The organism is Flavobacterium supellecticarium (genome assembly GCF_004801375.1).
GTDB lineage: Bacteria > Bacteroidota > Bacteroidia > Flavobacteriales > Flavobacteriaceae > Flavobacterium > Flavobacterium supellecticarium.
The window spans coordinates 57,672-115,342 of record NZ_SSNZ01000002.1; the positions used below are offsets into that span (position 1 = coordinate 57,672).

The following is a 57,671-nucleotide window of genomic DNA, read 5'->3' on the forward strand; positions in this document are numbered from 1 at the left end:
GTTGTAGGAACGGCTTTCGGATTAGGAAACGGAAAAACTTCAAAATTAATCGAAGGTCAAATGGCTGTTTTCATGATCAGAACGAAAGACGTAGTAAAAGCTCCGGCTTTACCAAACTATGCGACTTATACGGCAAAAATCAAAACGCAAACACAAGGCGCTTCTTCATACCGCGTAATTGCTGCCCTGAAAGCAGCTGCTAAGATCGAAGATAACAGAGCTGCGTTACAATAGTATACCGACTGTAGTCAATAAAAAAAGGCATCCGATGAAAATCGGATGCCTTTTTTTATGATGTTTTTTTTATAAAATCATTTCAGAATAGGGAATAACAATCGGAAAGCCTTTCTCTTTAAAATAAGCCGTAGGATCATCTGGCGCTATGGCAAGTATAAAATCGCCGCCCCAGGCACCAAGACTCTTTAAGGCGCCTTTAAAATCGTTGAAAAAGCGTTCCTTAACGGTTTCCATTTCCAATATATCACTCAGAATGCTTTCATGTTGATTGATCAACGAACCAAACTGATACAAATCATTGGCAACAAGAATCGCTTCCGTTAGCGCATCGATTTTAGAAATCATTTTATCAATACGCTGTTGCTTGTCGTAATAACTCATAATCGCCGATTTGCTGCTTTGCTTCTGATTGAGATACACAAAATACAGGTTTTGGTGAAACGATAAATCCAACTGTAAAGGCGTTACCGTAGGTCGTTTAAAACGCGTCAACTGGTAAATGATAGGAGTATTATTCTGAGCACAGGCAATGTCGTAACCGCTACCGCCAAAACTGGATTCCAGTAAACGATACGCATCAACCTGGAGCCATTGTGCGATATTGTTGATCAAAGTAGAAGATGTGCCAAGTCCCCATAATCGGGGAAATGTTAAGCGCGTCGTTACACTATATCCGGTATCGGAATTAAGAAAATCAGGATTAAGCTGTGCGGCTTCATACAAAATTTCGATTAATGTATTTTTGATTCCGGCTTGCGATCCGAAATTTTCCTTATTGCGAATACTGTCAAACGAAATTTGATCCTCAAACCAGATAGTGGAATCGGCATCATAACTCTGCCAACGTATTATTTGCTCCGGGACTTTTTCGATATCGAGAAACTGACCGTATTTTGTAGGAAGCGCAATCGCTTTCGCACCGTCCAGAACGACATATTCGCCGGTAAGCAGGAGTTTTCCGTTGCTGTAAAAAGTCTTTTTCAAAATGAATTATTTACGTAAAGATGCTAAATAGTCAACTACAGCCGAATGACTTACAGTGTTATGCTCGAAATGAGCCGTTACCTGTAGACGTTCGGTTTCGGTAGCCTGAAACTGATTCAGGATATTCATCAAATGCATTTTCATATGCCCCTGTTGAATTCCGGTCGTCGTTAAGGAACGTAAAGCGGCAAAATTTTGCGCCAGTCCGGCTACGGCTACGATTTGCATTAACTCTTCGGCAGATGGATGTTCCAACATTTCAAGTGCTGTTTTTACTAAAGGATGTAAGCCGGTTAAACCACCTACCGTTCCCAATGCCAGAGGGATTTCCATCCAAAACGTAAAAATACCGTTTTCGACTTTGGCATGCGAAAGGCTCGAATATTTTCCGTTTCGGGAAGCAAAAGCATGCACTCCGGCTTCTACCGCGCGGAAATCATTTCCGGTTGCGATCACCACGGCATCGATACCGTTCATGATTCCTTTATTGTGTGTTACGGCGCGATACGGCTCGATTTCGGCTATCTGAACGGCACGAACGAATTTTTCAGCGAACTCTTCCTGCGAAATGTGTTTGTCTTCTTTTAAATCGGCTACCGGACAGGAAACTTCCGCTCTAACAAGACAATTCGGAACATAATTAGACAAAATACTCATCACCACCTGGATTTGTTTTTCCATTTCCGAAAAAGCCTCGTACTGAAGCGCTTGTTCTTTTAAGGTCTTGGCAAATTGCTCCAGACAGGAATTGATAAAATTGGCTCCCATACTGTCTTTGGTATTAAAAGTAGCATGAAGCTGGTAGTAATTTTCCAGTTCGCCGGTTTTATCGCGCAGGCTGATATTGATAATTCCGCCACCTCTTTTTTGCATATTTTTCGTAATGCTTTCGGTCTCGGAAAAGAATTTCGGTTTAATGGTTTGAAAAAAGGCTTCCAGTTTATCGGCAGCACCTTTATAAATAAAGTGTACCTGGCCGATTTTTTCGGTACTGATCACCGTGGTTTTAAAGCCACCACGATTGGACCAGAATTTGGCTGCTTTTGACGCTGCTGCTACAACGGAACTTTCCTCGATAGCCATTGGAATGGTGACATTTTTTCCGTTGATCAAAAAATTGGGAGCCACACCCAAAGGCATATAGAAATTGGAAATCGTATTTTCAATAAACTCATCGTGAAGCTTTTGAAGGGCTTCGTCGGAATTCCAATATTGGGTGATAACTTGTTTGGCAGTTTCCGGATTGGTAAAATGGGTATTCACAATCCAGTTGATTTTTTCTTCTTTCGACAACTTCGAAAATCCAGCAATAGCTTTCGTCATTTTTTGGCATCTTGAATTCTACTGCAAAGATAAGATTTCGAAAATGCAATCCGGGATAATTTTTTAAATACGTTTTTTTAAGGAAAAAATTACAGTAAAAACTTATAAAATTGGCTTTAAATGCGAAAATTGAATTTGCATTTAACACATAAAGTTATGGCTAATTGATAAATTTTCACTAAAATTGGAAGTTTTTTTACCATTTGACAAAATGAATTACTTTAAAAAATCGTTATTTCTACTGTTACTGACTTCATTGTCAGCGGTAGCACAACAAAAAATTACGCTCGAAGAGATTTGGAGCGGTGCTTTTAGAACGCAGGGAATGACTGCTTTAGAAGCGATGAAGAACACGAATCAGTACACTGTTTTGAATTATGACCGGAATTCGCGGTCGTCGCAAATCGATCTGTACGATTTTGCTACACTAAACAAAGTCACCGCGCTGATCGACTCTAAAGATCATAAACAACTGGACGGAATAGACAGCTACACCTTTAGCCCGGACGAAAAGAAAATTCTAATTGCGAATAACTCCGATCAGATTTTCCGCCATTCTTTTGTAGCCGATTATTTTATCTACGATATTGCCAAAAAGACCCTGACCAAACTGGCCGACTATAAAGTTCAGGAACCAACCTTCTCACCAGACGGGACAAAAATAGGATATGCACACGACAACAACTTATACGTGTACGACCTGACTACTCAAAAACACACTCAAATCACTAAAGACGGAAAGAAAAACCACATCATCAACGGTATTACCGACTGGGTGTATGAGGAAGAATTTTCGTTTGTACGTGCTTTCGACTGGAATGCGGGAAGCGATAAAATCGGATTTATCCGTTTTGACGAAACCGAAGTACCGGAATTTTCTATGGACATGTATAACCAGGGATTATATCCGACACAATACGTATTCAAATATCCAAAAGCAGGAGAGAAGAATGCTGTTGTATCGTTACATGTGTATGATGTAAAAACCGGAGCGACTAAAAAAATCAATCTGGATAAATACAACGATTTCTACATTGCCCGTATCAAATGGACCAATGAAGCGAATACGTTAAGTGCGCAGGTATTAAACCGTCATCAGAACAATCTGGATCTTTTATTTGTTGACGGAAATTCCGGAGCGACAAAAATCGTTGTAAACGAAAAAGACAAAGCCTATGTTGATGTGACGGATAACCTAACGTTTTTAAAAGACAACAGTTTTATCTGGACCAGCGAAAAAGACGGTTTTAACCATATTTACCATTACGACAAAAACGGAAAGTTGATCAATCAGATTACCAAAGGGAAATGGGAAGTGACCAACTACTATGGATTTGATACGAAGACCGGAACTATCTTCTATCAATCGGTAGAAAACGGTTCGATTAACCGTGATGTGTACAGTATTAAATTAAACGGAAAGGACAAAAAGAGACTAACTACGGAAACCGGTACCAATGCGGCAACGTTTAGTCCGAATTTTGAGTATTTTATCAATTCGTTTTCAAGTGCTAAAAACACACCACGCTATACCCTTAACGAAAGTAAAACCGGTAAGCTTGTAAAAACCATCGTTTCGAACGAAGCTTTGGAAAGCAAACTGGCGAAATACGATTTACCAACAAAAGAGTTTTTTGAATTGACTACCGAAAAAGGAAACCGTTTGAACGCGTGGATTCTGAAACCTAAAGATTTTGATCCGAACAAAAAATACCCGGTATTTATGTACCAGTATTCCGGACCGGGATCACAACAGGTAAACAACGACTGGAACAATACAGACGATTATTGGTTTGCGATGTTAACGCAACAAGGCTATATCGTAGCTTGTGTTGACGGACGCGGAACCGGTTTTAAAGGTGCGGAATTTAAAAAATGCACCTATAAAGAATTAGGAAAATTTGAGGTAGAAGATCAGGTCGATGCTGCAAAAGTAATCGGAAACTACCCTTATGTTGACAAGGCCAGAATTGGAATTTTTGGTTGGAGTTATGGAGGTTTTATGTCGTCAAACTGTATTTTCCAGGGGAACGACACCTTTAAAATGGCCATTGCTGTGGCTCCGGTGACCAGCTGGAGATATTATGACAGCGTTTATACAGAACGATATATGCAGACACCTCAGGAGAATGCATCCGGATACGATAACAATTCACCAATCACTCATGTGGCGAAATTAAAAGGAAACTTCCTTTTGATCCACGGAACAGCCGATGACAATGTACACGTACAGAACACCATGAAAATGGTAGAAGCATTGGTACAGGCAAACAAACAGTTTGACTGGGCGATTTATCCGGACAAAAACCACGGTATCTACGGTGGTAAAACCCGTTTGCAGTTGTATACTAAAATGACCAACTTTATCAAAGAAAAACTATAATCAAACCAAACCAAAAACCAAAAACGAAGCAAATGAGCGAACAGACAGTAAAACAAGGACATCCAAAGGGACTTTGGGTATTATTCGGAACCGAAATGTGGGAGCGGTTCAACTTCTATGGAATGCGGGCATTGTTAACCTTATTCCTGGTTAACTCCTTAATGATGAAAGAGGAAGAAGCTTCCTTAATTTATGGTGGATTTCTTGGTTTATGTTATCTGACACCTATGTTGGGTGGATTTATTTCCGACCGTTTTTTAGGAAACCGTAACTGTATTATGTTGGGTGGTTCGTTAATGGCCATCGGACAATTATTGCTTTTTGCAAGTGCTACGGTATTTCCAAACAATTTAGAATTAGCCAAAACATTAATGTATGCGGCTTTGGGAGTTATCATTTTTGGTAACGGATTTTTCAAACCGAATATTTCCAGTATGGTGGGAAGTTTGTATCCGAAACAGGAAAAAAGCAAATTGGATACGGCTTTTACCATTTTCTATATGGGGATCAATATCGGAGCTTTCTTAGGACAATTTATCTGTCCGATTGTAGGTGACGTAAAAGATGCCGGTGGAATGCGTGACATCCATGCGTTCAAATGGGGATTCTTAGCAGCAGCTTTGGCGATGACCATTGGTACAGCGGTATTCTTCTTCCTGAAAAATAAATATGTGGTAACGCCGGAAGGAAAGCCACTTGGTGGATTACCGTCAGGACATGATGCATCCGATTTCGAAGAAGGTGAAGCACAAAAAGCAAACTTCTCAACGACCTCATTAATCGTAGCGGTTATCGCTTTTGTAGGATTAGGGTTTTTATTCCATTATGCGGTAGGACAAAACGTAATTTACTCGATGATTTATGCGAGTGGTCTTACGTTAGCCGGATTGATCTTATCAGATAAATCATTAACAAAAATTGAAAGAGACAGAATCTTAGTAATTTATATCGTTTCGTTTTTCGTAATCTTTTTCTGGGCAGCTTTCGAACAGGCGGGATCATCGTTAACGTTTATAGCCGATAACCAGACCGATCGTAACTTCTTCGGATGGCAAATGCCTCCATCAATGGTACAGATCTTTAACGGATTATTCGTTGTAATGTTAGCCGTTCCGTTCAGTATCTTATGGGATAAATTAAGAGCTAAAGGAAACGAGCCGATTTCACCAATGAAACAGGCTTTCGGATTATTATTAATAGCAGTGAGTTATTTTATTATAGCTTACAATGTAAAAGACCTTGGAAACAGTGGTTTATTAGCAATCAAATGGTTAATCTTATTATATTTAATTCAAACATGTGGTGAATTGTGTTTATCGCCAATCGGTTTATCATTGGTTGGTAAATTATCACCAAAACGTTTTGCATCCTTATTATACGGTGTATTCTTCTTATCCAATGCTTCCGGATATGCATTAGCAGGAACATTAGGATCGATCTTACCGGCAACGGGAGATAAATTCAAAAAAGCACAGGAATTAGGAATTGATCTTCAGGCAGTTTTAGATAAAACCGTAACACCAACAGCTGAACAATTAAAATTATTGGCCGACAATCAAATCAGTGCTGAATACCGCGTATTCGCAGGATTTGAAATTCACAACCTATTCGAATTTTTTATGGTATTCGTAGTATTGTGTGGCGTAGCATCAGTAGTATTATTCTTATTAACTCCGGTTCTTAAGAAAATGATGCACGGTGTAAAATAATTTTAATCCCTTTAAAAAGCAGCTATGTGGAATAAACATCCAAAGGCATTGCCATTTTTGTTCCTGTCCGAAATGTGGGAACGTTTCGGTTATTATCTGATGATCGGTATTTTCACGCTTTATCTAAAAGATGTGGAAGCCGGTTTTGCAATGACCGAAAAAGAAGCCTCCGATTTATACGGAACTTTTATTGCATTAGTATTCTTAACACCTTTTTTGGGCGGATTAATAGCCGACCGTTATTTAGGCTATCGCAAATCGATTGTTTTGGGAGGAATCCTGATGGGACTCGGTTATTTCCTGATGGGCGTGCATTCGATTACCGTATTGTATATCGCAATGACGTTGGTTATTGTAGGAAACGGATTTTTTAAACCGAATATTTCGACCCTGTTAGGAAACTTCTATTCCAAAGAAGAATACAAAGACAAAAAAGACGAAGGCTACAACATTTTCTATATGGGAATTAACGTAGGTGCCTTTATTTGTAACTTCTTCGGAGCCGCACTGCAAATCCTGTTAGGATGGCATTGGGCTTTTATGGCTGCCGGTGTGGGAATGTTTATCGGAGTATTCGTATTCCTGATGGGAACCAAGCATTACGCGGGTTATGATCATAAAAAAGGAGTACAGGAAGGGGATATGCCTTTCTGGAAAATCGTATTATTTATCCTGGTACCGTCAGCGGTATTTGGAGTAATCGGATGGTTGCTAAAAGGAGTGGCTTCCGAGTCCAATCCGGACAGTTATATCTTCGGATCCGATAGTACCGATGCCTTTATCTTTGCCTGTATTCCGGTAGTATTGTTTTATTCCAGCTTATATTTTAAAGCCAAAACAGAAGACAAACGACCGATTGCGGCCTTATTAGCCATTTTCGGAGTTGTAATATTATTCTGGGCTGTTTTCAAACTAAACGGTTCGGCATTGACAACCTGGGCCGATCGTTATACCGATCGTCAGACAACCGGTACGACTTCAAAAGTATTTAACGGATTAAAACTGGCTAAGGAAGTCGAATATAAAAAAGATTCGGTCGAATTATACGATGCGCAGTTCCGTTTGCAAAAAGAAAATGGCGTAGTACAAAAAGAAGTCAACTATCCGTTATATTTTAGAAACGTAGCACCCGAAAAATTACCGGCCGAAGGTTCGAAAGTAAGTTTATGGGCCACCAATTTAAGTCAGTCGATTAACCCGGGTTGGGTAATCATTCTCACGCCTTTGGTAGTCGCCTTTTTTACCTTCCTTCGCAACCGTCGTAAAGAACCGTCAACACCAACCAAGATCGCTTTCGGTTTACTGATTTCGGCCTTGTCGGTATTGGTTATGGTTGCTGCGGTAAAAATGGGAGGTAACGGAACCGAAAAAGTAAGCGTATGGTGGTTGGTCGCCAACTATGGTGTGATCACGATCGGAGAACTGTTTTTAAGTCCGATGGGATTATCGGTGGTTTCCAAATTAAGCCCAACCAATATCACCTCGTTAATGATGGGAGGATGGTTTTTAGCAACGTCAATCGGAAACAAATTAAGTGGTGTATTAGCCAGTATGTGGGACACCTACGAAGACAAAACCAACTTCTTCTGGGTCAATTTTAGCTTATTGCTAACCGCATCCTTAATGATGTTTGTGTTGTTGAAATGGTTAAATGCCATTATGAAAGAAAAAGGAATTAATTAGAATATGTATAAAACAGATAATTTAGAAGCAATTCAAAATTTCAAAGGCAAGTACCCCAAACAATTGTGGTACTTGTTTTTTAGTGAGATGTGGGAACGTTTCAGCTTCTACGGAATGAGAGGGATGTTGGTGGTCTTTATGGTAAACCAACTAATGATGAATGGAAAAGTGGCCAACCTGCAATATGGCGCCACACAGGCATTTGTATATGCTTTTACTTTTATCGGTGGATTGTTTGCCGATAAAATCTTAGGATATCGTAAATCGCTGTTTTGGGGCGGACTATTAATGATCGTAGGAAGTGTGATTCTGGCGATCGATCCGAAGCAGTTTTTCTTTTTCGGAATCAGCTTTACCATTGTAGGAACCGGATTTTTTAAACCGAATATCTCAACTATGGTTGGGAAATTGTATAAAGACGACGATATCCGTCGAGATGCGGGATTCTCGTTGTTTTATGCCGGGGTGAACCTGGGTGCTTTAATCGGTGGTTATATCTGTATCGCAGTTGCCAACGGAAGTATGCTAAGTAGTATGGTGCCGGAACATTTGCGTTGGAATGTAGCCTTTGGTTTTGCTTCAGTGGTGATGTTTATCAGTTTGATCACATTTACGCAAACGCAGAAAAGCCTTGGTCCAATCGGACTTTCACCCTTAACACATCTGGAAACATCCAAGAGAAAACGATATGAATACGCAACCTATATCGGATCATTAATCGTATTGCCAATCATCATGACGATGGTGTCCAAAACAGAATACACGGACATCTTTATGTACATTATCGGACCGTGCTCGTTGTTGTATTTGTTTTACGAAATGAAAAACTACTCGGTAGCCGAAAATAAAAAATTATTAGCGGCCTTGGTATTTATCATCTTTTCGATTTTCTTCTGGGCGTTCTTCGAACAAAGTGGTGGATCTTTAAGTCTTTTCGCAGCGAATAACCTAAACAATACCATGTTCGGAATGAAATTCGATCCGAACGGTGTCAACAACTCTGCAAATTCCTTTTTTGTAATTGTCTTTGCGGCTTTTGTTGGAATGGTTTGGTTGTGGATGGCGCGTAAAAAAATCGAACCGAATACCATCGTAAAATTCGGATTGGGATTCCTGTTTTTAGCGGGTGGTTTCTACGTATTTTACTATACAAAATTCTTTGCCGATGTAAACGGTATGACCGGATTAGACCTGTTTACCTTTGGTTGGTTTGTAATCACCTTTGGGGAATTATGTCTGTCGCCGATCGGAATGTCGGTGATGACCAAATTATCACCTGAAAAATTACAGGCGGTACTGATGGGAATGTGGTTTTTGGCCAGTGCTTACGGACAATATTTGGCCGGAATATTAGGTGCCAATATTGCCGAAGCTTCCGAACATGCGACCAACCTTGAAAAATTAAATATCTATGCCGATGGCTATAAGCAATTGGCACTTTACGCCCTGATTGCAGGGATTATACTGATTGTTATTTCACCACTCGTTAAAAAATTAATGCAGGGCGTTAAATAACATACTAAATTAAGCATACCATAATGGCAACAACTTCAGCAAACCCCGATTTTTTTAAAACCAAAGTATTAGGACATCCTTCAGGATTATTCGTATTGTTTTTTACCGAAATGTGGGAGCGTTTTTCGTTCTACGGAATGCGCGTATTATTGGTAAATTTCCTTACAATGGCCATAGCCGGAGTCGATATGCCGGGTTGGGGATGGAGTAGTGAAAATGCCGGAGCCTTATTCGGAACCTATGCCGGATTGCTATACTTAACCCCGATTTTGGGCGGAATGATAGCCGACCGTTATATCGGTTACCGTTGGGCGATTGTAATTGGTGCCGCCATTATGACCCTCGGTCACGCCGCTATGGCTGTAGAAACCGAGTTTATGCTTTACCTCGGATTGGGATTACTGGTTATTGGAACCGGATTCTTTAAACCGAATATGACTTCTATTATTTCGCAGATGTACAAAGACCTGCCGGAAAAAAAGGACGGAGCCTATACCATTTTCTATATGGGTGTAAATGCCGGTGCTTTTTTCGGAATGATGCTTTGTGGTTATCTGGCGGAAAAAATCGGATGGAGTTGGGGATTCGGATTGGCCGGAATCTTTATGTTATTAGGAACATTACAATTCTGGATGGCCAAACCGCTATTCGGAACGATTGGTGATGTACCGGATAAAGCCAAGAAAGATGCCGAAATCGATGCGACCGAAAAACGGAACCCATTTACCACCATCGATAAAATCCTGATTGTGATCACATCGTTAATTGGCGTATTGTATATTTTTAACGATCCGCTATCCAAAATCGGAAAAATCAATATTTTACCACAGGAGTTTTTAGTGTCAAAAGACACCTTAACCGGACCTTTGGTTGTAATTATAACCGGACTGGTGTTGTTCCTGTTTTTGGTAATTAGTCGTATTCTACGATACGAACCTGTGGTACGTGATCGTATGTTTGCGTTTATCGTATTTGCGTTTTTCACCGTTTTCTTCTGGTTATCGTTCGAACAGGCGGCAACGTCACTGGTTATTTTTGCCCGTGATTTTACCGACCGCACACTGGATGGAAATTCACTGGTGATTTTTAATATCGTAAACACCTTACTCACCGTAATTCCACTGGCGATTATTACATGGGTTTTGGTTTTATTGTTTAAACAAACACGATCGCAGATTTTACGTTCGAACATTACTCTGTTTATCTGTTTTGGATTGATGTGGGGCATCGTAATCTGGATGTTATACCGTGAATTCACGAGTACAGCATCCGAAGTGACGGTTTCCTGGTTTAGTATCCTAAACTCCTTTTTTATTATTGTTTTTGCCTCGTTATATACCCGTTGGTGGGATAGTAAATACAACCCAAGTGCGGCGGTTAAATACGGATTGGGACTGATTATTATGGGACTGGGCTATGCCGTATTGGCCTATGGAGCGTCGGTGATTCCGCAGGGTGCGGTAGCCGGAACCGTACGTGTTAGTATGATCTGGCTTATTCTGGCCTATTTATTTCATACCTTAGGCGAATTGTGTCTGGCACCGGTAGGACTATCCTATGTGAGTAAACTGGTACCACCGCGAATGATTGCTTTTATGTTTGGAATGTGGTATCTGGGTATCGCCATCGGAAACAAACTGGCGGCTAGCGTTGGTGGAATGATCGACGATGTGGTGCGCGATTATGATATGACAACCTTTTTCCTGATCTTTACCTTGGTGCCGATTGTAGCAGGTAGTTGTATCATGTTGCTGAATCCGGTGTTGAAAAAATTAATGCATGGTGTTAAATAAATGTTTTAGTACATGAAAAAATTAGTTTTTGTATGCATATTTGCATTGGTTTCGATCTTGACAAACGCACAGGAGACTTCGCTGGAATGGCATACGGATGTTAAAAAGGCGGTACAGCTTTCGCAAAAAGAAAACAAACCTCTTTTTCTGTTTTTTACCGGAAGTGATTGGTGTGGCTGGTGCATCCGATTGCAAAAAGAAGTGTTTTTTCAGCCGGAGTTTGTTACCTGGGCCAAAGAAAATGTCATTCTGGTAGAATTGGATTTTCCGCGGAGAAAAGCATTGGCACCCGAAGTGCAACAAACCAACAACCAACTGATGCAATTATTTGGCGTTAGAGGGTATCCGACGGTATGGTTTGTAAAAGCAACGGAAAAAGAAGGAAAAATTAATTTCGAAAAACTGGGAAGTACCGGATATGTCGCTGGCGGACCGGCAGCATGGTTAACAGGAGCAAATCAAATAATCAAAAAATAAAATAAAAAGCAATGAAAAAAATACTAGTACTATTGTTCCTGACAGTTGGAGCAATTGCTGCCCAGGCGCAGGAAATCAAGTGGATGACGTTTGATGAGGCAATTAAAGCCCAAAAGAAAAATCCGAAACCCATTTTTATGGATGTTTATACCGATTGGTGTGGTCCATGTAAATTATTAGACAAAAATACATTTAGCGACAAAACCGTTGCGGATTATATTTCAAAAAACTACTATGCCGTAAAATTTAATGCTGAAGGAAACTCGGAAGTAAACTACAAAGGCAAAAAATATACGAACCCGACTTTCGACGCGAATAGAAGGGGAAGAAACGGAATCCATGAATTTACCATGTTCTTACAGGTTCAGGGATATCCGTCGATGTTTATCTTAGATAAAAAAGGAGATGTACAGGCACCATTGGTGGGTTACAGAACTCCTGAGGAATTGCTAAAAGATTTAAAAGGTTAATTGATACTAGCAATTGAAAGGAATCCCTTTTTACCGGTAGCGTAAAAAGGGATTTTTGTTTTCCGGCAACTCACTTCCCAACGCGTTGTTTCGCTTTTATAATTCGTACCATCGGCGATGATCAATTTCGGATGTATCTGGTCAATCAGGCGATCCAAATTGATTTTTGGATTGTTGATCAATAGGATGATATCGGGCTTTTCTGGAGTGTTGTATATCCCATCACCATCCACAATCAGAATTTTTTGACCGTTATAGAAAAGCGTATTGTGCAACGGAAGGTATTGGATTTCGGGATAAAACAACCCGCTTCGGTAGGCTTGCAGGTTAAGGTTGGTAGTGATCAGGCTATCGTTGGAATAGACGGTAATACGGTTATGCGTTTTTATCGTGATCAGACTATGTTGCGGTTGCTGAAAAACAACCAGTTCGTCTGTATTTCGAATGTTATATAACGTAAGCCAATAGATAATTTGAAATGCAATCAGCGTCGAAAGGAATCCTATAAATCGCGGGGCATTTCGTTTTTGAAGCCAAATAAAAAAAGCGATCAGCACCATATAAAGTGCCAACAACAATCCAAGGTTAAAAGAAATGTCGCGGAGGATTAGCGATCGGAACGAGGCAATCCAATCAATGTAGCCATTCATGGTTTCGATAAGAAACGACAGTACTTTTCCTAAAAATAAGATGAGATTTCCGGGGATAAAATTAAGAATCGTCAGCAGGATGCCTAAAGTTAAGATCAAGGCAGTTAGCGGCAATACTACCAGATTGGACGCCATAAACAATAACGGAACCTGATGAAAATAGTATAGGCATAACGGTAGTACGCCGATTTGGGCGGCGAACGAAACAAATGCGATTCCAGTGAAATAGCGAACGATCGGGTTTTTGGATAAATGAATTTTCTGAAAAAGGGTGTTCAGAGCAATAATGGAAAAAACGGCCATATAGCTCAGTTGAAAACCAATGTCGAAAATATAATTGGGTTTTAAAACTACCAGGAAAAAAAAGGAAACCAAAATACCCTGATAGCGATTGGCCGGTCGGTTTAAAAAAAGCCCTAAGCCGATACAACTCAACATCGTCACCGAACGAACCACCGAGGCCGAAAATCCGGTTAGCAAGGCATAAAACCAAAGAAGCACTATTGGGATCAGGAGTTGTAGAATTTTACCATTTTTAATCCTTTTTAGCGGCTTTGTCAGGAAAAGCAGGATTCCGTATAAAAGTGCGATATGAAGTCCGGAAATGGCGAGTATATGTGCCGTACCGGCATCGGCATAGGCGGAGGTCGTATCGCGATCCATATCCTGTCGTTGTCCCAATACCAAAGCATTGATGATATGCTGCGTTTCCGGTTTAAAATGATGTTTTTTAAAACCCTCGAGTAACCGATCGCGATAGGTTGCAATCCGACTCAAAATACCATTGGAATGACCGGTTCGTTTAAAATTGTTCGCGTTAAGATAGACCTGATGGAATACATTCCGTTTGGCCATATAATCGGCATAATTAAACTGAAAGGGATTTCTGTTTTTCGGTAAAGAAGCGACGGAATCATGGATCAGAATTTCGGAGCCCGTTACAGGTTTGTAGAGGACGATGGTTTTGGGAATATAGAGCAAAAGCGTTCCGTTTGCCTTTTGAGAATTAAGCTCGGCTACCTTAAAAAGATACTTTTCGAAATCGGTACTATTTTTTAGCCGTTCTGTGATTATTCCCCGAATGGGATAATGTCCGGAATGAGGAAGATAATGACTATAATGTTTCGACTGATTTGGTGCATAATGGAGGTGATGACTCCAACTTCCGCAGCAAAAAAACAGCAAATAAACACTAAGGCCAAAATAGTTTTTCTGTATAAAATGCCGATTGGAATAGCCATAACAAATACAAAACAGGACAAATGAAATTGCAAGGGCTATAAAAAGAGCGATTGTGTCCGGTTTTGTATAAAAATCGACTACAATTCCGGATACAAAGCAACACGTAATTCCGAATATGGGATATCGCAATACCTTCATGGAAACAATAAGGTATTGAAAAATAGCGAAAAATAAAAACCGGGATTAGTTCACCACTCGGTTGGCCTGAACAAAAGAACGTTCGTAATAGGGCTCTTTGGTTGACGAAATGATCACACCGCTGGACGTTGAGGAATGGATGAATTTTATTTCATCTTCGACCACTTCTACCACCAGTCCGACATGATTGATAACCCGTCTGCCGTTGGTTTTAAAGAAAACCAGATCCCCGCGTTTAATATCCTTAAATTCGAGTTTTTCGCCCACTTTGGCCATGTCGTTGGAACTTCGGGGTAGTTCCATGTCAAACGAACTAAAAACAGCCGTAACCAATCCGGAACAATCCATTCCTTCGCGGGTTGTTCCGCCACCGCGGTAACGGACACCAAGATAATCCATCGCGCTGTTGGTTAATTGTTCGGCCAGATAACTTTCGTTTTCATTGCTCACAATGATATCATTTTCCGGAACATCACTGTCTACAATTTTTCGTTTTTTCGTATTCGTTTTTTTAGATTCGGACGGTTTGGCGTTTTTATCGGAAACGGCTACAGTTTTGGATTTTGTTCTTTCGGAATAGGTGTAAACTCCTTTTTTTTCGGCTTCTTTTTTAGAAGTGATAATGGTAGGAGCGGCAGTTTTACAGGAAACCACCAGAAATAATAAAACCAATACTTGTATAACCTTTCTCATATCTTCAAACGCTTTTCAACAAAATTAGGGAAATAATTTTTTGGGCTTATGTTAAATTATCCATAATTAAACGGGCCGTTTTGTCGCTTGCACCTTCTCCGCCGAGCTTTTCTTCCAGCAAATCATAAGCAGCCAATACTTTAGAACGATGATTCGGCTCTAATATTTTATGCAGTTCCGCTTTAATTTTTTTAGGATTGCAATCGTTCTGGATCAATTCGGTTACCACTTCCTGATCCATGATCAAATTGACAAGTGAAATATATTTGAGCGTAATAATGCGTTTAGCAATCTGATACGAGATCCAGTTTCCTTTATAGAGAACGACTTCCGGCACTTTAAAAAGCGCGGTTTCCAGGGTGGCGGTTCCGGAAGTGACCAGTGCCGCATGTGCTACACTCAGCAAATCGTACGTTTTATTCGAAATAAAATGCACCCTTTTATTCGTGAGAAACTGTTTGTAAAATTCAAAATCCTGACTCGGCGCACCGGCAATTACAAATTGATAGTCCGGAAAACTATCGACAACCGATAGCATTTCGGATAGCATTTTTGAAATTTCCTGTTTCCGGCTACCGGGTAATAATGCAATGATCGGTTTGTCGTCCAGATCGTGTTCTTTTCTAAATTTTTCGGTATCGGTTTTTGGTCGGTTATGAATCGCATCGATTAATGGATGACCAACAAAATCGACCGGATAATGGTGTTTTTTCTCGTAAAAATCCTTTTCAAACGGAAGAATCACATACATTTTATCCACATCGCGCTTAATAGCATGAATACGGTTTTCTTTCCAGGCCCAGATTTGTGGCGAAATGTAATAATGTGTTTTCATACCAAGCGCTTTCGCCCATTTGGCGATACGCATATTAAAACCAGGGTAATCGATAAAAATCAGCACATCCGGTTGAAAAGCCAGAATATCGGCTTTACAGATTTTAATATTATTGAGGATCGTTTTCAGATTCATAACAACCTCTGCAAAACCCATAAAAGCCAGATCGCGGTAATGTTTTACCAATGTTCCGCCGGCTTGTTGCATCAGATCACCACCCCAAAAGCGGATTTCGGCTGTGGGATCGTGTTGTAAAAGAGCTTTTATCAGATTGGAACCGTGCAGATCGCCCGAAGCTTCCCCGGCAATAATATAGTATTTCATGTTGGTACGATTATAATAGAACGGTTAGAATGGCTAAAAATAACGTTGCCAGTACAACACCGCGTGCCATTTCTTCTTTCTGAAATTTTAATAAAATAAAAAAACAAATCAGATTAGCAATAGCACCCAGCGTGATTACTTTTCCGGATAAATGCTGTTGTCGGATAAAATGCAAGCCTTCAATACTGCGGATATCGGTAAACAACAACAGAAAAAGTCCGGCGCCAATACAGGCGGCCACAATACCGATAAGAAACCCGATGATAAGATCTTTTTTAGTCATAATGTTTTTAGGAATTAAGATTCCAGGTATTCAGTTGCTGGATGGCATGGTGCGCTGTTAAATCAAATTGAACCGGAACTACGGAAATATAACCGTTGGCCAAGGCCCATTCGTCGGTATCTTCACCTTTATCCTGATTGATAAATTCGCCGGTTAACCAATAATAGTCTTTTCCCTGCGGATTGGTTCTTTTGTCAAAACGCTCTTCCCACATGGCTTTTGCCTGGCGACATACTTTGATTCCTTTGATTTCGTCTACCGGTAATTTTGGCAAATTCACATTTAGAATAACACTGTCAGGTAATCCTTTTTCCAGTACTTCCAGTGTGATCTTCTTTACAAAAGCCTTTACCGGTTCAAAATCGGCATTCCAGCTAAAATCGAGTAACGAAAAACCAATGGCCGGAATTCCTTCGATACCGGCTTCTACCGCAGCACTCATCGTTCCCGAATAAATAATATTAATAGAAGAATTCGAACCGTGGTTGATTCCTGAAACACAAAGATCCGGTTTGCGCTTTAAAATTTCATGTACGGCAATTTTTACACAGTCAACCGGAGTTCCGGAACAACTGTATTCCATATCCAGATCGGCATCGATTTTGACTTTTTCGATATGTAGCGTATTATTAATGGTGATAGCGTGTCCCATAGCCGATTGCGGACTGTCGGGCGCCACTACAACTACATCACCAATCTCTTTCATGACAGCAATTAAAGCACGTATTCCGGGCGCAACAATACTATCGTCGTTGGTTACCAGAATCAAAGGTTTTTTGTTCATTTCGGGCATTTTTTTAACTTTCGCTAAAATACGCAATTTCTAAATTTGTTCTGGTACAATTTTTGATTTTTGAAATTTTAAGAAAGGGCTGATGATTCACTAATAAAAAGAAACCTTTAACAAAAAATTATCCGTATATTAAGAGAGTGGCGCCCTTTTTTATGTAATTTAGTTGAAAAATAGTAATGAATACTTTTTGGCAGTTTATGAAGAGAAATTATAAGATTGTATTGTTGATAACCGCTTTGTCAGCAATACTTTGGAGTTTTATGCCCACTAAAAAATCAGATCCGGAAAAAGACCGTCTTTTACTGGAATTACTGACATTTGTGTTGGAAAAAGGGCATTATGATCCGGTGCAGATGGATGACGCGTTTTCAAAAAGTGTTTATAAAGAATATATTTCGGCACTCGATCCGTCGAAACGATTCTTTATCCAGTCGGATATCGATGAGTTTTCGAAATACGAGACACAGATTGACGACATGATCCGTAATAAGGATTTAACCTTTTTTGACCTTACGTATACCCGTTTGATGGAACGAATGGGAGAAGCGAAAGGTATTTACAAAGACATTCTGGCACGTCCGTTTGATTTTAATACAGACGAGCAAATCAATCTGGATTATGACAAACAGCCGTTTTCCAAAAATAAACTGGAATTAAAAAACCGTTGGGAAAAACAGCTAAAACTCAATGTATTGTCTTCTGTAACCGATAAGCTGAAATTACAGGAAAAAGAGAAAGAAGATAAAGGGATCAAAAAAGAAGGAACAACAGCCAAAAAAGAGTCTGATTCGAAACCAAAAACCATGGAGGAATTGGAGAAAAGTTCCCGTGAAACGACCTTAAAATCGTTGGATGAGTATTTTGGATTTATTGCGGAATTGGATCGTGATGATTGGTTTTCAGTGTATCTGAATTCGATTGTAGAACGATTTGACCCGCATACCTTCTATTTTGCGCCAGACGATAAAGAGAAATTCGACATCAGCATTAGCGGAAGTCTGGAAGGAATCGGAGCGCGTTTACAAAAGAAAAATGACTATACCGAAATTACCGAACTGATACCTGGCGGACCGGCATGGAGAGGAAAACAATTGGAACAGGGTGATGTGATCATGAAAGTTGCTCAAGGGAATGCAGAGCCGGTAGATGTGGTTGGAATGCGTTTGGACGATGTGGTGAAAAAAATTAAAGGTAAAAAAGGAACCGAGGTTCGTCTGACCGTTAAAAAAGTAGACGGAACGATCAAAGTGATTCCAATTGTCCGTGAGGTAGTTGAAATTGAGGAAACTTATGCCAAATCATCGATCGTGAAAAAAGGGGATATGACGTATGGTATTATCAATCTTCCGAAATTCTATATCGATTTTGAGAATAAAGATAAAAGAGACGCTTTTAAGGATGTGGCTCAGGAAATTGAACGCCTTAAAAAACAAAATGTTCAGGGAATTGTGATGGATCTTAGAGATAATGGAGGAGGATCGTTACAAACCGTTGTAGATATGGTTGGTTTATTTATTGATCAGGGACCAGTGGTTCAGGTGAAATCGGCTAACGGTAAAAAAGAAGTATTATACAACAAACAGTCAAAAGTACACTGGGACGGACCGTTGGTGGTGATGGTGAATAATTTCTCAGCTTCAGCATCCGAAATTTTTGCGGCAGCCATTCAGGATTATAAGCGCGGTGTAGTGATTGGAAGCAAACATACCTATGGAAAAGGAACGGTACAAAATGTTATCGACCTGAACCAGTTTATCCGAAGTAACCCTTATGGTGACTTAGGTGCGTTGAAAACAACTACGCAGAAATTCTACCGTGTTAACGGAGGTTCTACGCAACGCGAAGGGGTATTAAGTGATGTCGTAATGCCGGATCGTTATTCGTATATCGATATGGGTGAGCGTGATATCGACAATGCAATGCCGTGGGATAAAATTGACCCAGCGAATTACCAACCGGTAAAAGGATTGGATTTTACAGCAGCTATAGCAAAAAGTAAAGAGCGTATGGCGACAAATGAGCAATTCAAATTGATCGATGAAAATGCCAAATGGATTAGTTCCCGTAAGGATATGAATACGTTGAGCCTTAACTTTAACAAGTTCCGCGCTGAAGAAACAGCAGTTGAAAATACCGCGAAAAAATTCAAAGCATTGGCCGATTATAAAAACAATCTGTCCTTCGGATCCTTGCCATATGAAAAAGAAATGTTTAAAAATGATACCGTTTTGGCTCAGAAAAGAGAGCGTTGGCATGAAAGCCTAAGTAACGATGTATATGTAGATGAAGCTTTGAACATTTTAAACGATATGAAAAATAGCGGCAAAGATGTTAAAGGAACCATCACATTAAAAGACAAAAAAAATAAAATAGTTGATAAAGTAAATTAATGAGTTTATCAAATCAATCGCTTACTGCTTTAGCGCTCCAGAAATTCCGTAGGAATTTTTGGGGCGTTTTCAGTTTTGTATTTATAGCTGTACTGGTTTTTATTTCCATTTTTGGCTATTTTTTAGCACCGGATAGTACTAAATATGCCAACTGGGGTGATCTGGCAATTCGTTCGAAAGAACCCGGATTTAAGGTGACCATGCTACAGGTTCCGTTGGAAAACCAACCCGAAAGCCATTGGTATGATTATTTTACGGGGCATCCGGAAACGGTGATGCAAAAACCGATCAATACTTATAAAATAGCAAACGACAGCTTGTATTTCGACGAGTATTCGGACGATAAGAGTATTGTTATTTCCGATAAAATTCCGTTATCTGCTTTTGGAAAAGCGGTTGATAAAAAAACGATTGAAAAAGAATTTGTCTCCGAAAGGAAATTCCTTTTAGGAACGGATAATCAGGGACGCGATTTGCTTAGCCGTCTGATTATCGGATCGCGGGTTTCGATAGCCATCGGGTTTGTAGCCGTTTTGATTTCATTGGTGGTTGGGATTTTCTTCGGTGCTTTGGCGGGTTATTACGGCGGAAAGATCGATGCGATGGTGATGTGGTTGATCAATGTAATCTGGTCGATTCCAACCTTGTTGTTGGTTATCGCGATTACATTGGCACTGGGAAAAGGATTCTGGCAGGTTTTTGTAGCCGTAGGACTTACCATGTGGGTCGAGGTTGCACGTGTGGTCCGCGGCCAGGTTATGGGAATTAAAGAAATGCAATACGTAACCGCGGCACGTGCCTTAGGCTATACCAATAGTCGGATTATATTCCATCATATATTACCAAACAGTATGGCACCGGTGATCGTAATTTCGGCGGCCAATTTTGCCTCGGCGATTCTGGTCGAAAGTGGATTAAGTTTTTTAGGATTGGGCGCACAATTACCGGTACCAAGTTGGGGTGCTATGATCAAAGATAACTACAACTATATCATCCTTGGAAAACCATATCTGGCAATTATTCCGGGTGTGGCCATGTTGCTACTTGTTTTGGCCTTTATGATGATCGGAAATGCCTTACGCGATGCACTTGATGTAAAAACGTAAAACAAAAAAGCCTTCATGTGAAGGCTTTTTTGTTACGCATTAGGATTGAGATTTTTCAGGTTTAATTGGGCTTCCTGTAATTCAATTTTGCGCTCTTTATTTTTGTTGGTTAGCTTTAACAGCTTTTTCTTCCATTTGATATCTTCTTCGGGAGTAAGTTTGTCTTTGTCTTTTAAGGTTTTATACTTTGCAGCCTGTTTGTCCAAATCCTTCTGACTGTCGGCTAATCTGTCAGTCGCTTTATGAACGTTTTTCTGAGCCTTTTCGATATCTTTTTTGACTTTTTCGGCTTTTTGCAATTCTTTGGCCAGTCGTTTTTGTTCTTTTTCGGCCGCTTTACGCTGTTTTTCGGCTTCTTTAAGCGCTAATTCATGTTCTTTAAGCTTTGCTTTTTCCAGTCGCTCTTTTTCTTCTTTGATCTTTTTTAAATCGTCAAGACTTTGTGTTAGGTGGGTTTCGGCATTGTTGCTAACGGTTTCTTTCGAAATTTCCTGTCCAAAACTAAACTGTGTTGAAATAACAGCTAGTGCAACCATCAATTTTACTTTCATAGATACTACTTTTATTAATTTTAAAAGGGTTATAACTATTTATTATCTTTACAAATGTAACAAAAATCAAGCCATGCCTGTAGTAATAGCGATGAAACGACCTGTATTTCTGATAAAACTCTTTTTCGTGTTTGTTTTCTTTTTTTCGTGTGATAAAAAGACACCCGCAATACCGGATACCGTTTTGTCTGAAGTGTCAGAAAATGGAATTGTGGCTTCGAAAGATACCGTGGCAACAACTTTTAGAACGACGGATTTTGATTATTTCCCGACATCAACAACCGGAGTGGTGATCAACCATGAAGCGTATTCCTTTTCCTATGCCGAACCCTATGAACAGGCAGAATGGGTAGCCTATACACTAACAAAAGATGATTTGTCCAACAGGGACTTTAAGCGTCCGTTGTTTACTGAGGATAAAGACGTAAAATCGGGTTCGGCAAGTTGGCGGAACTACAAACAATCCGGTTATGATAAAGGGCATTTGTGCCCGGCTGGTGATCGGAAAAAGAATTATAAAATGTTTGAAGAAACATTTCTAACCTCTAATATTTCACCGCAATTGCATCACTTTAACGATGGTGTCTGGAACCGACTGGAACAAAAAGTACGGTATTGGGCTACAAAATATGACGGATTATATGTGGTGACTGGTGGTGTTTTGTCTGAAAATTTAAAAACCATCGGAAAAGAAAATGTCGCCGTACCAAATTATTTCTATAAGGTACTGATGACCCAAAAAGGCGATAAAATGATCGGATTTCTGGTTCCACATGCTGTAAGCGACCGACCGTTATACGAATTTGTAGTCGATGTAGATACGATCGAAAAACTCACCGGAATCGATTTCTTTCCGCAATTACCGGACGCTATCGAAAATAAATTTGAAAAAAACAGCGATTATAAAGCGTGGAGTTTTAATTAGGCTACCACTCGTTTACTTTGTTGGCATCCATTTTCAGGAATACAAACAATAAAATGGTAAACGCCCATAAACTCGATCCACCATAGGAGAAAAAGGGTAGTGGTACTCCAATGGTTGGAAACATCTTGATTAGCATCGAAATATTTACAAAAAAGTGCGTAAACAGGAAGGTTGCGACACAATAGCCATACACCCGACTGAATTTTGTTTTCTGATGTTCGGCAAGATAGATAATCCGCATAAAAAGAGTTACAAATAATACGATTACAACCGAAGCACCGGCAAATCCCCATTCCTCACCAACGGTCGTGAAAATATAATCGGTATGCTGTTCCGGTACGAAACCTCCTTTGGTTTGGGTTCCTTCGAGATAGCCTTTGCCAAGCCAGCTTCCGGATCCAATGGCAATCATCGACTGATTCAGGTTATATCCTTCACGCTGCATGTTTACATCTTTTCCTAGAAGTACATTGATACGGTCTTTTTGGTGGGCCTCCAATACGTTTTCGTAGACATAATCCACTGAAAACACAAATCCCGTTATCAATACAAAAATAATCCCGTAAACAATAGGATTCCGGTTGATACGACGGTTAAAGATATAATGGATGATCATTATAATAAGTGCCAGTATAACGATAAATACCGGTTTAACAATGAGTGCCAGAATAAAGAGGGCGATGGCAATAAAACCGGTCCAGAGATACCAGCTTGGCAATCCTTCGCGATATAATACGAACACCAATGAAATAAAAATCATGGCACTACCGGCATCGGGCTGTAAAAGGATCAAAACAACCGGAAATCCAAATACGGCCAGTGCAATTAACTGGTGTTTAAATAGTTTGATATTGATCTGAGTGTCACTGAGTAACTTAGCCAAAAGTAAAGCGGTGGCCGTTTTTACGAACTCAGACGGCTGGAAACCGAAACCGCCAAACTGGTACCAGTTGGTTTGTCCTTTAATGGTCTTACCAAAGGCAAATAGCCCGAGGAGGAGGACAATACCAAATGCATAAAAAACAATAGCATACTTTTCGAATATTTTGGCATCCACAGAAAGTATGGTGAAAATCAACGGGATGGTAAGCATAATAAAAAGCATTTGCTTGCCGTAGGTCTGACTTAAATCAAATATGGAAGTTTCCTCAAGCGGTAACGAAGCCGAGTAGATATTCATCCACCCCATGATCACCAATATAATATATATAAGTATGGTAATCCAATCGATATTATTCGCTACGCTCTGATTCTTCATTATCGGTTATTGATTGTAAAAGGTACACCACTGGTTACCTTGTCGTATTCATGTTGTAAACTGCCTTCCAGCATTCTTTTTTCCAAATCGGTACGGGTAATGGTCTTTTTTAGATATTTCTCAATCATCAAACTGGAAATAGGCCCGGCCCAACGGGCACCCCAATAACCGTTTTCGACCAATACAGCGATGGCGATTTTCGGATCGTTTCGCGGTGCAAATGCTACGAAAACCGAGTGGTCGGTTAGCTGTACTCTTTTTCCGTTGATTTTGGTAAAGTTTTCGGCCGTACCGGTTTTACCGCAAATCTCAATTCCTTCTACACGAAGACTGGCTGCAGTTCCCATATTGTATACGTCGAATAAACCATCGATCACTGGTCGGAAATATTGTTTGTCGATAGACGTAATGTGTTTGGTCGTAAACTTTTTGTCGATCTTATGCTTTTCAATTTTTTTGATTACGTGAGGCGTATAATAATAGCCTTCATTGGCAATTGTGGCCATCATATTCGCCAATTGAATTGGTGTCATGGTTACCTCACCCTGTCCGATGGAATTGGAAATAATGGTCGTACTTTTCCAGCCACCGTTTGGATACCAGCGGTCATAATAACGCGAAGTCGGAATATGTCCTTTTCTTCCCGGTGGAAGATCGTAACCCATAAAATTCCCCAATCCGAAACTCTTCATATGTGCACTCCAGGCGTCCACACCAAAACGGGGTTTATTGTATTTTTCGATCGTTCGTTTGAACACATTGGCAAAATAGGCATTACAGGATTTGTAAATACCGTTATGCAATTTGATATTTCCGCCCGGACAGTGGCATTTCATAAAAGCACCTCTACCGTAGGAAAATCCGTGATGACAAACAAAGGTTGTATTTTCGTCGATTACTTCTTCCTGAAGACCGGCTAGACCGGTTAAAATTTTAAAAGGCGATCCCGGCGGATATTCAGCCAAAAGTCCGCGGTCGTAAAGCGGTTTTGCAATCGAATCGTTATACAACATGGTATAATTCTTAGAACGCTCGCGACCTACCAAAATGGCCGGATCATAGGATGGAGCGGTCACCAAAGCGAGGATTTCACCGGTTTTGGGTTCGATCGCAACAATACCACCGCGTTTGTTTACCATTAAAGCTTCGCCATACTTTTGAAGCTCGGCATCGATGGTTAAGGTGATGTCTTCACCCTGAACGGCAATCGTATCGTAAATACCGTCTTTATAAGGACCGATTTCGCGGTTAAAACGATCCCGCTGTATGTATTTTACACCTTTGGTACCGCGTAAAACCTCTTCATACATCTGTTCTACACCTTGCATACCGATCAAATCCCCGCTTTTGTAATACGGTTTCTTTTTGATGATGTTATCGTTTACCTGTGTGATATAACCAAAGATATTGGCACCGACGGTCACTTGATAGTCCCGTAAAGAACGTTTCAGAATCTCGAAACCGGAAAATTTCCGGATCTTTTCCTGAAAAGCAGCGTATTCCATTTTGTTTAACTGTGCGATAAACACCGATGGGAGCATCGGACTGTAAACACGTGCTTTTTCAATTTTTTTGATAAAATCTTCTTTGGTAATATTAAGTAGATTACAAAATTCCAACGTGTCGATATTTTTAACGTCTTTAGGCGTTACCATAATATCATATGACGGCTGATTTGCTACCAATAGCTGACCATTACGGTCGTAGATGTAACCGCGTTCCGGATATTCGTATTTGATTTTGATGGCATTATTATCCGATTTTTGAATATAAGAATCGTCTAAAATCTGCAAATAAAAAAGCCTTGCCATTATCAGCAGTGCTGCAATAACAATCAAACCGGGTAATAAAAGTTTTCTCATCGTTTGCTAGGCTTAATTAAATAAATAATTATGATGCAAAGCAGTAAGGTAAATATAGTGCTTAGTAAAGTTCGCAATAAAATATCCCAAATAAAATTAAAACGGAATATTTCTAATAAATATAATACTAAATGATGGGTAACTACCGCAATAAGAATAAACGAAAAACGTTCGGGTGTCAGTTTATCGGTTATTTTAACCGTCTGGTATTCGTAGCTTACCCCGAATGAGAATTTAAAAAAGGTTGGTCTGAAATAGGCCAGAGTTACACAGGCTGCAGCATGCACTCCTCCGGAATTGGAAAACATATCCATCACAAGTCCCAGAAAGAAGCTGGCAACCAGCAAACCGGCTTTACTACCGTTTACCGGATATAAAATGATAAAAAGAATATACGGATACGGATTGATAAAACCCAGAAAGTCGATGTTGTTAAAGATAACAACCTGTATAGCGAGCAGCACGACAAAGCGTAAGCTATTTGTGATAAACGTACTATTCATTTTTTGTCTCTTCTTCTAATTTCTGGATTTCCTGTTTTTTTAGGTTTTCAATTACATAGACATGGCCTAAATTGGTCATATCGTTAAATAAACGAACGTTCAGCGTATAGTAATTGGTTGCCTTGTCGATATACACTTTATCAATAGTACCGATAGGAATATTTTCAGGAAAAATTTCCGAACGACCACCGGTAACAATAGTATCGCCTTTACGTACGGAAGCCAGACGAGGAACGTCGATCAACTGAGCAAAACCTACATTTTTCCCGTTCCATATCAGGGACCCGAAGTGGTTCGATTTTTTAATCTTGGCATTGATCTGCGATTTCACATTCAGAATACTTTGTACGGTCGAATAACTACTGGATGTTTTTTCGATAATACCGACTACGCCCAAACTGTTTACGACACCCATATCCGGTTTAATACCGTCCTGTTGTCCGCCCAATAAGGTCAGGTAATTTTCTTTACTGTTAAAAGTATTGTTGATTACCTTGGCATTATACACTTTTACATTTTCGATTCCGGACGGTTTCGGTAAGGCACTTCCGGCTGTTAAGGAATCGGTATTGTTAAAAAGCAGTTTTTTCAACTGAGCGTTTTCATTGGCCAGCTGGTTGTTTTGTTCGCGAAGGTTCAGATATTCTTTAACGTTATTGATCTTTTCGTATACAAATCCGGTAAACACATTCGCCGAACTGATATAACGGCTTCTGTGATAGGAATGGGATTGTATGGTCAATGATAAAGAAATGCCCAAAAGCAGCAAAAACAGTAACCGGTTACTGTTTTTTAATATAAAGTTAAAGATTTGCTGCATGAATTAGTTCTTTATTTGATAAGAATCCCTTTGAATTTCTGAATATTTTTTAATGCCATTCCCGTTCCTCTTACAACGGCTCTTAATGGATCTTCGGCGATATAAACCGGTAAATCCGTTTTTTGAGAGATACGCTTGTCAAGTCCTCGTAACATCGATCCTCCACCGGCCAGATAAATACCGGTATTGTAAATATCGGCGGCTAGTTCGGGCGGTGTTTGTGATAAGGTTTCCATAACCGCATCTTCAATACGCTGAATGGATTTATCCAAAGCTTTTGCGATCTCACGGTACGAAACGTCCACCTGTTTTGGCTTTCCGGTTAACAAGTCACGTCCCTGAACCGACATTTCATCCGGCGGCGTATCCAGGTCTTCCGTAGCGGCACCGATAGCAATTTTGATTTTTTCAGCGGTACTTTCTCCAACAAAAAGGTTGTGTTGTGTTCGCATATAATATACGATATCATTGGTAAACACGTCACCGGCAATTTTAACCGATTTGTCACAAACGATTCCGCCTAAAGCGATTACGGCGATTTCGGTAGTACCTCCTCCGATATCGACAATCATATTTCCTTTCGGCTGCATAATATCGACCCCGATACCGATAGCCGCAGCCATCGGTTCGTGGATCAGGTATACTTCTTTTCCATTAACCCGCTCACAGGATTCTTTTACCGCACGCATTTCCACTTCCGTAATACCGGAAGGGATACAAACCACCATTCGCAAAGCCGGTGTAAACATTTTTTTCTTAAGCGCCGGAATGCTTTTGATGAACAAACTGATCATTTTTTCCGATGCGTCAAAATCAGCAATTACACCATCCTTTAGAGGACGTATGGTTTTGATGTTTTCATGAGTCTTACCCTGCATCTGGTTTGCTTCTTTACCAACAGCAATAATTTTCCCAGAAACACGATCACGAGCAACGATAGATGGACTATCAACGACAACTTTGTCATTGTGGATAATAAGGGTATTTGCGGTACCTAGGTCAATCGCAATATCCTCAGTCATGAAATCAAAAAATCCCATACAAAAAAGGGTTTAATACATTTATAAATAATTAGCCTACAAAAATAATAAAATTAATGTTTAAAATGACGAACTCCGGTAAATACCATCGCAACTTTATTTTCGTTGCAATAGTTGATACTCAGTTCGTCTTTTATAGAGCCACCCGGTTGAATAACAGCGGTGATACCGGCATTTTTTGCCAACTCAACACAATCCGGGAAAGGGAAGAAAGCATCGCTTGCCATCACCGCTCCGTTTAAATCAAAATGGAATGAGTTTGCTTTTTCTACAGCCTGGCGTAAAGCATCCACTCGGGAAGTTTGTCCGGTTCCGGATGCGCATAGCTGTTTGTTCTTTGCAAAAACAATAGTGTTTGATTTGGTGTGTTTACAGATTTTTGAGGCAAACAGTAAATCTTCAATTTCCTGTTCTGTAGGTGCTGTTACTGTAACGGTTTTTAAAAGCTCTTTATTGTCTGTAATATTGTCTTTATCCTGAATTAACATTCCATTAAGACAGGTGCGTACCTGTTTTGTAGGTAATTCTACATCGTTTTGGATCAGGATGATTCTGTTTTTCTTTTCTTCTAAAATAGCGATCGCTTTTTCGTCATATGCCGGAGCAATTACCACTTCGCAAAACAACTTGTTGATTTCTTCCGCAGCGGCTTCGTCAATTTTTCCATTGGCGATCAAAACACCACCGAAAGCCGAAGTCGGATCACCGGCTAAAGCATCCAGATAGGCTTCTTTCATCGTTTTACGCGTCGCTAATCCACAAGCATTGTTGTGTTTTAGAATCGCGAATGTCGGATCGTCGTTTTTAAACTCATGCATCAGATTTACAGCCGCGTCAACGTCCAGAAGGTTGTTGTACGAAAGCTCTTTTCCGTGTACTTTGGTAAACATTGCGTCGAAATCACCAAAGAAATACCCTTTCTGGTGTGGGTTTTCGCCGTAACGCAATATCTGACCATTGGCTACACTGGCTTTATAAACCGTTTCATCGGTATTGAAATAGTTGAAAATAGCACCGTCATAATGCGACGAAACATGGAACGCTTTGGTAGCCAAAAGGCGTCTTTCTTCTAGTGTAGTTGCTCCGTTTCCGTTCGTGATCATGTCAAGGAATAACGCATATTCGTTTACCGATGCTACGATAACGGTATCTTTAAAGTTTTTAGCCGCCGCACGGATCAGGGAAATACCACCGATGTCGATTTTTTCGATAATATCGGCTTCGCTGGCTCCGGAAGCAACGGTTTTTTCAAACGGATATAAGTCAACAATAACCAGATCAATTTGTGGAATTTCGTATTCCTTCATCTGTTGTACATCGCCTTCGTGATCCTGACGGTTTAAGATTCCACCGAAAATTTTCGGATGTAACGTTTTAACGCGTCCGCCTAAAATGGAAGGATACGACGTTACATCTTCCACAGGAACTACCGGAATACCTAGATTTTTGATGAAATCTTCGGTTCCACCGGTGGAATAAATAGTCACCTTATGGTCGTGTAATTTTCTAACGATAGGTTCCAGGCCGTCTTTGTCGAATACCGAAATTAAAGCCGATTGAATGGTTTTTGTTGTGTTCATTGTGTTGTTGTGTTTTTTAAAGGTGCAAAAGTAATTATTGTTATACTAACATTCAAAAGAAAGGGCATGAGATTTTAGTGTTTTTTGATTTTTTTTCACGGTTTCTGATCTGATTCACAGCTTTATTGGGAGCAGAACTTTAAGCAATGGAAGATAATCGGATAAGGGTAGACTTCGGTTATGATAGGACTATTGGGTATTTGTGTAAATTTTCTGTAACATTTACGGTTTTTTATGGACTAATCAGCTAGGATATTGCTCAAAAAATACAGAATTTTACAAAAGTTAAACACGTCACTATGTTGTTATACCTACGACTGCTAAAAGAAAGTCTGAGTTTTGCACTCAATGCTTTGCGGAATAATAAATTGCGAACCCTGTTATCGCTGTTAGGTGTTACAATTGGTATCTTCTCGATTATTGCCGTGTTGGCGGCTGTCGATTCGATGGACCGTAAAATCAAAAATGACCTTAGCGGATTGGATAAAAATACGATCTACCTGATGCGTTTTTCATTCGGACCATCGGATATACCACAATGGAAACGCGAGCAATTCCCGGATGTAACCTACGAAGAATTCGACTATCTGAAACGGTCGTTAAACGATCTGGATAAGATTTCATTCAATCTGTTTACCCGTAAAGAAAATATCAAATACGAATCGAATACGGTGAGCAGTATTAATGTGACCCCGTGTACCAATGAGTTTATCGATATTGAAAAGTTAAAATTTGCACAGGGACGTTTTTTTAACGAAGCAGAATCCAATTCGGGCTCGCCGGTAATCATTATTGGAAGCGAAGTCGCAACAGGATTGTTTGGGACGATGGATCCGATGGGTAAAAAAATACGTTTATACGGACAACGGTTTACAGTGATTGGTGTTCTGGATAAAGAAGGATCAAGTACTTTCGGACCGAGTAGAGACGTTTCGGTTTTCCTACCGGTAAATTTCCTAAGACGATTATACGGTGATAATAGTGATATGCTAACACCGGCGATTCTGATAAAACCGGTAAAAGGTGTGGATATTGAAGCTTTTAAAGGCGAATTGATCCAAAAGCTACGTACTTTCAGAGGGCTAAAAACCGGAGATATCAATAACTTTTTTATTAATGTATTATCCGGATTCACGGATCTGATCGATAATATCGTCGGGCAAATGAATGTGGTAGGCTGGATTATCAGTGGTTTTTCCCTGTTGGTAGGCGGTTTCGGAATTGCCAACATTATGTTTGTGTCGGTAAAAGAACGCACCAACCTGATCGGAATACAGAAAGCTTTAGGAGCGAAAAACCGATTTATATTGTTCCAATTCCTGTTTGAAGCCGTTATTCTATCGGTAATCGGAGGATTGGTCGGAATGTTTTTGGTTTGGATTATTGCTTTGGTTTTGTCGAAAGTATTGGACTTTGAATTTGTACTGGGCTTTTGGAATATCATTATCGGAACGTCACTTGCCGCTTTTATCGGATTAATTTCCGGAATTATCCCGGCGATTTCAGCCTCCAAACTGGATCCGGTGGAAGCGATCCGAAGCGGAATGTAAACACGGGTAAAAAAAAACACCTGACAGGTTTTCAAAACCTGTCAGGTGTGAAATACTATAGTAGTATTTATACTATTATGCAGAAGCAGTCGCTACGTTTTTATCGATTTTATTGACCAACCCAACTAAAACTTTACCCGGACCTACTTCTGTAAACAAAGTCGCACCGTCGGCAATCATTTGTTGTACGGATTGCGTCCATTTTACCGGAGCGGTTAATTGTGTGATCAAATTCTTTTTGATTTCAGCAGGATCCGAAACAGCTTTTGCCGGTACGTTTTGGTATACGGGACAAATAGGCGTGTTAAATGTAGTTGCTTCGATAGCTGCTGCCAGTTCTTCGCGGGCCGGTTCCATCATAGGTGAGTGGAAGGCACCGCCAACCGGAAGGATTAAGGCACGTTTTGCTCCGGCTTCTTTCATCGCTTCGCAGGCTTTTTCCACAGCCGTTAACTCACCGGAAATTACCAACTGACCCGGGCAATTGTAATTGGCAGCTACAACCACTCCGTCGATTGAAGCACATACCTCTTCCACTACTTTATCCTCAAGACCTAAAACGGCCGCCATAGTAGATGGAGTGATTTCGCAGGCTTTTTGCATCGCCATAGCTCTTTGGGAAACCAATTTCAAAGCATCTTCAAACGATAAGGTTCCGTTGGCAACCAAAGCCGAAAATTCCCCTAACGAGTGACCGGCAACCATTTCCGGTTTAAAGTCGTCACCAAGGGTTTTGGCCAAAATAACCGAATGTAAAAAAACAGCCGGTTGTGTTACTTTGGTTTCTTTTAATTGTTCGGCAGTACCTTCAAACATAATGTCGGTAATGCGAAAACCTAATATCTCGTTTGCTTTTTCGAATAGCGCTTTAGCCAGTGCCGAATTTTCGTATAATTCTTTACCCATTCCGGTAAACTGCGCGCCCTGACCTGGAAATACATATGCTTTCATATTCTTCTCTGTTGGTTTTGTTTGTTATTGACGGACAAAAATAGTGTTTTTTAGCATATTGGAAAGCAGATTGTTGCCGAGGCTAAAATAAGAAACCGTTGCAGTTTCCCTAAAAAGGTAGACTGCAACGGTTCTATTTAAAACCAGATTATGAAATAATTATTGCTTTACAAGTTGTAATTCGATGTTTAAACGAACGTCGTCACTCACTAATACACCACCGGCTTCCAAAGCGGAATTCCAGTTTAAGCCCCAGTCTTTACGGCTGATTTTTCCGGAAATATTTAATCCGGCTTTGGTATTACCCCAAGGGTCTTTCATCAATCCGCTGAATTCTACCGGTAGTTTTACAAATTTAGTAACACCACGTAAGCTAAGATCACCAGATAATTCGTAGTTGTCGTCGTCTACTTTGGTAAAAGATGACGCTTTAAAAGTCAGTTTTGGATGGTTCTCCGCATCGAAAAAGTCAGCACTTTTTAAATGGTTGTCACGATCGGCATTTCGGGTGTCCACCGAATTCACATCGGCTGAAAAGCTAATCGAAGCATTTTCGAAGTTATCACCATCGGTTGTGATGGTAGCGTCGTAGTTTTCGAATTTACCGGAAACATTAGTAAACATCATGTGTTTTACTTTAAATCCTATTTCTGAGTGTGTCGGGTCAATTGCCCATTTTGTAGTTGCCATACTGATATGTTTTAAAAGTTTTACTATTGTTTTTAAATTTTTTATTTATTCGATTTCCATCGGAACCTCCATTAATAGAAACTCCGCATCAGTAGTAGCCGTAATGGTTACTTTATCGGTATTCCAGATTCCCAATCCGTCGCGGGTATCTAAAGCTTGATCATTTACAGAAACGGCGCCTTTTAATACAAAAACATAAAGTCCGTTACCTTCTTTTTTAAAGGTATAATCGGTTGTCACACCAGCGTCGAATTTCCCCATGTGAAACCAGGCATCCTGATGGATCCAAACGCCTTCGTCATCCGGATTTGGAGAAAGTACCTGTTGCAATACATTATGTCTTTCGTCTTCGTTTAATGTGATTTGATCATAGCGTGGAGCCACATTTCGTTTGTTTGGGAAAACCCATATTTGAAGGAACTTAACTTCTTTGTCGGCGTTTTTGTTGTATTCGCTATGGCGTACACCCGTTCCGGCGCTCATCACCTGGATATCTCCTTTTTTGATAACGGTTTTGTTGCCCATACTGTCCTGATGTTCCAGATCGCCTTCCAACGGAATACTGATGATTTCCATATTGTCGTGTGGATGGGTTCCAAATCCCATTCCGGCGGCTACGGTGTCGTCGTTTAAAACGCGTAAGGCTCCGAAATGAACCCTTTCCGGATTAAAATAATTCGCGAAACTAAAGGTGTGGAAACTTTGTAACCAGCCGTGATTGGCGTTTCCTCTGGTGTTGGCTTTATGCAATACGATATTTTCCATAATCTTTGAGTTTGTGTTTTGAATATGATTAAATCCTACGGTTTCTTGTGGGGCGGAAATAGCTTCTTTGGCTAGTGCCGTTCCGGTGATGACTGCTCCGGTTCCCAGTAAACTTTTTTTGATAAAATCTTTTCGGTTCATAACGGTTATTTTGATAGTTCAAAGATACAACCGATTGATAACGAATACACTTAACCTAGATTAAGAAATAAAAAAATCCCCGTTACAAGTCGTTGAACGGGGATTAGAAGTTTATTTTTTGAGTAATCGGGCTTTCATCTTACTGAAAAACTCCGGTGTTACTCCTATATAAGAAGCGATTTGTTTTTGCGGCAGACAATGAATCAGATCCGGATGTTTTTTGGTAAACTTATCATAACGCGCTTCAGCGGTAAAACTAAGATTATCAATTAACCGCTGCTGATTGGCGACCAGCGAGTTTTCGATCAATATTCTAAAAAAGCGTTCCATTTTAGGAACTTCATCATAAAGTCGCTCCTGATTTTCTTTGGACAACATAATAACTTCCGAGTCTTCATTGGTTTCGATATACAATTGTCCGGGACGTTGCGACAGATAACTGTACATGTCGGCAATCCACCAACCGGGTGAGGCAAAACTCACCACATGTTCTGCACCGTTTTCATCAATCGTATAACTGCGCAAAATACCTTTGATCACAAAATAGGAGTGAAGGCATATTTCGCCCTCCTTTAATAAAATGCGTTTGGCTTTATAGGATTGAAATTCCGTAGCCGACACCACGCGTTCCTGTTCTTCGGGCGTTAGTGTTACATATCGGGCAATTGTATCAAGGAGTAGGTTCATTTTTTAGGCGTTTACGGTTATCAAAGTAGCGGTTTCTTTGGCTCTTTCGGTAATCGATTCGATAGGAGTTTCCAGTGTATCGCTGGTTAACACAACACCCATTCGACGGTACGGTCTGGAAGTCGGTTTTCCAAATATTCTGAAATCTGTTTTCGGTAAAGCGGCTACTTTTTCAATTCCGGTATAGGTTGGCTGTTCGGAATTTTCCGAAGCTAATATCACGGCACTGGCACCGTTTTTTTCTAAGGTGACGGCTGCAATCGGCAGACTCAAAATGGCGCGCAGGTGTAATTCAAACTCGTTAAAATTTTGTGTTCCGGCTAAAGTTACCATTCCGGTGTCGTGCGGACGCGGTGATAATTCGGAAAAATAAACGCCTTCGTCTGTCAGGAAAAATTCTACGCCAAATAATCCGGCACCACCTAAGGCTTCGGTTACTTTTTGTGCCATATCCTGTGCTTCTGCAATATCCTTGTCCGATACACGAGCCGGTTGCCAGCTTTCCTGGTAATCCCCGCGTTCTTGTCGGTGACCGATTGGCGCACAGAAAAGCGTCGGGTTGTTATTTTGTGTTATGGTTAATAAGGTGATTTCAGAATGAAAATTTATAAAAGCTTCTACGATTACTTCCACCACATCGCCACGGGAACCGTCTACGGCATATTGCCAGGCTTTAGCGATATCGCCTTCCGATTTAATCGTCGACTGCCCTTTTCCGGATGACGACATTAAGGGTTTTACCACACAGGGAATACCGACTTCTGAAACGGCTTTTTCCAGTTCAGACGCCGAAGTAGCATAGCGGTAATTTGCGGTGCGCAAGCCTAAATCTTTAGCAGCCAAATCGCGGATCGCTTTTCGGTTCATCGTAAAGTTGGCTGCTTTGGCCGATGGAACCACGGTGATACCTTGTTTTTCATAATCGTAAAAACGTTCGGTACGAATGGCTTCAATTTCCGGCACGATAAAATCGGGTTGGTGTTTGGCTATTATAGTATCCAGAGCGGCACCGTCAAGCATGTTGATCACTTCATAACCATGAGCCACCTGCATGGCCGGAGCGTTAGCATAGCTATCGACAGCGATTACGGTTTGTCCGATACGTTGTGCAGCAATTACAAATTCTTTTCCGAGTTCGCCGGAACCTAATAGTAGTATTTTTTTAGTCATTGTAGTGTGTTGTATTTTAGTAGTTTGTTGTTGTGAATTGTCGGAGCGACCGTTAAAAAAAAGTCCCGACATTGCCGGGACGTAAATTTATGCTAAAACTTCCGAAGTTGCTACCGCTTCTTTAATACGGTGCAAAGCTTCTTTTAGTAGATCGTCGCTGGTTGCGTATGAAAAACGGATACAGTTCGGGTTTCCGAAGGCATCACCTGTTACTGTGGCAACATTGGCTTCGGCCAAAAGATACATCGCGAAATCATCTGCATTGTTGATCAATGTACCGCGTAAAGTTTTTCCGAAGAAAGCCGAAACATCGGGGAAAACGTAGAAAGCACCTTCCGGCACGTTAATTTTCATTCCTGGAATTTCTTTAATCAAACCAACTACAAGATCGCGTCGTTGTTGGAACGCCTGAACCATGTGTTTTAATACGGTTGGATCGGCTTCAACTGCGGCAATCGTTGCGCGTTGTGCGATGGTATTGGCACCACTGGTAACCTGACCCTGCATTTTGGTACAGGCTTTGGCGATAAATTCCGGTGCACCGATATAACCGATTCTCCATCCGGTCATGGCAAAAGCTTTGGCTACTCCGTTTACTGTGATGGTTCTGTCTAACATACCCGGAATAGACGCGATACTGCAATACGATCCGGTGAAGTTAATATGCTCGTAAATCTCATCCGATACAACATAAACCGAAGGATGTTTTTCCAATACGGCTACCAATGCCGTTAATTCTTCTTTGCTATATACCGAGCCACTTGGATTACAGGGAGAACTGAACCACATCATTTTGGTTGCTGGTGTAATCGCTGCTTCCAGTTGTTCCGGAGTGATTTTAAAGTCACTTTCAATGCTTGTCGGAACTTCTACCGGAACACCACAGGCCATTTTGATGATTTCGTAATAACTTACCCAGTATGGTGCTGGTAAAATCACTTCGTCACCAGGGTTGATCATTACCTGTGCAATGTTATATAACGATTGTTTCGCACCGGTTGATACTACAATTTGAGACGGTTTGTAGTCTAATCCGTTATCTCGTTTGAATTTTTTACAAATAGCTTCCTTTAATTCCAGGTAACCTTCTACGGGAGGATACGAACTGTAATTATCGTGAATGGCCTGAATAGCGGCTTCTTTGATAAAGTCGGGCGTGTTAAAGTCAGGTTCGCCAAGACTTAAACTGATGATGTCTATTCCGGCGGCTTTTAATTCTCGGGCTTTGGCAGCCATGGCCAGGGTTTGCGATGTCGATAAATTATTAATTCTATCAGAAAGCGGATTCATAAAAATGATTTTGTTTTGAAGTTTATGGTTTATACGTAGTTTTTAAGCAATAGCCGGTTTTTGCCCCATTTCTTTTAAGTGTTTGAAATGTGAGTAAACCGCAGAACGCATCGTTTGAAATTCGTAATACGGAAGGTTGCATTCCATTGCCGTTTGTTTTACGATTTCGCCGATTTTACTATAGTGAATATGACTGATGTTCGGGAAAATATGATGCTCGATCTGGTGATTTAAGCCGCCGGTATACCAGTTGACGATTTTGTTTTTCGGTGCAAAATTGGCGGTTGTATATAATTGATGAACGGCCCAGGTGTTCTCCAATTCTCCGTTTTCGTCCGGTTGCGGGTGTTGAATGTCTTCTACAACGTGTGCCAATTGGAATACCACACTTAGGATTAATCCGGCAGTATAGTGCATGATAAAGAATCCTAATAATACTTCCCACCAAACGATTCCTAAAAGCATCGGAAGAATTAACCATAAGGCAAAATAAATGATTTTGGTAATAACCAATGTGGTCCATAGTTTAAACGGACTAGGGAATTCACCATACGATAATTTTCGTTTGATATAACGTCGCATCTGACGGAAATCGGTGGTAATCGCCCAGTTAAACGTTAGTAAACCATATAGAAAAATGGAATAGTATTGTTGGAAACGGTGCATTGGCGACCATTTGGCGTGTTCAGTAAAACGGATAATTCGGCCTGCGTCAAGGTCTTCATCATGACCGTGGATATTGGTGTAGGTATGGTGCAATACATTGTGTTGTACCTGCCAGTTGTATACATTTCCGGCCAGGATATACATACTACCGCCCATAATTTTATTTAACCAGGGTTTTGAAGAGTAGGCGCCGTGGTTTCCGTCGTGCATCACGTTCATTCCAACACCGGCCATTCCAACGCCAATCAGAATCGTCATTAGTAAATGGATCCATAGCGGCATACTAATGGTTAGAATTAAAAAATACGGTACCAAAAAGATACTGAACATGATAATGGTCTTCATGTGTAGTTTCCAGTTTCCGGTTTTCTTGATATTGTTTTCCTTAAAATAATCGTTAACTCGTTTGTTTAGTGTCCTGAAAAATTTTAAACTATCGGTTTTTGAAAAAAGTGGAGTCTGTTTTATCATAAGTTTATTAAAATGCAAAATTTCCGTTCAAAGGTAATTATTAATAGAAATGTAATAGGTTAAAAATGAAAAAAAATGATGGGTAAAATGCTTACTTTTGTGGAAAATTTTGAATAATGCAGGATATTGTAAAGTATTTTCCTAATCTAACAGAAGATCAGGTTTCTAAGTTTCGTGAATTGGAAGTTTTGTATAAAGATTGGAACGCTAAAATTAATGTGATTTCGAGAAAAGATATAGACGAATTATACGAAAAACACGTATTGCATTCGCTGGGAATTGCGAAGATACAGGAGTTTAAACCGGGATCGAAAATTATGGATGTGGGCACCGGAGGCGGTTTTCCGGGAATTCCGTTGGCGATACTGTATCCTGAGGTGGATTTTTATCTGATTGATGTAATAGCCAAAAAAATCCGTGTGGTAAATGAAGTGGCAACCGCTTTGGGATTGCATAATGTCAAAGCCGAACAAATGCGGGCGGAAAACGTAAAAGAAGAATTTGATTTTATCGTAAGTCGGGCGGTAACCAATATGCCGGATTTTGTAAAATGGGTAAAGGATAAGGTGAAGAAAAAGCAAAATCACGAACTGAAAAACGGGATTCTTTATTTAAAAGGGGGCGATCTGACCGAAGAGTTACAGGATTTTCCAAAAGCAACGCAATATGATCTTTCCGATTATTTTAAAACAGAATTTTTTGAAACCAAAAAAGTGGTGCATTTGCCATTAAAATATAAGGTGTAAAAACCGGATGGATTTACTAAAACAAAAAAGCGTGCTTTAGCACGCTTTTTTGTTTTAGTACACCTGACAGGTTTTCAAAACCTGTCAGGTGTGTGATATTCTGTTATCCTAAGAATGGATATCTGTAATTTGTTGGCGGAACGAAAGTCTCCTTAATGGTTCTAGGCGATACCCAACGCATTAAGTTTAATACCGAACCGGCTTTGTCGTTAGTTCCGGATGCTCTTGCGCCACCGAAAGGTTGTTGTCCTACAACAGCTCCGGTTGGTTTATCGTTGATATAGAAGTTTCCGGCTGCATTTTCAAGGGCTTTTGTAGCCTGCTCGATAGCATAACGATCCTGACTGAAGATAGCTCCTGTTAAAGCATATTCAGAAGTACTGTCAACTAAAGCAAGCGTTTCTTCCCATTTCGCATCTTCGTATACATAAATAGTCAACACAGGTCCGAATAATTCGGTTTCCATAGTGGTGTATTTTGGATTTGTAGTAACGATTACCGTTGGTTCGATAAAATATCCAACCGATTTGTCGTAGTTACCACCGGCAATAATTTCAGCATCGTTGTCTTTTTTTGCCTGATCGATAAATCCGGCTAATTTGTCGAAAGAACTTTCGGAAATTACGGCAGATACAAAGTTAGATGGATCTTCCGGTGACCCCATTTTCATAGAAGCGATATCGGCAACTAACAATTCTTTAACTTGCGACCAGGTTGATTTTGGTAAATACGCTCTGGAAGCCGCCGAACATTTTTGTCCCTGATATTCGAAAGCACCTCTTGATAAAGCGGTAGCCACCTGAGCCGGAATAGCTGATGGATGTGCTACTACGAAATCTTTACCTCCGGTTTCCCCTACGATTCTAGGGTATGTTTTGTATTTGCTGATATTTTGTCCGATTTTAGCCCACATATCGTTGAAAACGCCTGTAGAACCTGTAAAGTGGATACCTGCGAAATCAGGACTTGCCAATAATGTATCGGAAATCATTGAAGAGTTACCATACACTACGTTGATAACACCTGCCGGTAAACCAGCCTCTTTGAAAACCTCAACAATTACATTCGCTGAGTAAATTTGCGTAGCACTTGGTTTCCATACTACTACGTTCCCCATTAAAGCTGGAGAAGCGGGTAAGTTTCCAGCAATAGCGGTAAAGTTAAAAGGAGTGATCGCATATACGAAACCTTCTAACGGACGGTGCTCTACACGATTCCAAACGCCTTCTGACGAAATTGGTTGTTCGGCATACACCTGAGTCATAAACTGAACGTTGAAACGTAAGAAATCAATTAACTCACAAGCCGAGTCAATTTCCGCCTGGTGAACGGTTTTTGCTTGTGCAATCATCGTAGCGGCATTGATTTTAGCACGGTAAGGACCTGCTAATAAATCGGCTGCTTTTAAGAAAATAGAAGCACGGTGTTCCCACGAAAGGGCGGCCCATTTTTTCTTTGCTTCCAGCGCTGTGCTAATCGCTTTTTCGATATGCTCTTTTTCGGCTTGGTGGTATTGTCCCACGATGTGTTTATGGTCGAATGGAGGTGTTAGGTTTTTGGTGTTTCCGGTACGGATTTCTTCACCACCTATATATAAAGGTACATCAACATTGGCGTTGTACAATTCTTTGAAAGTTGCTAAAACAGCATCTCTTTCCGGCGTACCTGGCGCATACGATTTTACAGGTTCGTTAACGGCTTTAGGTACATTATAAATTCCTTTTGGCATAACAATTTGTATTTATTATTTATCAAATTTTCGCGTAGCGAAGATACAAATTATTCACGAAAAAGGTGTTTTTTGTGGTGTTAATGCTTTGGTAAAAAATGAATTAATTCAAGGCAAAAGGAGCGCTTAACCGGAATGTAGGAATTATTACACGGAAGGAGCGGGTTGAGGTGAAATTGATCATGTTGAAATACCCGCGCATGGCTCCAAACGGTGAAGAAAGCAGGCATCCGGAGCTGTAGGTGTGTTTTTCACCCGGTTTGAGTACCGGCTTTTTACCGATCACGCCTTCGCCGTCAACAATCTCAAGATCGTTAAGGGAGTCGTAAATCTCCCAGTGACGCGAGTTCAATTGAACGGAATCCTTGCTTTGGTTTTCGATCGTGATCTCATAACTAAAGGCAAAGTGAATCTTGTAGTTTTTGAAGTAAGTGCCTTCAAAACTAGTCAGAACTGAAATTTTTATGCCTCTGGTTATTTGTGAAACCATAATTTTTCCGATTGGATTTTTGGGAAATAATTCCAAAAATAGCAAATATTTGAATCGATTCGGATAAATTTAAAACTTTTTTAATTCGTGATGTTTTCAGAAGTGGCAAAACCACGTCCGATGATTTTGTCATAGCGGTCGTTGTTTCCGCGATAATACACAATTACAAAATAATTGTTTTCCGTTTGGTAGAAATTGCCGTCAATAGCGTTCTGATTGTCTACTTTACCCTTGGCATCCAATAAAACATATTGGTAGTTTACAAAACCTTGTTTCAGTAAAATAGCCTTTTCATAAACACCTTTCTGCGCGTTAAAATCCATTTTGTTTTCGGGTGCCAGAGCAAAATTGTTAAACATCCCGTTTATGTAAATGTCTTTCTTATCGATAGTTGTTGGCGGAATCAATGTAAAATAAACCCAGGCGTAATCGGCTTCGGTTTCACCGTTTTCGGAGCCAATGTTGCGTACGTAAAAACTACCGTTAATATCCGGATAATAGGTGTACGGTTTGTCACCTCTCGGAGAATTGGCAAATAACAGGGAATTGTAAATTTCACCGGAAGTCACCTTTCCCACATTATTACCGGGATTACGAATGTCTTTATTGTCGAAATACAAAAACTCGTTACCACCCCAAAACTGGGTTTCCTGATTGTAACGGTAAATCAGATCGGAACCTAAGGTATATTGCGGTTTGATATTTAAAATGGCATTGTCCCATCGTCCGTTTTGTAATAAGGCGACTTTGATATTCTGAACCGGATTTTGCAGCGTGTTATTGTCGCCCATTTTGATCGTAAAGTCCAGATTTTGCTTTTTCTCGATATCGGTCAGGTTACGGGAACGTTTGATCTGTAATGCAACGGACAGGTTTTCTTCATAAACGATAAAACGTCGGGAAAAAACAAGCTCCTGATTGTCGTTAAAAATCTTGATCATATAATTACCGGATAATAATATACGGTTAAAACGATTCGGGAAGGCCTGTTTGTAATGCGAATAAATCTGGAGCGTATTAAAAGAATTCTGATACGTCATAATTCTCTGATTGTCCATTCCCTGAAGGTATTCCGATTTGGCCAGTATGGTTGGCGTCCAGTCGTAATTGTATTGGGTAATCGTATAGTAATAATCGGCTTCGTTACCAAATAAATCATCAAACTGTAATTCGAAAGTATCACCCAGACGAAACATCGGAATGGTATTGGCACCGCTTTGAACAAACGACACGGTTTTGATGTTGAACGGCGGATTTACTTCCTTTTCAACCTGAGAAAAAACGGAAGCTGAACCGGATAATACAAAAGACAGAAGCAGTAAAAATCGTAGTTTTTTGTGAAATAACATAGGGCTTTTTTGAATTGTCAGTGAGGTAAAGATAAACAATTCGCTACAACAATCCGTTAAAAAAAGCTATGCGTTACGGATTTTATTTGCGACAAACGGGAATTATTTCCCCTTTGGCCAGACAATACCGTTCTACGAGTTCCGGTGCAATTTTTTGGGTATAATCGTCTTCGGTTACCGTAAAGCCTATACTGCGAAGCTTGTCAAAATAATCCCGTCCGTACACGCGCACATGATCATACTGACCAAAAATGGCCGCCCGTTCTTTAGGGTCGGTAATGGAATCGTCTTCGAAAGTTGTGGCGCGGTTTAAATCCTGCGGAATCTGGAAAATCCCCATCCCTCCCGGTTTTAAAACACGGTATAATTCCTGCATGGCTTTGGTATCGTCCGGAATGTGTTCCAAAACGTGGTTGCACAAAATCAGGTCGTAGGAGTTATCGGCAAACGGAAGATTACAAATATCGGCCTTAACATCGGCCAGTGGCGAAAGGAGGTCGGTTGTAGTGTACTCTAAATTTTTCTGGTTTCGGAATCGTTTGTAAAAAGCCTGTTCCGGTGCAAAGTGCAACACTTTTTTAGGTGCGGTAAAGAAATCGGTTTCATTTTTCAGATACAGCCAAAGCAAACGATGCCTTTCCAGCGAAAGTGTGCTGGGCGACAATACGTTATTCCGTTGTGTTCCGTATCCGTAAGGAAGAAAACTACGGAAACTTTTACCATCGATCGGATCGGTAAAGGTATTTCCTTTTAAGGCTAAAGCCAGAACAGGACGTACAACATAACTCAGACGGATCAGTAACGGTCTCGGAATAGTATTTAGTATAAATTTGAAAGCGGATTTCATGTACAGGAGTTTATCATGCAGACACTATATAATAATAGCGTCTGCATAGGGCTTGTTTTTAGAGTACTAAAGCTTGTTTTCGGAATTCGTTTTCTTCGTCGGATTGAATCCCTAATGCCTGATAGATGTATTGGAAAGTGGATAATAATTCCGGTTTTCCATCCACTATAGCGACATCATGCTCAAAATGAGCGCTTGGTTTTCCGTCTCGGGTCGAAATAGTCCATCCGTCTTTTAAATGCTTGATGTTTCGGGTTCCCATGTTAATCATCGGTTCAATAGCAACAACCATCCCCTCAATGAAAAGTTTTCCACGACCTCTTTTACCGTAGTTTGGCATTTCCGGTTCTTCGTGCATTTTACGGCCTAAACCATGTCCGACTAATTCGCGAACCACGCCGTATCCATGACCTTCGGCATATTTTTGAATCGCATTTCCAACGTCTTCCACGCGGTTTCCGATTTTAAATTCACGGATACCTACATATAAGGATTCTTTGGTAACCTGAAGTAATTTTTTCGTTTCGGGCGCAACATCACCGATTTCGAAAGTATAGGCGTGATCTCCGTAAAACTCATTTTTAATAACACCACAGTCAACCGAAACAATATCGCCTTCCTGAATCGGTCGGTCGGTTGGTAAACCGTGGACAACTTGGTCATTTACACTGGTCAATAAGGTCGACGGACATCCGTATAATCCTAAAAATCCCGGGATGGCCTGGTGATCTCTGATAAAAGTTTCAGCTAATTTATCCAGTTGAAGCGTAGTGACACCGGGTTTGATTTCGCCGGCAATCATCCCTAAGGTTTTGGAAACCAACAGGGCACTCTCACGCATTAATTCTATTTCTTCTCTTGTTTTAGGAATAATCATAACGTTATTTTTCAGACTGCAAAAGTACAATATTCTGTTGATTATTTTTAATTGAAATGCAGGTATGAGTTTTATCATATTTTCGTAACTTCTCTGAGTTTAATTTTACCCAAAAGTAAAGTGTATGAGCAAATATGTAACGGCAGCGGAAGCTGTTAAAGTAATAAAGTCAAACGATCGTATTTACGTTCAGGCGGCAGCGGCCACGCCAACCGTTTTGACTAAAGCGTTGGCCGAACGGGCATCCGAACTGAGAAATGTAGAATTATGTCATTTGCATACAGAAGGAGAAGCGGCTTACGCAAATCCGGAACTGATAGCAAGTTTTCACGTCAATTCTTTTTTTATCGGACAAAACGTCCGGCATACGATAGCGTCCGGAAACGGATCGTATACACCGGTGTTTTTAAGTGAATTGCCACATTTGTTCCGGAAGGGGGCTATTCCGTTGGATGTGGCTTTTATTCATGTATCACCACCGGATAGCCATGGCTATTGTTCGTTGGGTGTTTCGGTAGAAGCATCGATTGCCGCGGTGGAAAATTCTAAAATAGTGATTGCTCAGGTCAATCCGAATATGCCGCGAACCTTTGGGGATGGTATTCTACACGTTTCGGAAATCGATTATCTGGTTGAAGTCAATGAACCGATTCACGGGCACGGATCGAAAGAGATTAACCCGACCGAAGCTAAAATTGGGGAACTTGTAGCCGGGCTTATTGAAGACGAAAGTACCTTGCAAATGGGAATTGGCTCGATACCCAATGCGGTACTGGCGCAATTGGTAAATCATAAAAACCTGGGTTTGCATACCGAGATGTTTTCGGATGGGGTAATTGATCTTATTGAAAATGATGTGATCAACTGTAATTTTAAAGGTGTAAACCGCGGGCGAGCCTTAGCAACCTTTTTAATTGGTTCGCAACGGTTGTATGATTTTGTAAATGACAATCCGTTTATTGAAATGCGGGAATCGTCTTATGTAAACGATACTTCCGTAATTCGTAGAAATCCTAAAATGATAGCCATTAACTCGGCGATAGAAGTAGACATTACCGGGCAGGTTTGTGCCGATTCGATCGGCGCTAAAATGTATTCGGGTGTTGGAGGTCAGATGGATTTTGTTCGTGGAGCCTCACTCAGTAAAGGCGGAAAAGCGATTATTGCGTTACCATCGGTAACAAAAAGAGGAGAGAGTCGTATCGTACCGTATTTAAAACAGGGTGCCGGAGTGGTTACAACCCGTTCGCATGTGCAATATGTGGTTACGGAATATGGTATCGCCGATTTATACGGTAAGACACTAAAACAACGTTCGGACGAACTGGTAAAAATTGCGCATCCGGATCACCGGGAATGGATTGAGAAGGCCTATTATGAACTAAGTCATTTCAAATAAAAATAGAAAAAGCTCCATTCGGAGCTTTTTCTATTTTTGGATCGGATGTAAAAGCGAATGTTGTGTCATCGCAGCCGGTTTTTCGATTCCCATTAACTCTAGTATGGTTGGTGCAATATCGCCTAAAATACCATTGTCGATAAATTGTAATTCCTTGTCTACTAAAATAATAGGAACCGGATTCGTAGTGTGTGCCGTATTGGGTGTACCATCCGGATTGATCATGGTTTCACAATTACCGTGATCAGCAATTACAATAGTAGTATAATCGTTTGCCAAAGCGGTTTCGATGACTTCTTTTACGCAGATGTCAACGGCTTCACAGGCTTTAATCGCGGCTTCCATAACACCGGTATGGCCAACCATATCGCCATTGGCAAAATTCAGACAAACAAAATCCACGTCACCTTTTCGTAATTCCGGGATTAGGGCGTCTTTAAGATCGAAGGCACTCATCTCCGGTTTCAGATCATAGGTAGCAACCTTTGGCGACGGACATAAGAGTCGGCTTTCACCTATAAAAGGTTCTTCACGGCCACCGGAAAAGAAAAAGGTAACATGCGGGTATTTTTCCGTTTCGGCAATCCGGATTTGTTTTTTATGGTTTCTCTCCAGGACTTCTCCCAGTGTTTCGGTAATGTTTTCCTTGTCGTAAATGACGTGAACATTTTTATAGGTATCGTCATAATTGGTCATTGTCACATAATACAAATCCAGTTTGTGCAGGTTTTGCTCGTGCAGGTCTTTTTGCGACAACACCTCGGTTAACTGGCGTCCGCGGTCGGTTCTGAAATTAAAGAAAATCACCACATCACCGTCTTTTACTGTAGCAATCGGATGCTGTTGTTCGTCAACGATAACAATTGGTTCGATAAACTCATCGGTCACATTATTATGATAACTGGCCAAAACACTTAATACCGGATTGGTAGAAGGTGTACCTTGTCCGTTTACGATAAGATCATACGCTTTTTTGATACGTTCCCATCTTTTATCGCGATCCATAGCATAATAACGTCCAATAATTGAGGCCAGTTTAGCATTGGAACGGTGTAGGTAATTTTCAAGATCCTCAATATATCGGGCGCCCGATTTCGGATCGACATCACGACCATCGGTAAAAGCGTGCACAAAAACGTTTTGTACTCCCGATTCCTGAGCGGCATCCAACAGACCTCTTAAATGAGACGTATGGGAATGCACACCACCATCGGAAACAAGACCTAAAAAGTGAACCGCTTTATGGTTCTTTTTGGCATAGTCGAAAGCGGCTTGTACTTCTTTTTCGTTATTTAACGTTTTGTTCTGAACGGCCAGATTAATTTTGGCCAGATCCTGGTAAATAATTCTTCCGGCACCAAGGTTCATATGACCCACTTCGGAATTTCCCATCTGACCTTCCGGAAGGCCAACATTTAGACCATCGGTACGTAACGAAGCATTTGGATATCGGGTATAAAGACTGTCAATAAAAGGCGTGTTGGCATTGTCGATTGCTGAAACTTTAGGATCGGGTGATTTTCCCCAACCATCCAGAATCATTAAAATAACTTTCTTTTTCATGTTTTGAACCATTTTTTGGCATTGTTGTAATCAATATAGTAGCGAAAACTAATTGATAGTGTGTTGTTAAGATTGTTGCTTAAAGTGTGCTCTAAATTATCAATAATATTTTTATTTAAGCGTCTTTCGGAGTGAATTGCGTTGTTGCGGTACAAAATTGACAACTGACTACCGGGCGCAAACCACCATGAATAGGATAAATCGAAGTTCCAGATTTTAAAATTGGAATTTTGATTCTCATTATAGGTTGCATTGGGAAGGAAATAACCATCGTCGGTTAGCGTAAGAAACGTAAGATTTTCGGCATACGACCAGTAATAACGTGCCTTCAAGTTGATGGTCATCTTGCTGTTAATCGAAAATTTTCCGGTTACGGTATTTTCGATGGTATTCCGGTTGCGATTCGCAAAGATGATCTGATCATTGTTGAAATCGACCCAGCCTTTTTCGTTGTTTTGACGACTCCAGTCCACCGCGTAAATCAATGTGAACTGATCGCTAAAACGGTACCTCGGACTAAGTCGGATTCCGTAATTGCGGCGTTTGTCCTGATCGTAAAAGTCTACAAACAGATTGGCATCCAGAGCAAATGGATAATTGTAATTGGTGGAAATATCAATCCAGTTAAACATATATTTCGGATTGTAAACATAACGTCCGTCTCGGCGCGGCTGGTAAAAATCGAAAGTTTCAAATGGCGAGACTAAAAAACCGGCTCCGAAATAATGGTTCTTTTTATCGGTCGTTTCCAGGTTAAATTCCAACGAAGCTTCCTGCGGCTTTCCAGTCACATTTTCCAGTTCGGTATAGGCAATTGTACTAATTTTAAAGGTGTTAAAAGTCTTATTCGGGTTTAGAATACGGTAACTACCATTAAACGTAACGTTATGATAGTTGGTCATAAAAATGATTCCCAAATCATTGATGTCGTATTGGTCTGATATATAGGAGGCATTCGTACTAAAGCGATAGTTGCCGCTGGTTTTTCCAAAGTTGAGATAGGCCGTATATCCGTTTCTATTTCCGTCGAAATCATTTACATGACTAAATTTTACATTTCCGGAAAGATTGTAGGTGTTGGCTTTGGTATTCAGGTCGAAAAGGAAAGCACTCACGTTTGCATCCCGAAAAGCACCTTCGCGGATTACGCTGGTATTAACTACTGAGACGGATGAATTTTTGCGGAAACGCTGATCCAGTACCAGAATGTTATAGTTGGCCAAAGGTTCGACCACTTCGGTACGGGTTGCGCCGGTTTCGGAATTTCGGATGGTCGCTTCGGCTTTTTCGGTAACCGCATTCATCACACCAATTCCGAGCCCTTTTGACGTCCGACCGGAAATTTTAACGGCATTGATCAGATTGATTCGTGACGGATATTGTTGTATTTCTTCCTTTTCGCCTACATCCGGTGAAGTAGACGGCGACCCGCCAATCCTACGGGAATACAGTAAACTGCCCTTGTTAAACATATCGGTTCCTTCGGTAAAAAAGGGTCGGTTTTCATTAAACTGCTGTTCAAACGGCCCAAGATTCAGGACGACATTGTCGAAGGCGGTTTGTCCGAAATCCGGTACAAGAATCGCATCGAGCGTAAACGAATCATTGATTCCGTATTTGATATCCATTCCGGCTTTAAACTCGGTATTGGTACCATTGGCTTTGTTCTGATTTATATAATAGGAAGAATAGGGAATCAGAAAGAGACGGGTAGGCGGTTTGATATCCCGGATTCCTTCTAAAATTCCGGCTTGTGTAATAGTATTTCCGATCTTATTATCGATCCGATTCCAGGTGAATTTCTGACGATCCCGACGAATTTCTCTAAAAAAATTCACGCCCCATATTTGTTCTTTTTGTTCGGAAAAACGCAGGGCGGCATATGGGATTTTCATTTCAACCGTCCAGCCATAATCGGTCAGATTGATATTGCTATACCAGATTCCATCCCAGGAATAATCTTCTCCGCTTTCGGTGGCAATGCAATCCATTTGTGTTCCGGCGGTACTCACAAAAAAGCGAAAATCCTGTTGCCCGTCGTTATACCCATTTATAAATATACCGAAAAAGTCGGACGTTCCGAATTTATCTCTTTCGGTGATTTCTTTTACAATTTTAGATGGATCATCATACAGAAAGGCGGCAATATAGATACCGTCGTCATCGTATAAAACCTTTACTTCGGTACGTTTTTCGTAAGGCGCGGGGTTTCCGTTATCGGGTTGAAAGGTGATAAAGCCGGTTGCAGCTTCTGCGTTTTTCCATTCGTTTTCGTTGGGTTTTCCATCAATAATAATAGTGTTTCTAAGCGGTGAAGCCTTAAGTCTTTTTTTATTTTGAAAGTCGGGTGTAACCTCCTGTCCGAAAATAAATGTTGCATTTATGGCAATAAAAACGATAAAAATTACGTTTTTCATTTAATTTTTGAGTTGAAATTAACAAATATACTTTTTTTAATTCTGTTTTGTAAGAATAAATGTTGTTTTAAATGTTAAAATGTGATAAAACGGAATTAAAATGTTAAATTTAGGGGGTAAATGATAAAAAACATTTGGTTGTTTGAAATTTATCTATATTTTTGGGCTCGACACACAGTAATATAATTAATAGAGTATCAATGGCTTATAGAGTTTTGCCGGTTTTGTTCCTTTTTTTGTTGTCTTTTAAACCACTAAGCACAAAGGAAACAGACCCACCAAAGTTAGTAGCGGCCAACGCGAAAGCTTCGTTTGAATTAAAAGTTAAAAATTTATACACCGCGCTAAATCCACAAAAGTTCGCAATGCCTAAACTGGAGAGTTTTTCCAAAGCATTGGAAGGTTTTTACCAGTTGAAAGAACAAGGGCTTATCAAAAAAGATATTTTAACTTTAATCGATTTTAGTTTGTCTTCCGCCCAAAAACGACTTTGGGTGATCGACATGGCTACCAACACTATTTTACTGCAATCGGTAGTATCGCACGGACGTAACAGCGGTGACGAATTTGCTACGCAGTTTTCCAACGAAAACAACTCTTTTATGAGTAGCTTAGGTTTTTACGCTACTGGTGAAGTATATCAGGGTAAACACGGAATGTCTTTACGTCTGGATGGATTGGAATATGGTATCAATGACAATGCGCGCAATCGTGCGGTTGTGATGCACGGTGCTGATTATGCCAATGAAAACATTATTTCAAAACAAGGCCGATTGGGAAGAAGTCAGGGGTGTCCTGCTGTTCCGGTTGCCCTTCACAAAGAAATTATCAATTTAATAAAAGAGAAATCCTGTCTTTTTATTTATCACCCGTCACGCAATTATGAGAATAAGTCTAAACTAATCTCGTAATTTGGCGTAGAGTTCGAAATCAAGATCATAAATATCGTTTCTGAATTGAAACCCGTCTTTGTCCATCCATGCTGTCCAGTACAGCTGATGCACAAAGGTGGGTTTTTTCAATACAATACTTTGCGTTTTATTGGATGCAATCATTTTATCCACGCGTTCCTTACTCCAATTGTTCTCTTCTTTTTCCAGAATAAATCCGGACAACTTAAATGGATCTTCGACACGGATACAGCCCGAACTTAACGCTCTGTTGTTGAGTTTGAAGTAATCCCGGTGATTCGTATCGTGTAGGTAAACCAGGTGTTTGTTGCTAAAATTAAATTTGATTAACCCTAAAGAATTATTCGCACCCGGCTTTTGCACATAACGATAGTTGTTGGATTTTCCGGAGTTCCAGTTTTCCGGACTAACCACATTTCCTTTCATATCATAGATGGTGATTCCGGTTGAGGCAAAATAATTCAGGTTTCTACTGGCCGACGGCGTCAGGTCTTCTTTTAAAATCGTTGGTGGAACCGTCCATGTAGGATTGATCACCAAATTACTGAACTTTGACGATAATACCGGCGTACGTCTTTTGGCGCGTCCCACAACCACCCGGTGATTCTGGATCGTATCGTTGTTGTTGACCAGGTATAAATTAAAATCAGGAATATTGATAATCACATAGCTTTCGCCTAAATCTCTTGGGAACCAACGCCAACGTTCCAAATTAGCTATGATTTGCTTTTTTCGTTGCGCTTTCGAGAGATTCATCGCGGCTACGGTTCCTTTTCCGATTACGCCATCGGGTGTTAAGCCGTGTCGTTTCTGGAATTTTTTTACAGCCGACTGTGTTTGATCGTCGTAAACTTTTGTCAGGGAGTCCGGTTTTTTATAATCACCCCAATAGGCCAGTCGCTTTTTGACGTCGATTATAGCTGCATTGGTATCGTTAGGAATCAATTTGTCCTTAACAGCAATATGTTTAAGATTGTCATTGGGCATACTTTCGATTTTGCGAAGCGCATCCTTTAGTTTTAAATAGACGATATGTTTTGGTTTTAGTGAATCCAGACTTTCCAGAATGGTATGGTTTTTTAACGCATACTGTAATTTATGACTAAGGTCAATCTCTTTCGGATACATATCCCAATCGGAATATAATTTGGTCGGTTCCAGTTTACCATTATACAAATGGCTGGCCAGTTTATAGAAGATTTCCGTATGAAGGATATCATTCGCAATCCGGTCTTTTTCGGCCAGATTTTTATGATTGTTGTCTTGTTCTGTAATGGTACTAAAGTTATAATCGTCTGGGTTAAGGCCGTCCAACTCAATGTTTTTAATGGATTCGGTTAGTGCAGAGCGATCCTTTTCCAGCGTCCATACGGTTTTATATAGGTTGTTTTTATAGAATTGTTTTACAGCATCCGAACTATTGGTAAAATAAGTAGAATCAATAGCAATAGCTTCGGGAAAAGCAAGCGGCGCCACTTTTACCGTGTCTTTGTGTACAATTTGTTTGTCTGCAATAGCAGCCGGTTCCTTTTTACAACCAAAAAGGAACATAGGAACCAATAAAAGACAGTAGCGTTGCAACATGGTCATATAAATTTATTCTATAAGTTACGAAAATAATAGTAAACGAAAAAAACGTGTAGGTTTTTATACCATTTTCCTCATAACAAAATGTATGCCGATTGTTGGAATGTCAAAAGCATCACCGACAATTTCATATCCCATTTTTTTATAGAAATCGACAGCAGCTTCCCGCGCATTAAACCAAATGAGGGAACCGTTCTGTTCTTTAATACAGACTTCTGCTTCGCTAACAAGGCGTTCCCCATATCCTTTTTTTTGGAATTCGTCCAAAACTGCCATTCCCCGGAGCTGAAATTGCCCAACCTGAGGAAATAATTTGTGGCAGGAGGCAAAAATGGAAACAATTCCAGCGAGTTTACTGTTGTTGTATAACCCTAAATGCGTAGTTGTTTCCAGATCGTCTCCTTCAAAAATACAACTTTCTATAGGCTTACCCGGTCGTAAAACCGGCTGGCGTACCTGAAAAGTAGTAGTGCTGTTGATTTTTTTTACGAAAATCATTTTTGCTTTTCTGAATAAATTCAGATACTATAATTATTTTGACACATAATATAATTATAACATAGATGCAGGAAAAATGAAATAGTTGCTTCGAAAAAACTATTTTTTTTAAAATGATGCCAAAAAAGTACTGCCATGCAACATTTTGAATAGCAATAAAGTCGGTAATTTATTTTTTGGACTGCATTTTAAAGGCATTATAAACCGCCTGGTGAATAACCGTTGCATGGGTTTCATCGGGCATATAGTCGAAAATTACTTTTGCATTTTTATGTGATTTGATGGTCTGGTATAGTGTTTCCACTTCCTGATACATTTTCAAATCTTCCTCCTTGCTTGGAGCGCCGATATAGATCGTAACCGGATTTTTTAGATTTTTGGTAAGCAGTGTTCCGGCATTTTTTAATAAAGCCTGTTCGCCCCACCATAAACTCGGACTAATGATGATATAATTGCTAAACAACTGCGGGCGTTTTGCCAGAATTTCGGTAGCCATTAATCCGGCCAAAGATTCCCCGATAATGGTTTTTTGCTCGTTGGTACGGTAGTTTTTCGTTATATACGGCTGTAATTCTTTTTCAAGAAAATCCATATAGTGTTGCGAACCGCCATATTGCGGGAAGCTACTCTTTTTAAAGCCTTCTTTTTCGATAAAATCGGTGTTGGTCACGGCAAAAGTAAAGTCTCTTCTTCGGTTGGTATTTTCAATTCCTACGACAATAGACCCGGGAAGGCGATTCACCCACGATTGCGAACTAAAGCGTACGATTCCTGCCAGATGTATAAAATCCTCTTCCATACCGCCGTCAAGGATATAGATTACCGGATATTTTGCATTAGGATCGTCATTATATCCTTCCGGAAGCGTGATATTGATATTTCGGTTTTCATTTAAAATTTTAGAAAATAAAACGTCCGATTTTCCAATGGTTAATGATTTATCCTGAGCTTGTACAGTCAGATTGGTAGCTAGTAGAAGAAAGCATGCCAATAGCAGTTTGTTTAAGGAGTGTATCATATAATGGTATTTATTTTTTAGGTTGAGTGATTTTTGACGGGTTTCCAAATATCAGACTTTATTTTTTTATTTCAATGCCCTGTATTCGGACAAAAATATCCGAAATAAAAAAGAAAAACATTTACATATGTTGAGGCCGGATTATGGTTTTGGCTTGATACGGCTCAATTGTGTTGGCGTAATGCCGAGGAAGGAAGCTATATGATGTTGTTTGAGCCGCGGTAGAATCGTAGCATAGGAAGTCAGAAAGGTAGCGTAACGCACTTTGGCATCATCGGATTTGGAGGAAATTTCCAGCATCTCTTTTTCAATAACCCAGTTTTTTTCCAGATAATTGATGTAAAACAGTGCGATGTCGTGTCGTTCTGCTACTAATGCTTTAAAACGATCGGCCGGAATACTCAGGACAACACTGTCTTCCAAAGCTTCAATCGAAAAATGACCGGGCGTTTGTGTTAGCAATGCCGATGCTGATGCGATAAATGTATTTTCGGGAAAGAATTTTTTAATAACCTTTTCGCCGTTATCCGTCAGGAAATAATAAGCAAAAAGGCCTTTCGCCACATAGTAGTAGTGTTTGGGAATACTACCCGCAGTTAAAAGCGAACTGTTTTTTGGAATACTGCTTTCGTGACAAAGTGCTTCCAGTAATGCAATACTTTCGGGTATTAGAATAGCGGTACTTTCAAGATTGGAGCGGAAGGAACTTACAGGCATATGATTTGGGGTGTTTTCCATTTTGATAGTACTAAATTACAAAAACAGGAGTCAGTATTTTTAAAAAAGTAATTGTTTTTTGATCGCCATTTTTTATTTTTTTGGTCTTTTTCAGACTATTTTTTGATACAACCGAATAGGAAATTGATATTGTTCGGAATGCCTTTTCTAAATAGTGGCAGACTTAAATAATTGAAAATTAGAAAGCTGCGGTTGGGTGCGAAGCCTTGTTTTGTTAGGCATTTTAAACTGTCGGCACCATGTCTGAAAACGACCTTTGCCGATTTTAATTTTTTTTAGAAAAAAATTGCAGGGGAGTAAAATTATTAATTATATTTGCACTCACAAAAGCGGAAGTAGCTCAGTTGGTAGAGCTCCAGCCTTCCAAGCTGGTTGTCGCGAGTTCGAGCCTCGTCTTCCGCTCTGCTAAAAACCTGATGGGGTTTTAAAAACCATTATATGCGGAAGTAGCTCAGTTGGTAGAGCTCCAGCCTTCCAAGCTGGTTGTCGCGAGTTCGAGCCTCGTCTTCCGCTCTGAAAAAACCTGATGGGGTTTTAAAAACCATTCAATGCGGAAGTAGCTCAGTTGGTAGAGCTCCAGCCTTCCAAGCTGGTTGTCGCGAGTTCGAGCCTCGTCTTCCGCTCCATAAAAAAACCGAAACATTTGTTTCGGTTTTTTTGTTTTATAACGTTGCTATTTCAGATTACTCAAATCGCTTTCAGGGGCAATTTCTTCAGGTTCCTGATTCTGACGGAACAAACGCGCATGTAACGCTCCTTTAAGTGTAATTGTATTTCCGCTTACTTCCAGCCAGCTTCCTTCTCGTAATCCCAATACCGGCTGCGGATTAAAATGATGAAATTCGTTAATACGGGTTTCGCGGGTTTCGCCCATATGTGTCGAATTAACATCCGGATCCAGATAATGCGGATTGATGTTAAATGATACAAATCCCAGGGTCTTAAAACTCGGTGGATATACAATTGGCATATCGTTCGTCGTTCCCATCGTTAGTCCACAGATGTTGCTTCCGGCTGAGGTACCAAGATAAGGTGTTCCGTTTTTTACAGCGGCTTCCAGAGCGTCGATCACTTTGGCTTGATACAATTGTGTTACTAATAAAAATGTATTTCCGCCACCGGTAAAAATACCTTCCGCGGCAGCTATAGCCTCAATCGGATTTTCATATTCGTGAATTCCCTTTACGGTAATATTGATTTTAGAAAATGCCTCGCGTACTTTATCGGTATAAGTGTCATGCGAAATCCCTCCGGGACGGGCATACGGAATAAATAACAGGTTTTTTACATTTTCGAAATGTATAGCCAAAGTTGGTAAAAGATAGTCTAGGTAACTTCCGTTGTGAAGGGTGGAAGTACTGGCGATTATAAGTTTTTTCATGTTGTTGGGTTCGGTTTGGGTCAAAGATACATTTAATTACAAAAAGAAAGTCAAATGTGAAATTCTTGCTTTTAACAAATTTTTACAATGTTGTTGGCAATAAATTTGGAGAATAAGCAAATATTTTTACCCAATATATTCGAATTTAATAAAGAATAGCGCCTTTTACATGAAACAAAAACTACTACTTTTTTTATTGATCTGCACCACCCTGCTTTCAGCTCAAAATGAGAAACCACTAAAAGGAAAACTAATAACCGAAACGAATGGCGATGTAGAAGGAATTTCAATTATAAATCTGACCACAGAAAAGCAGGTATTGTCCCGTAAAGACGGAAGTTTTGCTATTACGGCTGCGGTCGGAGATGTGATACAATTTTCATCGATTCAATATGAAGAAAAAAAGATAACCGTCAAAGAAATTGATTTTGAAGACGGTGAATTATTACTAAAAATGGTAGCTAAAGTGAATAGATTAAGCGAAGTCTATATTGAAAAAAGCGGTATTACTTCTGAAAAGCTTGGAATTGTACCGATGGGACAAAAACAATATACGGCAGCCGAACGGAAGTTAAAAACGGCGGGTGATTTTAAACCGATTCAGTTGCTGAATATATTAGGAGGCGGTGTGTCGGTAGATGCGATCGTTAATAAGATATCCGGAAAAACCGCACAGCTTAAAAAAGAGCTGGTGGTAGAGCGCCGCGAAATGTTAATGGATCGCTTAAAAGGCTGGTTTCAGGAACCCTTTGTGACGGACGAACTTAAAATTCCACAGGAACATGTAGATGGTTTCTGGTTGTATGCAATGGATGATGCCGGTTTTAATAAAGCGGTAAACGAAAAAAATAAGACTTTGGCGACCTTTTTACTAACGGAGCTGGCTGTAAAATATAAAAAATTAATTTCCGAATAAATGTCCGGTAAAAAAGCATATTGCGAAAAGGCGCAGCAAATGAATAAGATTTTTCCTTTGATTTTATTGGTAATTTCTGTAACTTCATACGCACAGAATACAAAAGTCCTTAAAGGGAAAGTTATGGCGGCTACAACGGAGTTGGATGGGATTCACGTGATCAACAAAAGAACGGAAAAAGCGGTAGTAACGGAAAAAGGCGGCTTTTTTTCAATAATGGCGCAACCGAATGACACGCTGATTTTTTCGGCAGTCCAATTTAAAGGTCGGCAAATCCGACTGGAAGAAAAGGATTTTAACGAGGAGTTGTTCTATGTCAAATTAGACGTGATGATACGTCAGTTAAAAGAGGTGGTGATCAATGAATATGGAAATATCAATTCGGAAAGTCTGGGATTGGTTCCAAGAGGACAGAAAAAATACACACCGGCCGAAAGAAAATTAAAAACAGCCACCGGAACCGACGCACAAATAGGAACGAATACAGTTGTAGGTCTTGACCCGTTGTTAAATTGGTTTTCCGGTCGGACATCGATGCTGAAAAAAGAAGTTGAAATTGAGAAAAAAGAACTGTTCCGACAAAAGTTGGAAGGGATGTATGACGAAGAGTATTTTGTGAATACCTTAAAAATTCCACAGGAATATGTACAGGGATTTATCTTTTATGCTGTCGAAAACGAACGATTTACGGCAGCGATAAAAGCGAAAAATAAAACGCTGGCTACATTTTATCTGAATGAACTGGCCGTTCAATACCGAAAAATAATTACAGATGAAAAATAAACTGTTGCTTATCCTGTTGTTGCTGACTTTTCAGGCGTTTTCACAAACCACAACTAGAGAACTGCTAAAAGGTCAGATACAAATCGATAGTCTCGATGCCGAAAATATTACAATTCTGAACACGGCAACCCGCATTAAAACGAATACCGGTAAAATGGGTGAATTTGAAATTTATGCCCGGGCAAAAGATACACTGGTTTTTTCGAGCCTATCGTTTAGTCCGCTGATGGTCGTATTGGAAAAAAGCGATTTCGACATGCAAATTCTTCGGATCCGACTTACCGTTGAGGTAAATCAGCTAAACGAAGTAATTGTAAAACGACTTTCCGGTGATTTGGAACGGGATACCCGAAAATTAAAAGATCGGAGCCAGCGGATAGCCGTATCGGAGAATACCTTATTTCAGACCGATTTTAAAACCGATTACCTGACCAGGCCAACCACACCACCGGTAATCCCTAATATGAGTCCGTT

Annotated in this window: 51 protein-coding genes and 3 tRNA genes (2 of these 54 cut by a window edge); 21 read left to right on the forward strand and 33 right to left on the reverse strand. The window is 40.2% G+C overall.

Going from position 1 to position 57,671, the window contains the following annotated elements; genetic code table 11:
• A protein-coding gene (locus E6C50_RS05005; RefSeq protein ID WP_136402125.1) for a peptidylprolyl isomerase crosses the window boundary here: on the forward strand, nt 1-234 show its end. The gene continues 1,866 nt to the left of window position 1, outside the view; 234 of the gene's 2,100 nt are visible here — the last part of the coding sequence; its start codon lies beyond the left edge, outside the window; its stop codon occupies nt 232-234.
• Between the two features lie 69 nt (nt 235-303).
• Here E6C50_RS05005 and E6C50_RS05010 read toward each other — a convergent pair whose 3' ends face one another.
• A complete protein-coding gene (locus E6C50_RS05010) occupies nt 304-1,221 on the reverse strand; it encodes a GYDIA family GHMP kinase (protein WP_136402126.1) in 918 nt (305 codons plus the stop codon).
• 6 nt (nt 1,222-1,227) lie between these two features.
• The gene (locus E6C50_RS05015) at nt 1,228-2,544 is read right to left on the reverse strand and encodes a hydroxymethylglutaryl-CoA reductase, degradative (protein WP_136402127.1); all 1,317 of its coding nucleotides are present in this window, start codon (nt 2,542-2,544) and stop codon (nt 1,228-1,230) included.
• A 211-nt stretch (nt 2,545-2,755) separates the two neighbouring features.
• Here E6C50_RS05015 and E6C50_RS05020 point away from each other — a divergent pair, with 211 nt between their 5' ends.
• From E6C50_RS05020 to E6C50_RS05050, 7 genes are read left to right on the forward strand one after another with little or no spacing between them, the layout of a single operon-like run.
• A complete protein-coding gene (locus E6C50_RS05020; RefSeq protein WP_136402128.1) occupies nt 2,756-4,927 on the forward strand; it encodes a S9 family peptidase in 2,172 nt (723 codons plus the stop codon).
• Nucleotides 4,928-4,959: 32 nt separating this feature from the next.
• Complete coding sequence (locus E6C50_RS05025; RefSeq protein ID WP_136402129.1) at nt 4,960-6,636, forward strand: peptide MFS transporter; 1,677 nt, start codon at nt 4,960-4,962, stop codon at nt 6,634-6,636.
• Between the two features lie 24 nt (nt 6,637-6,660).
• Nucleotides 6,661-8,319 (forward strand): peptide MFS transporter, encoded by a 1,659-nt coding sequence (locus tag E6C50_RS05030; protein WP_136402130.1) that lies wholly within the window; start codon nt 6,661-6,663, stop codon nt 8,317-8,319.
• Between the two features lie 3 nt (nt 8,320-8,322).
• Entirely contained in the window at nt 8,323-9,834 is a 1,512-nt protein-coding gene (locus E6C50_RS05035) for a peptide MFS transporter (protein WP_136402131.1), read from the forward strand.
• 23 nt (nt 9,835-9,857) lie between these two features.
• Nucleotides 9,858-11,627, forward strand: coding sequence for a peptide MFS transporter (locus E6C50_RS05040; RefSeq protein ID WP_136402132.1), 1,770 nt, complete (start codon nt 9,858-9,860; stop codon nt 11,625-11,627).
• Between the two features lie 12 nt (nt 11,628-11,639).
• Nucleotides 11,640-12,104, forward strand: coding sequence for a thioredoxin family protein (locus E6C50_RS05045; RefSeq protein WP_136402133.1), 465 nt, complete (start codon nt 11,640-11,642; stop codon nt 12,102-12,104).
• A gap of 11 nt (nt 12,105-12,115) precedes the next feature.
• Nucleotides 12,116-12,574, forward strand: a complete 459-nt coding sequence (locus E6C50_RS05050; protein ID WP_136402134.1) for a thioredoxin family protein — start codon at nt 12,116-12,118, stop codon at nt 12,572-12,574.
• On the opposite strand, the gene E6C50_RS05055 is transcribed toward E6C50_RS05050, so the two are convergent.
• From E6C50_RS05055 to surE, 5 genes are read right to left on the reverse strand one after another with little or no spacing between them, the layout of a single operon-like run.
• Nucleotides 12,571-14,604 (reverse strand): ComEC/Rec2 family competence protein, encoded by a 2,034-nt coding sequence (locus tag E6C50_RS05055; protein ID WP_136402135.1) that lies wholly within the window; start codon nt 14,602-14,604, stop codon nt 12,571-12,573. The genes E6C50_RS05050 and E6C50_RS05055 overlap by 4 nt on opposite strands.
• A gap of 45 nt (nt 14,605-14,649) precedes the next feature.
• Nucleotides 14,650-15,297: a C40 family peptidase gene (locus E6C50_RS17950; RefSeq protein ID WP_230978960.1), complete on the reverse strand. Its 648-nt coding sequence runs from the start codon at nt 15,295-15,297 to the stop codon at nt 14,650-14,652.
• A 46-nt stretch (nt 15,298-15,343) separates the two neighbouring features.
• Nucleotides 15,344-16,456 (reverse strand): lipid-A-disaccharide synthase, encoded by a 1,113-nt coding sequence (lpxB, locus tag E6C50_RS05065; RefSeq protein ID WP_136402136.1) that lies wholly within the window; start codon nt 16,454-16,456, stop codon nt 15,344-15,346.
• 10 nt (nt 16,457-16,466) lie between these two features.
• On the reverse strand, nt 16,467-16,739 hold the full coding sequence (locus E6C50_RS05070) for a hypothetical protein (protein WP_136402137.1): 273 nt from the start codon (nt 16,737-16,739) through the stop codon (nt 16,467-16,469).
• Nucleotides 16,740-16,746: 7 nt separating this feature from the next.
• Entirely contained in the window at nt 16,747-17,523 is a 777-nt protein-coding gene (gene surE, locus E6C50_RS05075) for a 5'/3'-nucleotidase SurE (protein ID WP_136402138.1), read from the reverse strand.
• A gap of 185 nt (nt 17,524-17,708) precedes the next feature.
• Here surE and E6C50_RS05080 point away from each other — a divergent pair, with 185 nt between their 5' ends.
• Both E6C50_RS05080 and E6C50_RS05085 read left to right on the forward strand, forming a co-directional pair.
• A complete protein-coding gene (locus E6C50_RS05080; protein ID WP_136402139.1) occupies nt 17,709-19,922 on the forward strand; it encodes a carboxy terminal-processing peptidase in 2,214 nt (737 codons plus the stop codon).
• Nucleotides 19,922-21,028, forward strand: a complete 1,107-nt coding sequence (locus E6C50_RS05085) for an ABC transporter permease (RefSeq protein ID WP_136402140.1) — start codon at nt 19,922-19,924, stop codon at nt 21,026-21,028. The genes E6C50_RS05080 and E6C50_RS05085 overlap by 1 nt, the downstream gene beginning before the upstream one ends.
• Before the next feature lie 32 nt (nt 21,029-21,060).
• On the opposite strand, the gene E6C50_RS05090 is transcribed toward E6C50_RS05085, so the two are convergent.
• The gene (locus E6C50_RS05090) at nt 21,061-21,579 is read right to left on the reverse strand and encodes a hypothetical protein (protein ID WP_136402141.1); all 519 of its coding nucleotides are present in this window, start codon (nt 21,577-21,579) and stop codon (nt 21,061-21,063) included.
• 73 nt (nt 21,580-21,652) lie between these two features.
• Here E6C50_RS05090 and E6C50_RS05095 point away from each other — a divergent pair, with 73 nt between their 5' ends.
• On the forward strand, nt 21,653-22,504 hold the full coding sequence (locus E6C50_RS05095; RefSeq protein WP_230978961.1) for a DNA/RNA non-specific endonuclease: 852 nt from the start codon (nt 21,653-21,655) through the stop codon (nt 22,502-22,504).
• Between the two features lies 1 nt (nt 22,505).
• Here the strand turns inward: E6C50_RS05095 and rodA are convergent, their stop codons facing one another.
• From rodA to purH, 6 genes are read right to left on the reverse strand one after another with little or no spacing between them, the layout of a single operon-like run.
• Nucleotides 22,506-23,762: a rod shape-determining protein RodA gene (rodA, locus tag E6C50_RS05100; RefSeq protein ID WP_136402142.1), complete on the reverse strand. Its 1,257-nt coding sequence runs from the start codon at nt 23,760-23,762 to the stop codon at nt 22,506-22,508.
• Entirely contained in the window at nt 23,762-25,624 is a 1,863-nt protein-coding gene (mrdA, locus tag E6C50_RS05105; protein WP_136402143.1) for a penicillin-binding protein 2, read from the reverse strand. Before mrdA ends, rodA begins: the two co-directional genes overlap by 1 nt.
• The gene (locus tag E6C50_RS05110) at nt 25,621-26,127 is read right to left on the reverse strand and encodes a rod shape-determining protein MreD (protein ID WP_136402144.1); all 507 of its coding nucleotides are present in this window, start codon (nt 26,125-26,127) and stop codon (nt 25,621-25,623) included. The genes mrdA and E6C50_RS05110 overlap by 4 nt, the downstream gene beginning before the upstream one ends.
• On the reverse strand, nt 26,120-26,947 hold the full coding sequence (gene mreC / locus E6C50_RS05115; protein ID WP_136402145.1) for a rod shape-determining protein MreC: 828 nt from the start codon (nt 26,945-26,947) through the stop codon (nt 26,120-26,122). Before mreC ends, E6C50_RS05110 begins: the two co-directional genes overlap by 8 nt.
• 11 nt (nt 26,948-26,958) lie before the next feature.
• Nucleotides 26,959-27,987 carry a rod shape-determining protein gene (locus E6C50_RS05120; protein ID WP_136402146.1) on the reverse strand — a complete coding sequence of 343 codons (1,029 nt, stop codon included), beginning with the start codon at nt 27,985-27,987 and terminating at the stop codon, nt 26,959-26,961.
• A 53-nt stretch (nt 27,988-28,040) separates the two neighbouring features.
• Entirely contained in the window at nt 28,041-29,567 is a 1,527-nt protein-coding gene (gene purH / locus E6C50_RS05125; protein WP_136402147.1) for a bifunctional phosphoribosylaminoimidazolecarboxamide formyltransferase/IMP cyclohydrolase, read from the reverse strand.
• A gap of 299 nt (nt 29,568-29,866) precedes the next feature.
• Between purH and E6C50_RS05130 the strand changes: the two genes are divergently transcribed.
• A complete protein-coding gene (locus E6C50_RS05130) occupies nt 29,867-31,117 on the forward strand; it encodes an ABC transporter permease (RefSeq protein ID WP_136402148.1) in 1,251 nt (416 codons plus the stop codon).
• Between the two features lie 75 nt (nt 31,118-31,192).
• Here E6C50_RS05130 and fabD read toward each other — a convergent pair whose 3' ends face one another.
• From fabD to E6C50_RS05165, 7 genes are all read right to left on the reverse strand, one after another.
• Nucleotides 31,193-32,068, reverse strand: coding sequence for an ACP S-malonyltransferase (gene fabD / locus E6C50_RS05135; RefSeq protein WP_136402149.1), 876 nt, complete (start codon nt 32,066-32,068; stop codon nt 31,193-31,195).
• Between the two features lie 159 nt (nt 32,069-32,227).
• Nucleotides 32,228-32,758: a YceI family protein gene (locus E6C50_RS05140; protein WP_136402150.1), complete on the reverse strand. Its 531-nt coding sequence runs from the start codon at nt 32,756-32,758 to the stop codon at nt 32,228-32,230.
• Between the two features lie 45 nt (nt 32,759-32,803).
• Entirely contained in the window at nt 32,804-33,523 is a 720-nt protein-coding gene (locus tag E6C50_RS05145; protein ID WP_136402903.1) for a pirin family protein, read from the reverse strand.
• Between the two features lie 252 nt (nt 33,524-33,775).
• Complete coding sequence (locus tag E6C50_RS05150; RefSeq protein WP_136402151.1) at nt 33,776-34,351, reverse strand: Crp/Fnr family transcriptional regulator; 576 nt, start codon at nt 34,349-34,351, stop codon at nt 33,776-33,778.
• Between the two features lie 3 nt (nt 34,352-34,354).
• Nucleotides 34,355-35,593 carry a formate-dependent phosphoribosylglycinamide formyltransferase gene (gene purT, locus E6C50_RS05155; RefSeq protein ID WP_136402152.1) on the reverse strand — a complete coding sequence of 413 codons (1,239 nt, stop codon included), beginning with the start codon at nt 35,591-35,593 and terminating at the stop codon, nt 34,355-34,357.
• A gap of 15 nt (nt 35,594-35,608) precedes the next feature.
• On the reverse strand, nt 35,609-36,811 hold the full coding sequence (locus tag E6C50_RS05160; RefSeq protein WP_136402153.1) for a pyridoxal phosphate-dependent aminotransferase: 1,203 nt from the start codon (nt 36,809-36,811) through the stop codon (nt 35,609-35,611).
• Nucleotides 36,812-36,853: 42 nt separating this feature from the next.
• Nucleotides 36,854-37,948 (reverse strand): fatty acid desaturase family protein, encoded by a 1,095-nt coding sequence (locus E6C50_RS05165; protein WP_136402154.1) that lies wholly within the window; start codon nt 37,946-37,948, stop codon nt 36,854-36,856.
• A 116-nt stretch (nt 37,949-38,064) separates the two neighbouring features.
• Between E6C50_RS05165 and rsmG the strand changes: the two genes are divergently transcribed.
• Entirely contained in the window at nt 38,065-38,694 is a 630-nt protein-coding gene (gene rsmG, locus E6C50_RS05170) for a 16S rRNA (guanine(527)-N(7))-methyltransferase RsmG (protein WP_136402155.1), read from the forward strand.
• Between the two features lie 103 nt (nt 38,695-38,797).
• Here the strand turns inward: rsmG and pruA are convergent, their stop codons facing one another.
• From pruA to map, 5 genes are all read right to left on the reverse strand, one after another.
• Nucleotides 38,798-40,423, reverse strand: a complete 1,626-nt coding sequence (gene pruA / locus E6C50_RS05175) for an L-glutamate gamma-semialdehyde dehydrogenase (RefSeq protein WP_136402156.1) — start codon at nt 40,421-40,423, stop codon at nt 38,798-38,800.
• 103 nt (nt 40,424-40,526) lie between these two features.
• On the reverse strand, nt 40,527-40,913 hold the full coding sequence (gene apaG / locus E6C50_RS05180) for a Co2+/Mg2+ efflux protein ApaG (RefSeq protein WP_136402904.1): 387 nt from the start codon (nt 40,911-40,913) through the stop codon (nt 40,527-40,529).
• Between the two features lie 80 nt (nt 40,914-40,993).
• A complete protein-coding gene (locus E6C50_RS05185; RefSeq protein ID WP_136402157.1) occupies nt 40,994-42,262 on the reverse strand; it encodes a type IX secretion system plug protein in 1,269 nt (422 codons plus the stop codon).
• A gap of 82 nt (nt 42,263-42,344) precedes the next feature.
• Nucleotides 42,345-43,109 (reverse strand): class I SAM-dependent methyltransferase, encoded by a 765-nt coding sequence (locus tag E6C50_RS05190; RefSeq protein WP_136402158.1) that lies wholly within the window; start codon nt 43,107-43,109, stop codon nt 42,345-42,347.
• Nucleotides 43,110-43,167: 58 nt separating this feature from the next.
• On the reverse strand, nt 43,168-43,986 hold the full coding sequence (gene map, locus E6C50_RS05195; RefSeq protein WP_136402159.1) for a type I methionyl aminopeptidase: 819 nt from the start codon (nt 43,984-43,986) through the stop codon (nt 43,168-43,170).
• Nucleotides 43,987-44,110: 124 nt separating this feature from the next.
• Here map and E6C50_RS05200 point away from each other — a divergent pair, with 124 nt between their 5' ends.
• Nucleotides 44,111-45,385, forward strand: coding sequence for an acetyl-CoA hydrolase/transferase family protein (locus E6C50_RS05200; protein WP_136402160.1), 1,275 nt, complete (start codon nt 44,111-44,113; stop codon nt 45,383-45,385).
• Nucleotides 45,386-45,415: 30 nt separating this feature from the next.
• Here E6C50_RS05200 and gpmI read toward each other — a convergent pair whose 3' ends face one another.
• Entirely contained in the window at nt 45,416-46,948 is a 1,533-nt protein-coding gene (gene gpmI / locus E6C50_RS05205; protein ID WP_136402161.1) for a 2,3-bisphosphoglycerate-independent phosphoglycerate mutase, read from the reverse strand.
• Nucleotides 46,945-49,365: a DUF5916 domain-containing protein gene (locus E6C50_RS05210; RefSeq protein WP_136402162.1), complete on the reverse strand. Its 2,421-nt coding sequence runs from the start codon at nt 49,363-49,365 to the stop codon at nt 46,945-46,947. The genes gpmI and E6C50_RS05210 overlap by 4 nt, the downstream gene beginning before the upstream one ends.
• 365 nt (nt 49,366-49,730) lie before the next feature.
• Here E6C50_RS05210 and E6C50_RS05215 point away from each other — a divergent pair, with 365 nt between their 5' ends.
• A complete protein-coding gene (locus E6C50_RS05215) occupies nt 49,731-50,276 on the forward strand; it encodes a murein L,D-transpeptidase catalytic domain family protein (RefSeq protein WP_317128614.1) in 546 nt (181 codons plus the stop codon).
• Here the strand turns inward: E6C50_RS05215 and E6C50_RS05220 are convergent.
• The 4 genes from E6C50_RS05220 to E6C50_RS05235 all read right to left on the reverse strand — a co-directional run bounded on the left by E6C50_RS05220 (nt 50,265) and on the right by E6C50_RS05235 (nt 54,117).
• On the reverse strand, nt 50,265-51,860 hold the full coding sequence (locus tag E6C50_RS05220; RefSeq protein ID WP_168732753.1) for a L,D-transpeptidase family protein: 1,596 nt from the start codon (nt 51,858-51,860) through the stop codon (nt 50,265-50,267). The genes E6C50_RS05215 and E6C50_RS05220 overlap by 12 nt on opposite strands.
• 63 nt (nt 51,861-51,923) lie before the next feature.
• Entirely contained in the window at nt 51,924-52,361 is a 438-nt protein-coding gene (locus E6C50_RS05225) for a GNAT family N-acetyltransferase (RefSeq protein WP_136402165.1), read from the reverse strand.
• Nucleotides 52,362-52,530: 169 nt separating this feature from the next.
• Complete coding sequence (locus tag E6C50_RS05230; protein WP_211089518.1) at nt 52,531-53,379, reverse strand: alpha/beta hydrolase; 849 nt, start codon at nt 53,377-53,379, stop codon at nt 52,531-52,533.
• Nucleotides 53,380-53,520: 141 nt separating this feature from the next.
• Nucleotides 53,521-54,117 carry a Crp/Fnr family transcriptional regulator gene (locus tag E6C50_RS05235; protein WP_136402166.1) on the reverse strand — a complete coding sequence of 199 codons (597 nt, stop codon included), beginning with the start codon at nt 54,115-54,117 and terminating at the stop codon, nt 53,521-53,523.
• A gap of 329 nt (nt 54,118-54,446) precedes the next feature.
• On the opposite strand from E6C50_RS05235, the gene E6C50_RS05240 reads away from it, so the two are divergent.
• The 3 genes from E6C50_RS05240 to E6C50_RS05250 all read left to right on the forward strand — a co-directional run bounded on the left by E6C50_RS05240 (nt 54,447) and on the right by E6C50_RS05250 (nt 54,743).
• Nucleotides 54,447-54,519 (forward strand) — tRNA-Gly (locus E6C50_RS05240).
• Nucleotides 54,520-54,557: 38 nt separating this feature from the next.
• Nucleotides 54,558-54,630, forward strand: a tRNA-Gly gene (locus E6C50_RS05245).
• Between the two features lie 37 nt (nt 54,631-54,667).
• Nucleotides 54,668-54,743, forward strand: a tRNA-Gly gene (locus E6C50_RS05250).
• 47 nt (nt 54,744-54,790) lie between these two features.
• Here E6C50_RS05250 and pepE read toward each other — a convergent pair.
• Complete coding sequence (gene pepE, locus E6C50_RS05255; protein ID WP_136402167.1) at nt 54,791-55,498, reverse strand: dipeptidase PepE; 708 nt, start codon at nt 55,496-55,498, stop codon at nt 54,791-54,793.
• Nucleotides 55,499-55,667: 169 nt separating this feature from the next.
• Here pepE and E6C50_RS05260 point away from each other — a divergent pair, with 169 nt between their 5' ends.
• The 3 genes in view from E6C50_RS05260 to E6C50_RS05270 are tightly spaced (at most 39 nt apart) and all read left to right on the forward strand, a layout consistent with a single transcriptional unit that may run on beyond the window.
• Complete coding sequence (locus tag E6C50_RS05260; protein WP_136402168.1) at nt 55,668-56,414, forward strand: hypothetical protein; 747 nt, start codon at nt 55,668-55,670, stop codon at nt 56,412-56,414.
• A 39-nt stretch (nt 56,415-56,453) separates the two neighbouring features.
• Nucleotides 56,454-57,197: a carboxypeptidase-like regulatory domain-containing protein gene (locus E6C50_RS05265; RefSeq protein WP_136402169.1), complete on the forward strand. Its 744-nt coding sequence runs from the start codon at nt 56,454-56,456 to the stop codon at nt 57,195-57,197.
• A protein-coding gene (locus E6C50_RS05270; protein ID WP_136402170.1) for a carboxypeptidase-like regulatory domain-containing protein crosses the window boundary here: on the forward strand, nt 57,187-57,671 show its 5' portion. The gene runs 307 nt beyond the window's last position; 485 of the gene's 792 nt are visible here — the first part of the coding sequence; it begins with the start codon at nt 57,187-57,189; its stop codon lies off the right edge, out of view. Before E6C50_RS05265 ends, E6C50_RS05270 begins: the two co-directional genes overlap by 11 nt.

Bases quoted from the DNA above. Each gene is read 5' to 3' on its own strand.
- E6C50_RS05015 (WP_136402127.1), bottom strand. From the start codon at position 2,544: ATGACGAAAGCTATTGCTGGATTTTCGAAGTTGTCGAAAGAAGAAAAA.
- E6C50_RS05020 (WP_136402128.1), top strand. From the start codon at position 2,756: ATGAATTACTTTAAAAAATCGTTATTTCTACTGTTACTGACTTCATTG.
- E6C50_RS05025 (WP_136402129.1), top strand. From the start codon at position 4,960: ATGAGCGAACAGACAGTAAAACAAGGACATCCAAAGGGACTTTGGGTA.
- E6C50_RS05030 (WP_136402130.1), top strand. From the start codon at position 6,661: ATGTGGAATAAACATCCAAAGGCATTGCCATTTTTGTTCCTGTCCGAA.
- E6C50_RS05035 (WP_136402131.1), top strand. From the start codon at position 8,323: ATGTATAAAACAGATAATTTAGAAGCAATTCAAAATTTCAAAGGCAAG.
- E6C50_RS05040 (WP_136402132.1), top strand. From the start codon at position 9,858: ATGGCAACAACTTCAGCAAACCCCGATTTTTTTAAAACCAAAGTATTA.
- E6C50_RS05045 (WP_136402133.1), top strand. From the start codon at position 11,640: ATGAAAAAATTAGTTTTTGTATGCATATTTGCATTGGTTTCGATCTTG.
- E6C50_RS05050 (WP_136402134.1), top strand. From the start codon at position 12,116: ATGAAAAAAATACTAGTACTATTGTTCCTGACAGTTGGAGCAATTGCT.
- E6C50_RS05055 (WP_136402135.1), bottom strand. From the start codon at position 14,604: ATGAAGGTATTGCGATATCCCATATTCGGAATTACGTGTTGCTTTGTA.
- E6C50_RS17950 (WP_230978960.1), bottom strand. From the start codon at position 15,297: ATGAGAAAGGTTATACAAGTATTGGTTTTATTATTTCTGGTGGTTTCC.
- lpxB (WP_136402136.1), bottom strand. From the start codon at position 16,456: ATGAAATACTATATTATTGCCGGGGAAGCTTCGGGCGATCTGCACGGT.
- E6C50_RS05070 (WP_136402137.1), bottom strand. From the start codon at position 16,739: ATGACTAAAAAAGATCTTATCATCGGGTTTCTTATCGGTATTGTGGCC.
- surE (WP_136402138.1), bottom strand. From the start codon at position 17,523: ATGAACAAAAAACCTTTGATTCTGGTAACCAACGACGATAGTATTGTT.
- E6C50_RS05080 (WP_136402139.1), top strand. From the start codon at position 17,709: ATGAATACTTTTTGGCAGTTTATGAAGAGAAATTATAAGATTGTATTG.
- E6C50_RS05085 (WP_136402140.1), top strand. From the start codon at position 19,922: ATGAGTTTATCAAATCAATCGCTTACTGCTTTAGCGCTCCAGAAATTC.
- E6C50_RS05090 (WP_136402141.1), bottom strand. From the start codon at position 21,579: ATGAAAGTAAAATTGATGGTTGCACTAGCTGTTATTTCAACACAGTTT.
- E6C50_RS05095 (WP_230978961.1), top strand. From the start codon at position 21,653: ATGCCTGTAGTAATAGCGATGAAACGACCTGTATTTCTGATAAAACTC.
- rodA (WP_136402142.1), bottom strand. From the start codon at position 23,762: ATGAAGAATCAGAGCGTAGCGAATAATATCGATTGGATTACCATACTT.
- mrdA (WP_136402143.1), bottom strand. From the start codon at position 25,624: ATGAGAAAACTTTTATTACCCGGTTTGATTGTTATTGCAGCACTGCTG.
- E6C50_RS05110 (WP_136402144.1), bottom strand. From the start codon at position 26,127: ATGAATAGTACGTTTATCACAAATAGCTTACGCTTTGTCGTGCTGCTC.
- mreC (WP_136402145.1), bottom strand. From the start codon at position 26,947: ATGCAGCAAATCTTTAACTTTATATTAAAAAACAGTAACCGGTTACTG.
- E6C50_RS05120 (WP_136402146.1), bottom strand. From the start codon at position 27,987: ATGGGATTTTTTGATTTCATGACTGAGGATATTGCGATTGACCTAGGT.
- purH (WP_136402147.1), bottom strand. From the start codon at position 29,567: ATGAACACAACAAAAACCATTCAATCGGCTTTAATTTCGGTATTCGAC.
- E6C50_RS05130 (WP_136402148.1), top strand. From the start codon at position 29,867: ATGTTGTTATACCTACGACTGCTAAAAGAAAGTCTGAGTTTTGCACTC.
- fabD (WP_136402149.1), bottom strand. From the start codon at position 32,068: ATGAAAGCATATGTATTTCCAGGTCAGGGCGCGCAGTTTACCGGAATG.
- E6C50_RS05140 (WP_136402150.1), bottom strand. From the start codon at position 32,758: ATGGCAACTACAAAATGGGCAATTGACCCGACACACTCAGAAATAGGA.
- E6C50_RS05145 (WP_136402903.1), bottom strand. From the start codon at position 33,523: ATGGAAAATATCGTATTGCATAAAGCCAACACCAGAGGAAACGCCAAT.
- E6C50_RS05150 (WP_136402151.1), bottom strand. From the start codon at position 34,351: ATGAACCTACTCCTTGATACAATTGCCCGATATGTAACACTAACGCCC.
- purT (WP_136402152.1), bottom strand. From the start codon at position 35,593: ATGTCGGGACTTTTTTTTAACGGTCGCTCCGACAATTCACAACAACAA.
- E6C50_RS05160 (WP_136402153.1), bottom strand. From the start codon at position 36,811: ATGAATCCGCTTTCTGATAGAATTAATAATTTATCGACATCGCAAACC.
- E6C50_RS05165 (WP_136402154.1), bottom strand. From the start codon at position 37,948: ATGATAAAACAGACTCCACTTTTTTCAAAAACCGATAGTTTAAAATTT.
- rsmG (WP_136402155.1), top strand. From the start codon at position 38,065: ATGCAGGATATTGTAAAGTATTTTCCTAATCTAACAGAAGATCAGGTT.
- pruA (WP_136402156.1), bottom strand. From the start codon at position 40,423: ATGCCAAAAGGAATTTATAATGTACCTAAAGCCGTTAACGAACCTGTA.
- apaG (WP_136402904.1), bottom strand. From the start codon at position 40,913: ATGGTTTCACAAATAACCAGAGGCATAAAAATTTCAGTTCTGACTAGT.
- E6C50_RS05185 (WP_136402157.1), bottom strand. From the start codon at position 42,262: ATGTTATTTCACAAAAAACTACGATTTTTACTGCTTCTGTCTTTTGTA.
- E6C50_RS05190 (WP_136402158.1), bottom strand. From the start codon at position 43,109: ATGAAATCCGCTTTCAAATTTATACTAAATACTATTCCGAGACCGTTA.
- map (WP_136402159.1), bottom strand. From the start codon at position 43,986: ATGATTATTCCTAAAACAAGAGAAGAAATAGAATTAATGCGTGAGAGT.
- E6C50_RS05200 (WP_136402160.1), top strand. From the start codon at position 44,111: ATGAGCAAATATGTAACGGCAGCGGAAGCTGTTAAAGTAATAAAGTCA.
- gpmI (WP_136402161.1), bottom strand. From the start codon at position 46,948: ATGAAAAAGAAAGTTATTTTAATGATTCTGGATGGTTGGGGAAAATCA.
- E6C50_RS05210 (WP_136402162.1), bottom strand. From the start codon at position 49,365: ATGAAAAACGTAATTTTTATCGTTTTTATTGCCATAAATGCAACATTT.
- E6C50_RS05215 (WP_317128614.1), top strand. From the start codon at position 49,731: ATGCCTAAACTGGAGAGTTTTTCCAAAGCATTGGAAGGTTTTTACCAG.
- E6C50_RS05220 (WP_168732753.1), bottom strand. From the start codon at position 51,860: ATGTTGCAACGCTACTGTCTTTTATTGGTTCCTATGTTCCTTTTTGGT.
- E6C50_RS05225 (WP_136402165.1), bottom strand. From the start codon at position 52,361: ATGATTTTCGTAAAAAAAATCAACAGCACTACTACTTTTCAGGTACGC.
- E6C50_RS05230 (WP_211089518.1), bottom strand. From the start codon at position 53,379: ATGATACACTCCTTAAACAAACTGCTATTGGCATGCTTTCTTCTACTA.
- E6C50_RS05235 (WP_136402166.1), bottom strand. From the start codon at position 54,117: ATGGAAAACACCCCAAATCATATGCCTGTAAGTTCCTTCCGCTCCAAT.
- pepE (WP_136402167.1), bottom strand. From the start codon at position 55,498: ATGAAAAAACTTATAATCGCCAGTACTTCCACCCTTCACAACGGAAGT.
- E6C50_RS05260 (WP_136402168.1), top strand. From the start codon at position 55,668: ATGAAACAAAAACTACTACTTTTTTTATTGATCTGCACCACCCTGCTT.
- E6C50_RS05265 (WP_136402169.1), top strand. From the start codon at position 56,454: ATGAATAAGATTTTTCCTTTGATTTTATTGGTAATTTCTGTAACTTCA.